The sequence below is a fragment of the Janthinobacterium sp. GW821-FHT03C10 genome (assembly GCF_059420865.1).
Window position 1 is genome coordinate 852,258 of record NZ_JBWKUN010000001.1, and the last position, 57,671, is coordinate 909,928.

Here is a 57,671-nt window from a genome sequence, read left to right on the forward strand (position 1 = left end):
CATGCTGCTGGGCTTTCTGTTCGGCATACCGCGCAGTCTGCCCTCGGGCACCGTCAACGCCGCCCCGCCCGACGAGCTGGCCAATGGCAAAAGCCGTCCCACGGACGAGCCGCCCCCGGCAAGCGCCGACGCGGCAACCGGCAACCCCAGCAATACCCTGTTCCTGGGCACGCCCACGCCCATGGAAATCAATTCAAACCTGGTGGAAGTGTCGGACTGGCTGACGAAAATCATCGTCGGCGTGGGCTTGATCGAGCTCAAAAGCCTGCCCGGCAGCGCGCGCAGCATGGCCGCCTTCATCGCGCCCAGCCTGGCCACGGACACGCCCACGGCCATGGCCATCGTCGGCGGCATCATGCTGTTCTTTTCCGTGCATGGTTTTTTGATCGGCTACCTGCTCACGCGCATTTACCTGTCCATCATGATCAAGCGGGCCGACAGCCTCGTCAAGAACGAATCCGTGCGCCTCGAAAGCGGCAAGGAAATCGAAGTGACGGAACTGAGCCGCTTACAGCAAAAGTCGCTCGACGACATGCAGGAAGCCGTCACGCAGCTGCTGCTGGCGCATCCGCCCGATGGCGCCGCCGCCGTCACGGCCCTGGCCGCCGCGCCGACGGCGCAACGGCCCGTCAGCCTCGTGTTGTGGCTGGACGACCATCCGCGCAACAATACCTTGCTGATGGAGCAGCTGGAGCGGGAAAACATCAAGGTGGACCAGGCCGTGTCGACGCGGCAGGCACTGGCCATGCTGCAACAGAAGCACTACGCGCTATTCATCACGGACATGGCCAGGGTGGAAAACGGCCGCCGGGTCAAGGATGCGGGCGTGCGCACGGTGCGCGAAGTGCGGCAGGCGCAGCCCGCATTACCGATCATCGTCTATTGCAACAAGGATACGTTGGCAAGCTATGGCACGGAAGCGCAGGCGGCGGGCGCCCGTTTCATCACCACCTCGGGCACCAGCCTGCTGGCCAGCGTCAACAAGCTCATACATGAACAACGCGGAAATGAGGCTCAGCCACCGTCGCAGACATAGCTGCCCACGTGGTGCAGCGAGCTGCGCTGCGGATGCGCCAGTTGATTCGGCGCAAACACGCACACGACAGTATCGGCCAGCACGCCCTGCGCGTCCGCGCACGCCTGCGCCAGCCAACTGTCCGCGTACGACATGCCATCGAGCAGCTCTGCCAGCGGCGCGGGCGACGCCAGCAGCGCGCTCTCGATGCAGGCCGGCTCATACCGCGTCAGGCCCGTTTCCAGGCAGAATGGCGACGGCACGGCATCGCCATCGTCCGTGTATGCGGGCGCCAGGAACGCCTGCAGCGCTTCCCAGCTGGCAAAGCGGCCGCTGCAGGCAAATACGTGGACGGTGGACACGCTTACAGCTTCTCCATCTTTTGCCGCACGGCCGGCGCCGTCGAGGCCGTCGGCGCCAGTTCCAGATAGGTTTTATAGGCGGCTTTCGCCTTCGCGGCATCGCCGGCCTTGGCATACGCGTCGCCCAGGTTCAAATAGGCAATGGCGCGCGACGGATCCATCTTGACCGTGTTTTCAAACCAGCGGGCCGCTTCGCGGTATTTTTCCTGCTTGTAGAAAACAAAGCCCAGGTTGTTGGCCGCCAGCGCGAAGTCGGGACGCAATTTCAGCGCTTCCGTAAATTGCGCTTCCGCCTGCGCGTACTGTTTCTCCTTGTACAGCTGCAAGCCGCGGTCGTTGGCCCGCTGCGCCAGCTGGCGCGTCGAGGTCGGTACGGCGCCCGGCGTGACGATCTTCTGTTCGCCGCCCTGCAAATCCTTCACCGTCACGCTGGCCGCTTGCGGCTTGGCGTCGAGCTTGCTGTTCAGGGCAATGGCTTCCGTCGACAGCTGGGTCGTGTTCGGGCTGAGGAATTCCGTCTCGCCCGGCAATTCGAAGACGAAATCGCCTCCTTCCGAACCAGGCAGGCTGCCGAACGCGGGCGTCTGGTTCGACACGCTGGACACGGCCGGCGCTACATACGCCGCCAGTTCCGTGGCCGTGATCAGGCCGTCGCCGTTCAGGTCCCCCTTGCCCGCCAGGCCCTGCAGCAGGGTCCACGTGAACACGGAGTGGCCGTTCGGCCCGCCGTCGGCGACCAGCTGATCGCCGCCGCCGGCCGTCAGCATTTGCCGGCCGATGCGTTTGGCGTTATCGCGCAAGAAGGAACTGGAACCGGCGCCGCGCGTCAGGCCCAGGCCGCTGTAGCAGGCATCCATCACGAAGAAGGCATGCTTGGCCGTCAAGGACTCCGCGATATTCTGGATTTCCGTCATCGGGATCGCATCCGTGGCGAACTGCGCCGGGTCGGAATCAAACGGCACGATGTAGCCGAGGTCGCGCCCGGAGCTCAGCTTGCGCGTGGCGCCGTGGCCGGCGAAGAAGACGAAGATGCGGTCGTTCTTTTGCACGCCGCCATGGGCCAGCTTGTCATGGAAGGCGGCCAGGATGTTATTGCGCGTCGCCTCGCCATTCTTCAGGGTCACGACGCGCTCGGGCGCAAACGCGAATTTTTCGATCAGGGTCTCGCGGATGCCTTGCGCGTCGCGCACCGCATATTGCAGTTTCGGCCATTTCGCGTAGTCATCGATGCCGATCACGACGGCCCATGAATTGGCGTAGCCCGTGGTGACGGGTACTTTTTCCGGCGCCGGCGCCGAGCTTTTCGCCACCTGGAAGCTGGTGCCATCCCAGCCCGCGAATTGATAGCCTTCGGCGATCAGCTTGTCCAGCACGGCCGGCAAGGCTTTCACCGTGCGTTCATGGATGTCGTGGAACAGCACGATGCCGCGCCCCGCCTTGTCGACGGACGCCAGCACCCGGTTCGTGATCGAGCTGGGCACGGGATCGGCCCAATCCAGCGAATCGATATTCCACATCACGGATTTCAGATGCGCATCGGCCAGCGCGGCCATGCCTTCGCTGTTGCGCGCGCCATACGGAAAGCGGAACAGCGCGGCCCGCTCGGGGCTGATGGCTTTCAATAAAGTGTCGGTGCCGAGGATTTCGCCTTTCAGCTTATCGCCCGTCTGCTTCGACAACTGTGCGTGGCTGAAACTGTGGTTGCCCACGGCATAGCCTTCCTTCATCAGCTTGCGGCTCACTTCCGCGCCCGCGCCCAGCTTGGCATGGCCTTCCGCGTCCAGCGACCCCAGGTTGCGGCCCACGTTGAAGAACACGGCCGGCACGCCATATTGTTTCAGGATGGCGCTGATTTCTTCCGTGTAGCGGCGGTGCGGGCCGTCGTCGAAGGTCAGCACGATGGTTTTCTTCGGCAAGCCCAGGCCGAAGATTTCCGCCTCATCTTTTTTTGGCGCCGGCTTGGCTTCGGGCATGGAGCCGGCGGGAGGAACAGCATACGGCACGACGATGCCGTTTTCCTTGAGAATCTGTTCGCGGCTGTACAGTTTTTTCAGCTGCGCCACGTAATCGTCCCACCGTTCGCGCTTGAGTTCGATGGCGCGCTGGCCCAGGTTGCCGAAAATTTGCCGGATTTCCTTTTCGTAATTGCGCTCGATCTCGCCCAGCGCGTCGAGATCCTCGGAAATGCGCTTGTGCAGCTTGATCGCCGGCAAGGACGAATCCTTGGCCACGTCGGCCAGCATGCTTTGCAGCAGCTCGCGGAAAGCCAGGCGGTCGGCGTCGTACAGGCCCGGGTCGGATTCGATATATGTCAATAAACTGTCGAGCGCCTCGAAGCGGCCCGGATTGGTGGACGCCGTCAATTGATCCAGCGCAAGATCGAGCTTGGCGATGCGTTCCTGGTTTTCATGGAACAGGGCCTGCCCCACTTTACGGGCTTCGTCGCGCGCCCCTTCGGGCAAGCTTTGCTCGTCGGCCAGCAGCACGATGATCTTGCGGAAATTGCCCAGCAAGTCGCGGAATTGGGCGGCCACGGCGGCCGTGTCGACGCCGGAATGCGGCGCGGCGGCCGGGGTGCCCGAGGCCGGGGCGCCCGGCGTGGCGGTGGCGGTGGCGGCCGGTCGGGTATAGCTATAAATGCCGGCCCCAGCGGCGAGAGCCACGACGACGGTGGCGGCGATCTTGATCGGCTTGGAAGTCACAGGCTTGTCATTCCCTTCACATACTATGCATTACATTCAGATGGCGCGGATGCGCAAGATGCATAATTGTAGAGCACGCTTGGCAAAATGCTCATCCCGCACACTGAATTTGAGCAATAATACGGCCGCAAACTCACAATGAAGTGAAAACGGGAAAGACGATGCACAAGAAACTCTGCGCTGCGGCGCTGATGCTGGGCGTGGCCCTGATGCTGCTGCAACTGCGCGCGCATGCGGGCGATGGCGTGGCCAATGTGGCTGGGCGCGTGTGCCTGCCGCACTGAGCCACGCGCCCCACTTCCAGCATCACACCTTGGCCGGTTCCCAGTAATTGGCCAGGCCCAGCTTTTTCAAGCCGGCCGCCACGAAGCGCGGTTCCAGCAACTCTTCCGCCGTCAACGGCTGACGGATCAGCTTTTGTTCCTGCGCAAACGCCAGTACCCGGCGGTAATGGCGGTACACGGCGTCGTCGTACAGGGGCGACCAGCGCTCCTTCCACTGCAGGCCCGGATCGTCGTAGCTGCGCCGCACCACGCTGTCGGGCGTGCCATTGCGCGTGCCATCCTTGATGATCGCCTCGCGGTTGCCATCGAGCGCCGCCCAATGCTGGGCCCGCAGCCAGGCCGTGGCCACCAGTTCGGCGATATCGGGATGGGCTTGCGTAAAGTCGCGCCGCGCCCACAGTTCCGCCCGCATTTTCCTCTCCGGCAAGCCCTTGCTGGACCAGATGATGCGGCCGATGCCCTTGTCTTCCAGCGGATAGCCATTGATCATGAACAAGGCGTCGACGGCGCCCGTGGCCAGCGCGGCCGTGCCCGGTTTGAGGTCCATGTTAATCAAACGAAAATCCGTGGGCGACATGCGCTGGTCGGCGATCAGCTGGCGCAAGCCCAGTTCCCACGGCCGGCCCCGGTGCACGCTGATGCGCTTGCCTTTCAGGTCGGCCAGGGACGTGGCGCTCGAGGCGGTGGGTACCAGCAAGAACTGGTCCGTGCCCCGCCCCGCCGGCACGATCACCTGCGTGCGCACGCCGCCCGCGTTGAGTATGACGGACGGCAGGTCGCCATACGCGGCCATGTCGATGCGCCTGCTGGCGAACGCCTCGTTCATGGTCGCGCCCGTGTCGCCCGTGACGGGCAGCCATTCCAGCCGCACGCCGCGCAGCTTGAGTTCGCGGGCCAGCCAGCCTTCCTGCTGCACGCGGTAAGCGATACCGCCCAGTTCCGCCTTGCCGTTTTCCGCAAAGCCCGTCGAGGCGATGCGCAGGGCCGCCGGCGGCGCCCCCGCCGTTTTCGCCGCAGCCGAGGCCGCCTTTCCCGCCAGGGGCAGCAAGGCCAGCCCGCCCATCACCGTGCGTCGCCGCATCGCATTCTCCTCATCATCGAACATGGCCACCGTTGACGTGCTTCCCGCTCAGGCCGCGCGGCGCGTATGCGCCAGCGCCGCGTCGAAAGGACGGGGATCGATCCACGCGTGCACGTCGACCTTGCTGGGCAGGAAGTTCCAGCGGAACAAAAAGTCGCTGAAATCCTGCAAGCCGGCGATCGACGTTTCCGCCAGATCCGTGTCCAGGCGCAGATGGGCATCCTTGCCGTAGGCCACTTGCACCCAGTGCTCGCTGGCATTCGATTCGCGCGCCAGAAAACGCCGCGTCTCGTCCGCGTGACCGCGTGCCCACGCTTCGGCCCGCAGCACCTGCTGCACCAGGGTCACGGCGGAAGCAAAATGGTGGTCGAGCAGGTGCGCATCGACGCTCAGGGTGCGCGGCGTGCCGTTATTGGCGCGGATCAAGGGTTCCGGATGGCTGCCCGTGTCGATCACCGTGTGCAAGCCGAACTGCTGCGCCAGCTGGGCGGCCGAAGCGCCTTTCAGGAAGATGGCGTCGACCTCGCCCCGTAGCAGCCCCAGCAATTCCGGGCTTTGCCCGCCGCGCCGCGCGCCGCTGAACAGGTTTGTCGCCGCGCCCCGCTCCGGCGGCGCCTCGCTCTGGCCCGCTTGAATGACATAATCGACCAGTTCCACGTCGGCAACTGTCAAGCCTTCCAGGCTCAGCGCGTTTTCCAGCCCGCGCAAGGCTTGCGCGCGCGCAAAATCGATCTGCGCCCTGGCCCACAGGGGCAAGCCGAAGCGCCGGCCCTTCAAGTCGCGCACCGTCTCGATGCCGCTGCCGGGAAGAGTCAGGATCAGCTGCGTCTCGTCCGACCACGACAGGCCGATGACGCGCGTGTCGCGCCCCGCCGCCCTGGCCCACAGGGCGGGAATATTGCCGCCGTGGCGCACGGAATTTTGCAGGGTATGATCGAAATGCGATTCGCGCACGGCTTCCTGGTCCGATTCACGCAAGGAGCGCAAACTGGTGCCGTCGGCGCGCAAGGCTTCTTCCAGCCAGCCCTGCTGCAGGGAAATGCCCAGGCCCGTCGGGACGGGGCAGCGCGTGTACCACAGGGTGTCGAGTGCTTGGTTTGCTGCCTGACTTTCATTGCTCATGCTGTCTCTCCAGGTTGATGGATATCAAAAAAAACTACAGCGCCATCCTGCGCGCCCATTCATTGCCATCCCACAAGATGCTGGGATCCACTTCCTGCGCCACGGGCGCGTGCGCATCGTCGAGGTCGCTGAAATCCGCATGCAAGCCGTCGCGGATGGCGACAAAGCCGGCCGAACCGCGCTGGCGCGGGTGGGCCAGCAGCACGTCCTGCACCCGGCGCACCTTGCCCGGCCGCGCATCGAGCACGACGATGCGGTCAGCCAGGTAGACGGCTTCATCGATGTCATGCGTGACCATCACCATGGTGATGCCCTCGTCCTGCCACAGGCGGCGCAATTCCTGCTGCAAACGCAAGCGGGTCAGCGCGTCGAGCGCACCGAGCGGCTCGTCCAGCAGCAGCACGTCGGGCCGCCCGACCAGGGCGCGGGCAATCGCCGCCCGTTGCGACATGCCGCCCGATAATTGATGCGGATAGGCATCCGCATAGCCGTCGAGGCCCACGCGCGCGATTTCCGCCGCCACGCGGGCGTCGCGCTCGGCCTGCGGCACACGGGTATTGCTGAAGGCCACGGCCACGTTCTGCTGCACCGTCAGCCACGGGAACAGGCGGTGATCCTGGAACACGAGGCCCCGGCGCAAGTCCGTGCCACGGATCGGCACGCCATCGTGCAGAAGCAAGCCCGTGTACTCCGTATCGAGACCCGCCAGCAGGCGCAGCAGGGTGGATTTTCCGCAACCGGACGCGCCCACGATGGCGACGAATTCGCCGGGGGCGATCGTCAGGGAAATATCGTCGAGCACCAGCAGCGGCGCGCCTTTCAGCGCAAACGACTTGCTCACGTGCTGCACTTGCAAGCCGCCGTTCAGGTGCTGCCGCTGCGGCAGCAAGGTCGAGGGGGAAACAAAATCATTCATGGTGCGCTCTCTACGGTGGGGGCGAGGGAAGGAATGGCGGCCGGAGGCGCCCGGCGCAGCCAGCGGATGCCGTGGAAACAGAGCCAGGCGGCCAGCCAGGGAAACAGCCAGATCAGGAATACATTGCGCAAGCCCGTCACGTCGGCCAGGTGGCCGGCCGCCAGCGCGCCAGCCGTGCCGCCCACCATGCCGAACAGGGTCAGATGGGCGGAAACGCGGGCCTTGTCGACGGGTGCGCGGGCGATGTTGTCCGTATTGACGAGGTTATTCACGCCCAGGCCCAGTCCCAGCAGCACGGAGGCAAGCAGGTAGGCGATGCTGGACGGCCACAGGCCCAGTATCAGCAAGGCAGCCATGATGGCCAGGTGGGCGCCGCCATACAGTTGCTCGCGGTAACGGCTGGCCAGCACGAAGCGCCCCAGGAACAGCAGCACCAGCACGCAGCTGAGTCCCTGCACGGCCATCAGCCAGACGGAGTGGTGCGCAGGCCAGTGCAGCACGCGGATGGCCAGCAGGATGGAAAACACGCCCACGCTGGACGCCGTGAAGCTGGCAAGGATTTCGAACAGGTAAGTCACGCGCACGATAGGCAGGCGCAGCAGTTCGCGCAGGCTGGCCGCGCCGGGCAGCGCCCCCTGTCCCGCCTGCTTGCGCGGTGCCGTATTGTCAGGCAACACTTGCCAGCCCAGCACGGCCAAAATGGCAAACATCAGGGCGGAAATCAGGAAGCCCGCCTTCAAGCCCAGCTGCGCGATCAGGTAATTGCCGCACAAAGGCCCGAGGAACTGCATGCCGAGGATCAATGTTCCCTTGTACCAGCCCGCCTTGCCCTGCCCCAGTTCCGGCAGGCGCACGAGAAACACCGTGCTCATGGCCACGATGCGCAGCGAGATGCACAGTCCCACGAGAAACATCAGCAGGGCCACCCATTGCCAGCCGGGCAGCCACGGCAGCACGCAAAAGGCCAGCGCCAGGCTCAGGCTCACTCCTGCGTACAGGTGCTTTGGGTTGCCGCGCGAAAGAATATAGCCGGCGGGAATGGTGCCCAGCGCCATGGCCAGGGTTTCCGCGCTGCTGATCGCGGCCAGCTGGAAATTACTCACGTGCAAATGCAAGCCCAGCAAGGTGGCCAGCACCTTGTTCATGCCGATGGTCACGCCCGACAGCAGGGTCAAGCCGATAAAGCGCAGCAAGAAGGCGCGCAACTCCCCTTCGCGGGCGCTGGCGGCCGCGTCTGGCTGGAATGGCAGGGATTCACTCACTGCTGCGCCCCTTCACCAGCAGGCGCGCGAGCCGCGCAAACGCCACGTTCATCGCCTGCGCCAGCAAGGCGATCACGAGCACGGCCAGCAGGACGACGTCCATGCGCCCCGACACTTCGCCGTTGAGCAGCAAGGAACCCATGCCGGGACCGGCCGCAAACAGCAGTTCGCCGCCCAGGCACGCCAGCCAGGCGAACGCCAGCGCATGCGTGACACCGGTGACGATGGCCGGCATGGCGCCTGGCAACAGAATCTGACGCAAGGTCTGCCAGCGCGTCAGGGTCAGCACCTGTCCCACCTCGCGCAAGCGCCCCTCCACCTGGCGCATGCCCGCATACGTGTTGAGCACGGTAGGATAAAAGGCGGCGATGGCGATCACCAGCAGCTTGGCGCCGTCGCCATTGCCCACCCACAAGCCCAGCAGTGGAATCAGGCCCAACAGGGGGACCTGACGGATGCTGTGGAACAGCGGGCCGATGAGGCGGTCCGCCAGCGGCGACTGCGCCATCAGCGCGCCCGTGACGATGCCGGCGCTGCCGCCCAGCAACAGTCCGGCCAGCGTGCGTCCCAGGCTGGCGCGCAGATGCACCCACAGCTCGCCCGTCAAGACCAGGTCGCGCAGGCTGTGCGCCAGATCGCCCAGCGAGACGAAGATGTAGGCGGCGGCCGCCCCCTGGCCCGATGCCCATTGCCAGGCGCCCAGCAAGGCCAGCGGCAGCAGCGCGCCCTTGATCACCAACACTACACGCTGCCTCATGCGGACTCCCCATTACGCTTCCAGCGCATCAATCTTGCCTCCAGTGCATGGCAGGCCCGGTCCAGGCCAAAGCCGATCACGCCCGTCAGCACCACGCCCACCATCACCACGTCGAGGCGGAACATTTGCCGGCCCATTTCCATCATCTGGCCCAGGCCGCTGTCGGCAGCCAGCAATTCCGCACCCACCAGCACCATCCACGAGCGCGACAGGGCGATGCGCATGCCCGTCAGCGCGGCCGGCACGATGGCGGGCAGGACGATCAGGCGGATGCGCTGCCAGCGCGAAAAGCAATACACTTGCGCTACCTCAAAATAGCGCTGCGACAGGTTGCGGATGGCGTCATGCACGGCCAGCGCCACGATGAAGAAGCTGGCCTTGGCCACGATAAACACCTTGAAACTCTCGCCTATGCCGAACAGCAAGATAAACAAAGGGATCAGGGCCACGGTCGGCAACTGGCGCAAGACATTGAACGTGGGATCGACATAGCTGCGCAAGCCAGGCGACAAACCCAGCACGACGCCGAAGGCCAGGCCCGCGCTGGCGCCCAGGCCGAAACCGGCCAGCAGGCGGAACAGGCTGATGCCCAGGTGCTGGCCCAATTCTCCGCTTTCGGCCAGGTCCGCCGCCGTCAGCAATACTTGCCAGGGCGACATCAAGATGTGCGCAGGCATCCATTCGAAGGTGGTGGCGGCCGTCCACAGCAGCAGCAAGGCGAGCGGCGAGGCCCACACGGACCAGCGCGAGCACTCAAAGCGCTGCAGCCACGGGCCATGCGCGGCACGCGCCGGCGCGGGAGCACGCGGCAAGGCGATGGCGTTGACGAGAGTATTCATGCACGCTCCGTCATGGCGACCAGTAGGTTTGCAACTTCAGCTGCGTCAGCGCCTGGTTGACGAACTGGGGCGCGAACAGGCTGTCGACTTGCAGCGGACGCCCGATCAGCCCCGCGCTCTTCGCATACGCCGCCTCGCCCACGTAATGCTGGCGCAGGCTGGCCGTAAACAGGGGCGACCAGCGCGCCTGCCACGGCGTATGGTCGCCCGCCAGCTCGCGCCGCACCACGCTTTCCACCTGGCCCGCGGACGCCTCCGTGCGCACGTACTCGTCTTCGCCACCGGCGCCGGCGGCCCGGTGGTGCTCGCGCACATACGCCGTCACCACCAGCTGGGCCAGTTGCGGCCAGCGTTGCAGGAAGCCGCTGTCGGCCCACAGTTCGGCGCGCATCTTCCAGTCCTGCGGCGGCGCCTTGCTGGACCAGATGATCTTGCCCACCTTTTTATCTTCCAGCAGGAAAGCATCGCTGAGGGTGAAGAAGGCATCCGCGCCGCCCGTCGCCACGGCCGCCGCGCCCGCCTGCGGGTTCAGGTTGAGGATCTTGACGTCGCGCAAGGTCATGCCATTCGCTTCGAGCAGGCGCGCGAACGGGTATTCCCATGGCCGCCCCCGGTGCAGGGCGATCTTCTTGCCCTTCAGCTCCTTGATCGACTTCGCCGTGGAGCCGTTCGGCACCACCAGGTAGGTGTTGCTGAAGCTGCCGCCAGGCAAAATCAGCCGCGTCTGCAAGCCCGAGGCATTGGCGATGATCGATGGCAGGTCGCCATACTGGGCCAGGTCGATCGAGTGGTTGGCAAACGCCTCGTTGACTTGCGTCGCCACGGAATTGGTGGTGACGGGCACCCATTCCAGCTTCACGCCCAGCTTGCCCAGTTCGGCCGCCAGCCAGCCTTGCGCGGCCACCTGGGCGGCCGAACCGGCAAACACGGTCTTGCCGGACGGCGCCGTGCGGGCCACGACGGCGATGCGCACGGCGGCCGGCAGCGGATCGGCGGCCGCCGCGATGGCTGGCGCCAGCAGGCTGGCCGCCACGGCGGCAGCGAATACTTTGCGCCAGCGCAAACGTAAGAATTTCAATGACATCTGGGGCCTGTTCTTAATTAAATATTTTTTACACAACGACACCTGACAAAACCGTCGCGAGCGGCAGCGATTTGTGGCCGAGAAGCGCAGCTGTGCACATGCACAGCGAGCATCACAGGCCGCAAGGCGCGACGCGCAGCAGGTTTGGTCAGGTGTTGACCAGGTCGGTGGCAGGCAGGAGCGACAGCGCGCGCGCCGTGTCGATCAGCTTGCTCATCTTCCATTGCTGCAGCAGTACGCCCGGGCCGAAGTCGCGCGAACCGCCGATCGCTTCGGCCGCGATCTGGATTTTTGCGCCCTCTTCCAGCAGCAGGATGAATTCGGCCAGCTTCAGCAAGCCCTGCTTGCCCCACACGGTGGCGCCGCCATTCGCTTCCAGGATGGCCGTGGCATGCGTATTGCGGGCGATTTCGCCGAGGATGAAATCGACTTCCGGCTGGCGGCGGTCGATATAGATGGGGATTTCGCGGATCAGCTGGAAGCGCTGCACGGGCACGTAGCGGATCGGCAGGGTACGGTGCGTCTGCGCCCACGCGCCCAAGGACGGCGAATGCACGTGCGAGATCGACGTGACCTCGGGCCGCTCGCGGAACAGCTTTAAATAGCGTGCGCCGCCGTTGTTGGCGTCGCCGAGCAGCACCGTGCCGTCCAGCGCCAGCACGGCCGCCTTCAGGGGCTGGCCGCGGCGGAACGGGCCGGGATCGTTGACCACCACCACCTTGTCGCCAGCGGGCGTGCGCTCGACAAAGCCCACCGTGCCGTTGGCCGTCAGGCTGCCCGTCTCGCGCAAGCCGTCGAAGGCGGTCTGCGCATCGCGACGCACCTGCTCCACGAAGGCCAGTTCGGCCGCCGTCAACTCCTGGGTTTGTACTTGCTCTGGTGCTTGTGCCACGTCCGTCATGTCATGCTCCATTCGGTAAAGAGGTTGAGACCGGGTTTCGTCTACCGTCTACTTTCGCAAGACGCGTGCCAGCGCCGGGGCCGCACAACTGGCGGAGCGCTGCTGCCTGCGCAACAGCGGCTGCTGGCGCCGCAGCAGCGTTGTGCACAGCGGCTGTCGGCAAGTCAGCAAGCGGCGCGGGCACGTTTCCTGCACGCTTCCAGGCTCCACCCACCACGAAAGAATCCCATGACTACCGCAACCGCCCCCGCCGTCGATACCGTCTGGTTCACCCGCTGCCCCGTGCCCACGGCCACGGGCCTGGCCTACAAGCTTGGCTGGCTGGACGAGGAATTCGCCCGCGACGGCATCGCCTTGAAGACGCTGCAGGAAGTGGGCGGCGAGCTGGCGCGCCACCACTACGACCATGGCTTGTCCACGCTCGTGCGCGAAGGCGGCAACCTGCTGGCCCTGCCCGCGCGCGCGCAAGGGGCGCCCACGCGCCTGATCGGCCTGACCTGGATCGACGAATGGCAAGCCATCCTCGTGCGCCCCGGTTCCGGCATCGCCACGCCCGCGCAGCTGCAAGGCAAGCGCCTGGCGCTGCCCGTGTTCCGCGCCGAGGACTTGCGCGAGAACCGGCGCGGGCGCAGCATCGCGCGCGGCATGAGCCTGGCCGGCTACAAGGGCGTGCTGGCGTCGGCCGGCCTCACGCTCGACGATGTGCAACTGGTGGAAGTGGGGGGCGACGCCCAGGCATCGGCCAATCTGGGCGCGGGCCTGTGGCAAGGCATAGGCCCGCTCTTGCGCGGCGAAGTCGACGCCGTCTACGTGAAAGGCGCGGCGGCGGCCGAGGCGGCGCGTGCGGCGGGGCTGGAAGTGGGCATCGACATCGACGCCCTGCCCGACCGGCGCTTCCGCGTCAACAACGGCACGCCGCGCCCGATCACCGTGCATGCATCCATGCTGGAACAGCATTTCGAGCTGGTCGTGCGCTTTTTGACGCAGACCTTGCGCGCCGCGCACTGGGCGCGCAGCCACAAAGAAGATGTGCTGGCCATCCTGCAGGGCGAGACGCGGGCCGGCGCCGACGCCGTGGCCGAAGCCTACCGCGACGGTTTTCACCTGACGCTGGCGCCCGACCTGTCCGACGACAAGGTGGCGCTGTTCCGCCAGCAGAAGGATTTTCAATTGCAGCACGGTTTTCTCGACCGCGACGTCGATATCGACAGCTGGATCGACCGCCGGCCATTGGAAGAGGCGCAGCGGCGGCTGGAGGCGCTGCTGCGGGTGGCGGCTTGATGGTGGTGGCGTAGTGGTGTTGTCGGCTTACGCTGCGCTAAGCCGACCTACCGCTGCATAAGCCGACAACTCCAGCCTAAGCCGACCTACGGGAAAACACAAAGGCCGGCGCATTCGCCGGCCTTTTTACCTCAGGCAGTCACGCTCAGAACTGGATCGTGTACGACGCGCCCACCGTGCGGCCCTGGCCGATGATCACCGTGTCGCCGTTGACGGCGCCGGGCACGAAGCTGGTAAGCGTGTGGTTGCGGTAGACCTTGTCGGCCAGGTTGTTCGCATACGCCGTGATGCGCTGCTTGCCGCCCGGGAGCACGTACGACAGGCGGGCGTTGGCCAGCGCGAAGCCGCCCTGGTTCAGCAGGTCGCGCGCGGCATTTTGCGGGTCGACATAGTAGTACTGCTTCGACGTGTAGCGCACGTCGCCGCTGAAGACCAGCTGCGCGCCATTGCCCAGCGGGTAGCGGTAGTCGGCCGCCAGCAGGGCCGTCACGTGGGGCGAGCGCACGAATTCGTTGCCGGAGCGGTCGCCGCCATTGTTCTGGATGGCGAAATCGTCGAATTCCGTGCGCAGCAGGCCCAGGTTGGCGTTGACGTGCAGATTGTCCGTCGGCTGCGCCTCGATCTCGAATTCCGCACCGTTGACGTGGGCCTTGCGCACGTTCTGCAGGTAATTGACGCTTTGCGTGGGGTCGCCGTTGTACACGCCCGTGATATTCACCTGCACGTTCTTGTAATCATAGTGAAAAACGTTGGCGTTGAAGTTCAGGCGCCCGTCCAGCCATTCCGACTTGATGCCCGCCTCGAACGAGTTCAGGGTTTCCGGCTTGACCGTGTTCAATGCCCGCACGTCCGTGGCGCTGGTGTTGTAGCCGCCCGACTTGATGCCGTGCGCGTATTTCAGGTAGCCGCGCAGGGTACGGCTGAAGCGGTATTCGGGCGTCACGTCATACGTCAGCGCGTTCCACGTGGTCGATGGATTCGACGTGAAATTGTTGTTGGCCACCGAAGCGGCCGTGTAATTGCCGCCCTGGACCGTGTTCCACCAGTTCGCCGCGTCGCCGAACGTCACCGTGTTCGATGCGGCCTGCACGCGCCGCAAATCGAGGTCCTTGGTTTCCGTGGTCCAGCGCAGGCCGAACGTGGACAGCAGCTGCTCGCTGAAGTTGACGGTCGTGCTGCCGAAGATGGCCGCGCTGCGCGCCTTGTGCTGGTAAATGGTGCGGTTGTAGCCGACGGGCTGGGTGCTGCCCGCCAGCGCCGGCACCGTGCCGTTGGGCAGGCGCGCGCCGGCCGAATCGGCATCGATCTTTTCATTGAAGTAGAACAGGCCCGCCACCCAGCTCACGGTGCCGTTCTGCGGCGACGTCAGGCGCAGCTCCTGCGACACTTGCCGGCTGCTGGCCTTGGAACGGCTGCGGCCCACTTCCAGCGGCGTATTGTCGCTGTCGCCCGTGGCTTCGTTCCTGAAATTTTCATAGCCCGTGATGGAGGTGAGGGTCAGCTCGCCCAGCGCATATTCGAGGTTCAGCTGGGCGCCGCCCTGTTTCACGTCGCTGTCGGCCGGCGCATTCGTGCTCACGTCGTCGGGATTGGTGCTGGGGATGTAGCCGTTGCGGTACACGCCATTGGCGCCGTAGCTGGCCACGGTGGTGGTGGCGCCCTTGGTCGTGTAATCGCGGTAATGCAGGTTCAGGTTCGCCGTCAGGTCGCGCCCGATCAGGGCCTTGAGCTGGCCGCGGATGGCGCTGTCCTTGAGCTTTCCATCGCGTTCGCCCGTAAACTGGTTGTGGAAGCGGCCCTTGTCCTGCTGCTCCGTATGGAAGGACAGCCGCCCCGCCAGCACCTCGTCGACCAGCGCGCCGCCGATGGCGCCTTCGGCCACGGTGGTGTCGTAGCTGCCGTAGTCGAGCTTGGCGTAGCCGCTGGATTTGAACGAGGGTTTGCGCGAGATCACGTTGATGGCGCCGCCCGTCGTGTTCTTGCCCCATAGGGTGCCTTGCGGGCCGCGCAGCACTTCCACCCGGTCCAGGTCGAACAGGGGAAAGCCCGTGGCGCTGGAATTGCTGATGTAGACGTCATCGAGGTAGAAGCCGACGGGATTCGGAAAGTCCACCTGCTGCTGGCCCGCACCCACGCCGCGTATCCACCAGCGCGGGCGGCCGTGCTGCTGCGTGCCGGCCGAAGCGTTCGGCACGTAATTGAGGACTTCGCTGGCCGAGCGGCCGATACCCGTGTCGAGCAGCTCCTTGCCGCCTAACACCGTAATCGCGCTGGGCACCTTCTGTGCCGATTCCTCGCGCTTTTGCGCCGTCACCGTCACCGATTGCAGCGAGGCGCCCTCGCCAGCGCCATTCGCGTCGGCCGCGGCAATGACATCGGCGCCAGGCGTTTCCGCATGGGCCAGACCTGGGGCGAGCATCAGGCCGCCGATGGCGAAGGCCGAGCGCAGCGCGCGGCGCACTGGCGTCAGGTGGAAAAGAAATGGGGAAGAGTCGGCGGGAGCAGTCGAACGGCGCATGGGTGATTATCCTTGAGTAAAGTCAAAACGCGAGATGGTGATGACCAGTATTGCAAGGCGCATGCCCGCTGCCGCAGCGCAACAAAACAGAACTTAAGTGTTTGATTTCAAAGGAAGACTATCGTCATGATAGCGCTGTTGATTTGGCAGCAGCGCCGGTGCCGCGTGCTGCCTGCGCGACAGCAGGCGGTGGCGCTGCTGTCGCGGCAACAGGTGAGAGACGCTTAAGCGGCGCGCAGCAAGGCGGCCGTGTGGCCGCGCACGAGGGGCAGCACTTCCTCGCCCACGCGGTACGCTTCTTCCAGGTGCGGCGTGCTGGCCAGGATGAAGGCGTCGGCGCCCAGCTGCACCAGTTCATCGAGGCGTTCGGCCACCTGCTGGTAGCTGCCGACGATGCCCTGCGTCTGCCCGCCGCGCAGCAGGTTGAAGCCGGACCAGATATTCGGCGCCGTGATCAAGTCCTTGTAGCTGTTCAAGGTGGCCGGGCGGTTGCCGCGCTGGCGCGCCGCGCCCACGGAATCGCCGCCATCGGCACCGAGGAACTGGCGCAGGGTAGCGGCATCGACGGCCTCAAAACCCTTGCGCACCTCGTCCCACGCCTCTTCCTCCGTGGCACGGGCGACGATGTCGACGCGCACGGCGCACTTGATCTTGCGCCCAAGCAGCGCCGTCTTTTCATGCACGCGGGCGAATTTTTCGCGCAGCTGCTCGAACGGTTCCAGCCACGTCAGGTAGTAATCGGCGTGCTTCGAGGCGGAACCGAGGGCCGCGTCGGACGAGCCGGAAAAGTAAATCTCGGGGAAGTCCTGCTCCGACAGGGGCGTGGCCAGGCCCGCGTCTTCCACCTGGTAGAACTTGCCCTGGTAGGAAAACGGCCCGCCGCGCCACACGCCGCGCACCACGTCGAGAAATTCCGTCGTGCGCGTGTAGCGGTCGTCGTGGCCGGCCGCATCGCCCCACCACAGCTGCGCCGGACCGCCGCCGCCCGTGATCACGTTGTACAGGGCGCGCCCGCCCGTGGCCCGCTGCAGGCTGGCCGTCATGCGCGCGGCCACCACGGGGTTCAGAAAGCCGGGCTGGAACGGGATCATGAAGCGGAAGGTGCGCGTTTCGCGCGTCAGCAGCGCGGAAATGGCCCATGGTTCATCCGTCATGGGAAACGACGGGATCAGGCCGCCCTGGAAGCCCGATAGTTCGGCCGCTCGGGCGATCTCCGCCAGGTAGTCGATATACGTAAAACCGTCGGCGCCGCCGCCACCGAGACTGGCCTGGCGCAGGTTGTCATTGCCGGGGAACCAGTCGCCGCGAAACGGCGTGCGGGCGCGGTGCGAACTCGGTTCGCCATGCGTGGGGATGCGCCAGAAAAAATCGATTGCCATCAGGGGTACTCCTTCAAATAATGTGGATTCAAGCCGCTTGCAGCGCGGATGCCGTCAACGATGCCCGCAAGGCTGGCAATACGTGTTCGCCGATGCGGTAGGCTTCCTCGAAATGGGGGATGGCCGCCAGCACGAAGCTCGACACGCCCGCCTGCGCGTACGCTTGCAGCGCGGCGCTGACCTGCGCATAACTGCCCACCAGGGCCCCGTGGGCGCCCGTTTGCGCTTGCGCAAAGCCGGGCCAGAAGGCGGCGGCACGGTCATCGAAGGGCGCATCGTCAGGTAGCCCGGCGCCGCTGCGGTAACGGCGCGCGTCGCGCAAGGCTTCGTCGAACGTTTCACGGGCCAGCACGTCGATGCGCAAACCCGCCGCCACGGCACGGCCCAGCTGGCGCGCCTGCGTCTGCAGGCTGCCGATGGAAGGCTGCAAGTCCGCCACGGGCGCCGCATCGAAGACGTGCACGTCGGCCTGGCGCGCCGACAGGGCCAGCGCCTCGGGGCTGTCGCCCGTCAGGTAGATGCCATTGACGGGGTGGTTCGCCAGCGGGCCCTTGAAGCCGCCATCCTGCACTTCGAAGAACCTGCCCTTGAAGCTGAACGGCGACGTACTTTGCACGCCGCGCGCCACCGTGATGAATTCATCGATGCGGGGCAGAATATCGGCGTCGGGCGCCGCATCGCCCTGGCGCCGGCGCGCGGCCGCATCGCCGCCGTGCCCGATCTGCCAGGCGAAGCGCCCGCCCGTGAAGCGCTGGAAGCTGACGGCGTTCTTTGCCGCGTACACGGCCGAACCCCAGGCCGCGTCGAATTCGGCGATCAGCTTCAGGTGGCGCGTGCTGCGGGCCAGGTAGCCGGCGACGATCCAGCTTTCATCGCCCTGCGTATCGTGGCGTATCTGGATGCCGTCGAAGCCGGAAAGGTCGGCCGCGCGGGCGATCTGGTGCAGGTAGTCGAAGTAATTGAAGGGCGGACGCGCGCCGCGCGGGTCGCTCACGCCCGCCTGCAGGGGACTGGGCACGCCAGCGGCCCGTTCGCCCCGGCGCGTGATGCCGGGCGCCGCATAACGGCCGTCGCCGCTGGTGGGCAATTGCCAGATGAATTCGATGGTCATGCATGGACTCCTGTCGTGGGTCGAAGAAAACACCGCTGCACATTGGCGCAGCGGCCTGCCCTTCCCTCCTCGCAGAAAACATGCCAGGCGCCGGAGAGCCAGCGACGCCCGAAGCTGCTGCTTGCGCAGCAATCGGCTGCGCCCACGGCAGCAATGTGCTGCGCGCGCAGCAGCCATGAAAAAAGCCGGCGCCGCATTGCTGCGGGTCCTGTAGATGTCAACGGTGATAATGAGTTTCTCCTCTGCATTACATCCACGTCCGACTGAAAAATAATCGGCTGAGTAGATCTGAGCGAGTCCAACTAAGCTTACGGCTGCAGGGCAAGCCATTTAAATGCGATCATTTCATTTGGCTGCAACTGGCTAAGGTGCCGTATCGATTCGTCAATCAATATGTCGCAATTACTAATTGCTGTGAAAAAAGCAGCTATAATCCTCAGCAATATCCCTACCTCTCGGAATATATGAAACTGATCAAAGTTCGCGTGAGAAACTTCCGCTCTATTGACGACAGCGAGGAGTTCGAAGTAGGAGACTTGACCTGCTTAGTTGGAAAGAACGAAGCGGGAAAAACGGCGGTCTTAAGAGCTCTACACGGCCTTAGTCCAATTGACAGTTTTGCTTACGACAAGACGCGTGACTACCCGCGCCGCCACTTGAGTAAGTTCGACGATCGACATCCCCATGGCCAATCGGAGGTTGCAATCACCTTGTGGGAACTCGACGACTCAGATGTGGACGAAATTGATGCTGTGTTAGGCCCAGATGCGCTTACGAGCCGCTTGGTGACTATCACGAGCTATATTGGTACGAACCACACCAACTGGAATGTCCAGGTAAACGAAAAAATAGCCTTACGAAATCTTGAAGAACTTAGTAATCTTACCGAGTTTGAGAAAGCGCCCTTACAAAGTCTAGTGTCGACTCAGTCAGCATTAAAGATGCTTCAAGAGTTGACGGAAAAAACTCCAAGTCAGATATCTTTAGAACAAACGATAGCGTCATTCCAAAATGGATCGGCCAGATCCAAGGTAATTAACATTCTGTCGCCGCGCAAACCGAAGTTTTTTTACACTTCGCATTTCGATCGCATGTCCGGCGAAATCTCGATCAATCAGCTAAATGAAGACCGTCAAAATAATCGAGTTAGCGAGGGAGACAGAATTTTCTTGGACTTCCTTGAGTATGCGGGAACTACGATCGAAGAATTACGCGATGCAACCAAGTTCGAGGAGCTTGTAGCCCAGTGCGAAGGCGCGTCAAATGACATCACCGATGAGATCTTCGAGTTTTGGAGCCAAAATGAGGCATTGTCGGTAAAGATCGAACTTAATGATGGCCGCTCAGCAGATCCTGCCCCCTTCAATTCGGGACGTGTCGCAAAAATTCGCATCGAGAATAAGAACCATCGCGTCTCTGTGCCACTGTCCGAACGCAGTGCTGGATTTGTCTGGTTTTTTTCGTTCTTGGCGCAGTTCAAACAACTCAAGAAGACTACAGGAAACGCAATCATTCTCCTTGACGAGCCCGGTCTAACATTGCACGGCAAGGCACAGTCCGATCTGCTTCGCTATATCGAAAGTCGGATACTTCCAGCTCATCAGGTTATCTACTCGACCCACTCCCCGTTCATGGTTCCAGCTTTGCGCTTGGCAGATGTCCGGGTAGTCGAAGACGTCGTAGATTACAAAGATCCCCGTAGGCCGATTGTCAAAGGCACAAAAGTCTCAGCAGACGTGCTTTCAGTGGACAAAGATACATTGTTCCCACTTCAGGCCCACCTGGGTTATGAAATCACACAGGCACTTTTCATTGGTAAACATTGTCTGTTGGTGGAAGGGCCATCTGACGTCGTGTTTCTCCAGGCGATGTCACAGGCATTGCGATCTCGCGGTCGCATCCATCTCGACGAACGCTGGACAATATGTCCGACTGGCGGTTTAGATAAGGTTACCTCGTTCGCTTCGCTATTCACAGGGAATAAGCTCGACATTGCGGTTCTATGCGACTTAGGTGCAGGGGACAAAAACAAGGTGGAACGTTTACGCCAAAGTCAGATCCTGAAATCGGGACGGGTGTTTACGGCCGCAGACTTTACAGGTCAGACCGAGGGCGATGTGGAGGACTTATTCGATCCAAACCTATATTGCGCTCTAGTAAGCAAGGCTTTAAATTTGAGCAAAAAACAAACACTAACACCGGAAAGCGTCGCCAAGGCGCTATCAAGTACCGTACGTATTGTGAAACAAGTGGAAGCGGCTTGTAAACTGCTACCGGCGAGTGTGCCGGAATTCGGCCATTACGTGCCGGCAGAGTGGTTGATGCGAAATCCCGCAGAACTCGATGGCGATGGACCGGAAGTGATGGCATCTCTTACACGTTTTGAGGCCGTGTTTAAAGTAATTAATCAACTGCTGGCATGACGTTCCACCGCGAAAGAGCTTAACAATACACTTGGAGGCAGCGACCGGCCAATACGTGAAGTCCAAGACGACTTGAAGTTGCACGCGCTTATCGATGAGGAGTCCACTAACCGAGTTCTTTATAAGAGCCGGCGGATTCCAGAAGAGCAGAGCTGCCTAGTCGATGGCGCCCGCCTTTTTCAGGAAGGTGCGCAGGATATTGCGGCTCAGGTTCAGGTGTTTCGCCGTGCGCACCTGGTTGCGCTCATTGCGCTCCCACGCGGCGCGCACCAGTTCCTGCTGCATCGCTTCGAATTCCACGGCCTCGCCCGAGTCGAGCAAGGCTTGCCAGGCGCGGGCAAAGCGCTCGGCGGCCAGCAAATCGTCCTGGCCCGCTGCGCCGTGGGCCGCGTAGGCGATGTCGGCGCCGCCGGCCCACGCGTCCGGCACGGGCACAGGGGCGGACGCGGGCGCCGGAGCGCGGTGCCAGCCAGACAAACTCAGGTCCTCGGCGCGCACCACGCCGCTACGGCAGACGAGCAGCGCGCGGTGGATGACGTTTTCCAGTTCGCGGATATTGCCCGGCCATGGATAGGCCAGCAAGGCCTCTTGCGCGTCCAGGCCCAGTTCCACCTCGCCCAGGTGCAGGCGCTGCGCATAGATGGCCATGAAGTGGCGCGTCAGCGGCATGATGTCGCCCGGGCGCTCACGCAGGGGGCGCAGCGGCAGGCCGATCACCTGCAGCCGGTAATACAGGTCTTCGCGGAAGCGCCCGGCCCGCACGGCTTCGGCCAGGTCCACGTTGGTGGCGGCGATCAGGCGCACGTCGATGGGGATGGCGCGCCGCGCGCCCAGGCGCACCACTTCGCGCTCCTGCAGCACGCGCAGCAGCTTGACCTGCATCGCCAGCGGCAAATCGCCGATCTCGTCGAGGAACAGGGTGCCGCCGCTGGCCGTCTCGAACCAGCCAGGCTTGCCCTGCTGCGCGCCCGTAAATGCGCCTTTTTCATAGCCAAACAGTTCGCTCTCGACCAGGGTTTCGGAAAACGCGCCGCAGTTGATCGCCACGAAAGTCTGCTCGGCGCGCCCGCTCAAGCCGTGCACGTGGCGCGCAATCAGCTCTTTTCCCGTCCCCGTTTCGCCCGTGATCAGCACCGTCGCCTCGCTGGGGGCGATGCGCTCGATCAGCTCGTGCAACTGGCGCGAACGGGGATCGGCAAAAACAAAGGCCGTGGCGCGCACCAGCAAGCTCATTTGCTGCGGGTCGCGGAAGGCGACCAGCGCCTCGCTGTCGCCGTCAGCGCCCGCGCCGCGGGCAAGGTGGGCGCTGCGCGCGAAATCGCTGCTGAAATTGTGGGCTAAGAGTTCCATGGGCCGACTATACCGCGCGCCATCTGCAGGCGTGAACGAATGGTGCCGCGCTAGCTTATCCGGATTTTGCATATGCGGGCGCTGGCCCCTTGCTGGCCCGAAGCTTGCATCAGCATTGACGCAGATCATGTCGCCAACCCGCCACGGAGCTTCCCCCATGCCAGCACGCCAGCTCGTCCTGAACGTCTTTTTGCAGCGCCACGGCCACCATCCGGCCGCCTGGCGCCATCCATCCGCCAGCGCCAGCGGACGGCCCGACCTGGCCTGGTGGCTGCGCGCCGCCAGGCTGGCCGAGGCGGCCAGGTTCGACAGCTTTTTCATCGCCGACTTCATCGGCCGCTCGGGCGACGTCATGCCCGACACGGGCCGCGCCGCCATCGGCCTGCCGTTCGAACCCTTCACGCTGCTGTCGGCGATTGCCGCCGTCACCAGCCACATCGGCCTGATCGCCACCGTCAACACGAATTACGAGCACCCGTATCACGTGGCGCGCAAATTCAGTTCGCTCGACCACCTGAGCGGCGGGCGCGCCGGCTGGAACGTCGTTTCCTCGTTCGCCGAGCATACGGCGCGCAATTTCGGCATCGATGCGCCGCGCAGCCACGCGCAGCGCTATGCGCGCGCCGATGAATTCGTCGCCCTGTCCAAGGCCCTGTGGGACAGCTGGGACGACGACGCCTTCGACCGGCCAGACCGCGCCAGCGGCCGGTTCTACCAGCCGGCAGCCGGCCATGCGCTCGATTTCCAGGGCGAGTATTTCGCCTCGCAAGGCTTGCTGGACTTGCCCCGCCCCGTGCAGGGCCACCCCGTGCTGGTCCAGGCGGGCAATTCCGAGACGGGCCGCGAATTTGCCGCGCGGCTGGCCGAGATGGTGTACTGCTCCGCCACCTCGCTGCCAGTGGCGCAGGCGTATTACGCGGACGTGAAAGGGCGCATGGCGAAATATGGCCGCGCCGAAGATCAATTGAAAGTCACGCCGGGCCTGTCCGTCGTGGTGGCGGAGTCGGATCAGCAGGCGCAGGACCAGTTCGGCGAGCTGCAGGACCTGGTCGACTTCAGCAACCTGGAATTTGGCGGCTTCGACTTGTCCGGCTATCTGCTCGACGGCCCCCTGCCCGACCTGCCCTACGAGGCGGGCGACAATGGCAAGGGGCGTTTTCAACAGCAGCTGGAGCTGGCCCGCCGCGAGCACCTGACCTTGCGCCAGCTGGTGCTGCGCTTTCGCGTGGCGCGCGGCCACCTGCAAGCGATCGGCTCCGTCAAGACGGTGGCCGACGTGATGGAGCAGTGGTTCGTGGAACGGGGCGCGGACGGCTTCAACGTCGTGCCGCCCCTGCTGCCGCAAGGCTTCGAGGACTTTACGCGGCTGGTGGTGCCGGAACTGCAGCGGCGCGGCCTGTTCCGCACCGAGTATGCGGCCAGCACCCTGCGCGGCCACCTGGGACTGGCGCGGCCCGCCAACCCGCATATGCTGGGGCGGGCGCGGGCCGCCTGACCAAGGCTAGACTAGGCTTGATCGGGATCAAAATGCTTGCGCAAGCCTTGCCAGCATGCGAAATAGTCGGTTTGCAGCAGGCCACCATCCAGCGCGAACGGCGTGGGCTTGAGGATGGTGCGCGTCTCGAACATGAAAGCCATGGTGTCGGCCACTTTCACGGGCGCGGACGTGTCGCCGTGCGAGGCCTTCTCGAACGTCTGCGCATCGGGGCCGTGGCCGGACATGCAGTTGTGCAGGCTGGCGCCGCCCGGCACGAAGCCGGCCGCCTTGGCGTCGTACACGCCGTGGATCAGCCCCATGAATTCGCTGGCCACGTTGCGGTGGAACCAGGGCGGGCGGAACGTGTGTTCGGCGGCCAGCCAGCGGGGCGGGAAGATGGCGAAGTCGATGGCGCCCAGCAGCGGGTTTTCGCTCGGTGCCTGCAGCACGAGGAAGATCGACGGGTCCGGATGGTCGTAGCTGATCGAGCCGATGACATTAAAGCGGCGCAAATCGTATTTATACGGCGCGTAATTGCCGTGCCAGGCCACCACGTCCAGCGGTGAATGGTCGAGGGTCGTGCGCCACAGATGGCCGCCGAACTTGGCCAGCAGTTCGCACTCGCCCTCGATATCCTCGTAGGCCGCGTGCGGCGTGAGGAAATCGCGGCTGTTGGCCAGGCCGTTCGAGCCGATGGGCCCCATGTCCGGCAAACGGAAAGCCGTGCCGAAGTTTTCGCACACATAGCCGCGCGCCTTGCCATCCGGCAGGGTCACGCGAAAGCGCACGCCGCGGGGAATGACGGCGATTTCCTGCGGTTCCAGTTCGATCAAGCCCAGTTCCGTGGCGATCGCCAGCCGCCCTTCCTGCGGCACGACCAGCAATTCGCCGTCGGCCGAGTAAAAGAAGCGCTGCATCGAGCGGTTGGCCGCATACACGTGGATGGCGCAGCCGCTCATCGCTTCGGCGCTGCCATTGCCGGCCATCGTTTGCCAGCCGTCGATGAAATCGACCGGCGTGGCGCCGTCGGGCAGCGGCAGCGGGTCCCAGCGCAGCTGGTTCGGCGGCGCGGGCGGCATGGCGTGAAAATCGCTGACGATGCGCGTGTTCGCCAGCAGGGTAAATGGCGGATGCTGGCTGGCGGGACGGATGCGGTACAGCCACGAGCGCCGGTTCTGCGCGCGCGGCGCCGTGAAGGCCGTGCCAGACAATTGTTCCGCATACAGGCCCAGGGGCGCCCGCTGCGGCGAATTCTGCCCCTGCGGCAAGGCGCCGGCGATGGCTTCCGTGGCAAATTCGTTGCCGAAGCCGCTTTGGTAGCCGGCGCCTATCATGCGCGCACCGCCAGGCCGTCGGCCGCGTCGCGCAGCAAGCCCTGCACCACGTCGGCCTGGCCGATGGCGCCCATGGCCAGCAAGGCGAAGCGGGCCAGGAACAGCGGCGAGCGCTGTTCGCCCAGGCCGCCCATGGTGTGGCACAGCTCGGTGTAAAGATTGTCCAGTTCGATGTCGGTCATGTTGTCTCCTTGTTACTTTGATTGGCCGATGCCGGCCGCCGCCAGCGCTGCCGCCACCTGCCCCGCCTGCACTTGCCGCCAGCGCCCCAGCACGTGGCCGTCCGGGCGCACCAGGTAAAACGTGCCTGGCTGCGCGTCGAACAGCGGGAATACCTGTGCCGTGTGGTCCCAGGCGCCCCCTTGCGCCCCGCTGCGGGCAATCGCTACCGTCGCCAACGGCAAGCTATCGCCCAGCGCCAGCAGTTCGGCAGGCACGGCGCCATCTTCGCTGAAGTACAGGCCCGTGAAATGGCCACCGGCGCGCTGCACCAGATCGGTAATATACCCCGCTTTTTGCCCGCCGTTGTGCTGCAGCGCGAGCGGGCACTCGGGCAAGACCGTGCCGGGCGCGGGACCGGCAGCGAACGTGTCGCAATCCGGCGTGTTCAAGGCCGACTGCGCATACGCGATGGCGCTGGTCTGGCGCGGGTTGATCAGCGAGCGCACGTGCGCATGTTTGCCCGCCAGGCCCAGCACGGCCGTGCGCATCAGTTCGAAGGCAAACGTGGGCGGCGCCATGAATTCCGTGCTTTTCGTACCGTGACGCAGGTTTTCATGGGCCGCATACACGCGTTCGTCCGAATAGCTGTCGAGCAAGGCATGCGGCGCCTGGCCCTTGACGACGTACGCCAGCTTCCAGGCCAGGTTGTCCGCGTCGTCGATGCCGGAATTGGCTCCGCGCACGCCGAAGATGGGCACCAGGTGGGCCGCATCGCCCGCGAACAGCACGGGACCGTGCCGGTATTTATCCAGCGTCAAGGCGTTGGCTTTATATATGGTGATCCATACGGGATGCCACGGTGCCGTCTCGCCCATCATGGCCAGCAGGCTGTCGACGCGGGGCGCCACGTTTTCCAGCAGCACGGCCGCCTGCGCATCCTCGTCGTCGCGCAACTGGTAGTCGATGCGCCAGATGTCCTCGGGCTGCTTGTGCACCAGCACGGTCGAACCGGGGTTCGACGGCGGATCGAAATACGCGAGACGCTCCGTCGGACGGTCGCTCTTCAGGTGGATATCGACGATGACATAGCGCCCTTCGTAGCTGGTGCCCTGCAATTTGAGGCCCAGCGCCTCGCGCACCACGCTGCGCCCGCCATCGGCAGCCACCAGCCAGTCCGTGTCGATGGTGTAGGTTTCATCGGGCGTGGCCAGCGTGACGGTGGCGCCATCGGCGCGCTGCTGCACGCCGGTGACGCGCGTCTGCCAGCGGATATCGATCAGCTCGCTCTGGCGTTCGGCCGCATCGAGCAGGAATTGCTCGATATGGTATTGCGCCAGGTTGACCATCGGCGGCAATTTCTGGTTCGCGTCTTGCGGCATCGTAAAGTGCAGCACTTCCTCGTCGCGGTAAAAGCTGCGTCCGCCCGCCCACGGCAAGCCTTTACTGATAAAACCGTCGAGCGCGCCCAGGCGGTCAATGATTTCCAGGCTGCGCCGCGAGATGCAGATGGCGCGGCTGCCCGTGCAGACGCCGTCGTCCGCCTCGATCAGCACCGAGCGCACGCCGTGGCGCGCCAGGCCCAGGGCCGTGGCCAGGCCTACGGGCCCGCCGCCGGCGATCAGGACGGGGACGTGCTGCGTGCCGGTGCCGACAGCCTTGCCGGGCGGATACACTTTCGGCACATGGGGATAAGGATGGAATGTATCGCTCATGATGTTTCCTCTTCAACAATATTATTTGCTGCTGCGCGCGATGGGCAAGGTCAGCACGATGGCCGCGCCCGCCACCAGCAGCACGCTGGCATACAGCAAGCCCGTGGCAAAGCTGTGCGTGAAATCCTTCAGCCAGCCCACGACGACGGGATTGAGGGCCGAGCCGATATTGCCCGTGGCATTGATGACGGCGATGCCGATGGCGCGCGCGCCCAGGCTCAGGGCCCGGTCCGGCGTCGTCCAGAAGACGGACATGGCCGTGTAGGCGCCCGTCGAAGCCATGCACACGCCCAGCAGTTGCAGCACGGGGTTGCCGGCATACGCGGTCAGCAGCCAGCCGCCAGCCGACAGCAGCATGGGCCAGACGATATGCCAGCGGCGCTCCTGCAGCCGGTCCGAGCGGCGGCCCCAGACGATCATGCCGATCACGGTGCAGACCTGCGGGATGGCCGCCAGCAGCCCGATCTGCGTGTTGCTGGCGTTGCTATTAAAACTTTTCACGATCAGCGGCGTCCACACGGCCACCATGGCCAGGGTGTTGACCAGGCAAAAGTAGGCGATGCCGAATTTCAGCACGGTGGGTGACAGCATTTCCGCCAGCACCGAGGTTTTCTGCGCCTGCGCCACAGGCTTGTGCTCGGCCGCCAGCATGCGCGCCAGCACCTGCTGTTCCAGCTTGCCCAGCCAGCTTGCCTTGTTGGGCGAGTCATCGAGATAGCCGTAGACGGCCAGGCCCAGCAGCACGGAAGGCATGCCTTCGAGCAAGAACAGCCATTGCCAGCCCTTCAAGCCCCAGTGGCCGTCCAGTCCCAGGATCAGGCCCGACAAGGCCGAACCGATGGCGGCCGTGACGGGCATGGCGATCATGAACAGGGCGTTGGCGCGCGCCCGGTAGGCGCTGGGAAACCAGTAGGTAAGGTACAGCAGCATGCCGGGCAGGAAGCCCGCCTCCGTCACGCCCACTAAAAAGCGCAGCGCATACAGGCTGGCCGGGCCGCTGGCGAACAGGGTCGCCGTCGAGGCCAGGCCCCAGGCGATCATCATGCTGCCGATCCATTTACGCGCGCCGATGCGGGCCAGCACGATGTTGCTGGGAATGCTGCAGGCGATGTAGGCGATGTAGAACAGGGTGGTGGCAAAGCCGAACTGGGTGCCGGACAGGCCCAGGTCCTGCATCATGGTCAGGCCGGCAAAGCCGATGTTGATGCGGTCAAGAAAGGAAAACACGAACAGCAGGAACAGAAAGCCCAGCAGATGGCGCGATACCTTGCGCATCACCTGCTGTTCCATTTGGTCGGTGGCCGCGTCGAGGACGGGCGCAGTGGTGGCTTGTGTGGCGGGGGCCATGCTTGTCTCCATAAGGTGTCGCCCTCCCCTTGTTGGTTTTATGGGGTGAGAGCGGCCGGGTGATCCCGGCTTGCAACACAGTATGCAGACGCGCGCCGCGAACCCTGTCCCCATTTTGGGGACATTTCGCGGCGAACCCAGTCAAAAAGGCGGAGCCTTCCCTACATCCAAGGGACTAGACAGGCGCTGGCGCCATGCACAGGGCAAACAACTGGCGCTGGCTGGAAATGCCCAGGCGTTTATAGGCGCGCTTCTGGTAGGTGATGACGCTCGATGGCTGCAGGCCCATGGTCTCGGCGATTTCCACGGCCGTGAAGCCTTCGAGCACGCAGCGCAGCACGTCCAGTTCGCGCTTGCTCAAGGCGGGACAATGCTGGCGCAACCTGGCCAGCATCATGGGCGCGACGCCTTGCGCGGGCTGGCCGTTCAAGCTGTAGTGGTGCTTGGCCGCATGGGCGAACAGCGGAGACAGGGTTTCGATGGCGGCGATTTCGCCAGGCTGGAACTGGCCCTGGCTGCTGTCGCGGTAGAAATTGACGGACAGCCAGATGTCGCCGGCCGGCTGCACCAGCAGCGACAGCCGGTCCGATACATTCGGTTTTTGATAGCAGGTGGCGCGGTAGCCGGGATGGTCGATCTCGTCGCTGGCTTGCTGGTGCAGCACGATGGCGGGATCGATTTTCCGCCCGGGCGCGGGCACGATCACGCGCTGGTTGCCGTCGAGCGCGTAATAGTGGCGCGCATAGCTGTCTGCGATATCCTGCAGGAAGCGCCCGCCGCGCCGGTCGGCCACGGCGACCGTGCGGGGCCGGTTGCCGAATTCATAGGCAAAGATCGTGCACTGGGCGATGGGCGCGACCGTGCTGACCGTCTTCAGGATGGCCCCGGCGACGGCATTCACATCGGCGTGGCCGATGGCGGCCATCAGTTCCAGCGTACGCCCGAAGTCCAGCTGCCCTTCCGCCTGCCGCCGCTCGACGCGCCAGTAACGCATGCCCGTGTCCTCTACTGCGCGCGCTGCGGCAAGACCCAGTCCGGCCGGATGTAGTGGCAGGTGTAGCCGTGCGGCAAGCGCTGCAGATAATCCTGGTGCTCCGGTTCCGCTTCCCAGAACGGGCCGGCCGGCGCCACTTCCGTCACCACCTTGCCGGGCCACAGGCCGGACGCGTCGACGTCGCGGATGGTGTCTTCGGCCACGCGCTTTTGCTCGTCGTTCGTGTAGAAGATGGCCGAACGGTAACTCGTGCCGCGGTCGTTGCCCTGGCGGTCCGGCGTGCTGGGATCGTGGATCTGGAAGAAGAATTCCAGGATCTTGCGATAGCTGATGGTGCTCGGGTCGAAGATGATTTCGATCGCTTCCGCATGCGTGCCGTGGTTGCGGTAGGTGGCGTTGGCCACGTCGCCGCCGCTGTAGCCCACGCGCGTGGCGATCACGCCCGGATAACGGCGCAGCAGGTCTTGCACGCCCCAGAAGCAGCCGCCGGCCAGGATCGCGGTTTCATTGCCTTGTGCATTGTCTTGTGCCATGGTGTCTTTCCCGTTCTAGTCAGAAGCAGCTATCTTACTCTGTCGCGCGACTTTCTTCAGCGGGCCAGCAGGCGTTTGAGCTGCGCCGCCTGGTAGGCGCCGATGGCGTCGTTGAACAGGCAACGGATCATGGGGTCGTCGACGATGTCCGCTTCCGCCAGTGCGGCCCGCGCGGCCGCATCGAAAGGACCATCGTTGATGCGCATGTACATCGACGTCAGCGATTCGCCCAATACCAGCGCCGCATGGCATTTCACCAAGGGCAGCTCCGTGGTCCAGCCGGGCGCTTCGTTCGTCTCGGGCACCAGGTCGATCAGGTCGCCATGCGTGCGGTAATGCAGGACCGTGGCCGCGCCGTCATGGCCGTACAGCGACAACCGCCACAAGCGCGGTTGCTGGAAGTAGCTGTCCTCGGGCAGTTCCATGTCGCGGTAGCGTTCAAGCAAACCGTTCCGGCAAAAATCGAGCACCAGCGCCGTGCCGGTGCCGCTCAAGGGCGAGAAACGGCGCGCGATGTCCGCCGTGGCGGGCGGCGGCGCGTCGGGCCGGTAGTCGAAATCCACGTCCTGCGGGCCCACGGGGAGCACCCAGGGCAAGGGTTCGGCGCTGCTTACTCCGTGCGCGTCGAGCAGCACGGACGTGGAGGGATCGAGACGGAAGATGTGCGCCTCGGGCAGCGCGGCGCCGATTTCATCGGCAAAGCGGCGGTAGGTAACGGGGAACATCGCATGGTTGTACCAGGACCAGTCTTCCTGCACGAACTGGCAGGAACTGGGCACGAGGTAACGGGGCGCCAGCGCGCGCAGCTGGGGCACCCAGTCGTCGGGAAGCTCGACCGGGCCGCGCGTTGCCAGCGACGGCGCGATGACGGCGATCTCGCGCATGGTCTGGAACGGCCACAAGACCATGTCCCAGGGCGCGAACGCGGCCAGCTGCGCCAGCGTCTCGGGGCCGATCCACGAGTCGACGACGTTCAAGACGTTCAGCCCCGCCGCACGCACCTGGAACAGCGAATCGACGTCATCATCGAGCGCCCGGCGCGGGATCACCTCGATGGCGCCCACGCGCACGGGCACGTCCACGTGCAGGCGCTGCACCTGCGTAAAGCCGAGCGCGCGCAGCATCGCGAACAGTTCGTCGAAGACGCAGTACAGATAGATGGGCGTGGCGCGGTCCAGCGCATCGAGGCTGTCGAGCGAGCAGTGGTCGTCGTGGAAGTGCGAAATGAAGACGGCATTCCAGCGCAGCCGGCGCACGGCGTCGAGGTCGAAGCGCACGGACGGAAACGCGTGGCAGTTGCGGCTGAACGGGTTTTCGACGATGGGGTCGAAGGCAATGGCCGTGCCTTCGCATTCGAAGACATAGCCGGCGTGCAGGATGCGGGAGATTTTCAGGGGCATGGGCGTGGGGAATGCAGAGAGAGCCCCGGCAGCGTAAATGCTGGGGTCAGACCCGCCGGGTCTGACCCCGGATTTGCTTTCGGGGTGAGAAAAACGCCGGGAATGCTCAATACGGATTATTCAGCACATCCATCGCAAAATACGTAAAGATCATGTCCGCACCCGCGCGCTTGATGGCGCCCAGGGTTTCCTGCACCACGCGGCGCTCGTCGATGGCGCCCGCCTGGGCGGCGAACTTGATCATCGCGTATTCGCCGCTGACCTGGTAGGCACCGATCGGCAGGCGCGTCGCTTCGCGTAGGTCGCGGATGATGTCCAGGTAAGCCCCGGCCGGTTTCACCATCAGCGCGTCGGCGCCTTCGGCTTCGTCGATCAAGGACTCGCGCACCGCTTCGCGGCGGTTCATCGGGTCCATCTGGTAGGTCTTGCGGTCGCCCTTCAGGGTGCTGCCGGCCGCGTCGCGGAACGGGCCGTACAGGCCGGAGGCGAACTTGGTCGAATACGCCATCACGGGCGTATCGTGGAAACCGGCTGCGTCGAGCGCGCTGCGGATGGCCGCCACCTGGCCATCCATGGCGGCCGATGGGGCGATGATGTCGGCGCCCGCCTGGGCCGCGATGACGGCTTGCTTGCCCAGGTTCAGCACCGTGCTATCATTGTCGACCGTGTCGCCATGCAGGATGCCGCAATGGCCGTGGTCCGTGTATTCGCAGAAGCAGGTGTCGGACATGACCACCATTTCCGGCACGGCGTCCTTGATGATGCGCGACATGCGCGCCACCAGGCCGTCCGGGTTCAGGGTGTCCGTGCCGTGGCTGTCCTTGTGGTGCGAAATGCCGAAGGTCATGACGGAGCGCAGGCCGGCGCGCGCGTAGCGCTCGATTTCCTGCGCCAGCTTCGCTTCCGGAATGCGGCGCACGCCGGGCATGGACTTGATGTCGATGAAATCGCTGCTGCCTTCGTCGACGAAGATCGGCAGGACCAGGTCCTGCGGATTGATCTCGGTTTCGCGGAACAGCTCGCGCAGTTGCGGGGTCGCGCGCAGGCGGCGCATGCGCGAAGTGGGGAATTGTGCTGGCATGGGGTGACTGGCTTCAGGTTAACAACGCCGATAAGTATACGCCGATCGCGCCGCTTGCGCCGGGCCGCCCCGCAAAAAAGCCGCGCAGGTCAAAAAAGACCGCCCCGCGCCTTCATTGCGGCTGCAACAGGGCCGCCATCTGCCAGCGCATGTCCGCCGCCAGTTGCACCAGCATGGCGCCGCGGCGGCGCGCGTCCGCCCGCCTTTTCGACTGCACCAGTTCCAGGTCCGGCATCCGGCAAGGGCCGCATGGCAGGCGGTAATTGCCGTCGCCGGCGGGCAGCGCATGCAGCTCGCGCCACGCCAGGTCGTAATCGCACGAGATATGCCGGCGCCGGCGCCAGTTCAGCGCGATGCGGTTGGCGTTGCTGACCAGGTCCAGGTGGCCGCAACCGAAAAAGTCGCCCAGGTCGCGCAAGGCGGCCACCATCAGGTTTTTCGGCCGGCAGCCGTGCAGCGCCCGCGTCGCTTCCTTCACCGCCTGCGCGCCGGCGGGCGAGCGCAAGCCCTGCAAGGCGCCCAGCTGGATGGCGCAGCCGCCGGGCTGGGGACGGAACAGGAAACTGGCCAGGTACAGCGACACGCCGTCGCGCGTCAGGCGCAGGCACAGGTCGCCCTCGCGGTGACTGTCGTGGATGGCCGTCAGCTGCAGGCGGTAGGTGGCGCCATCCTTGCCCTCGATGGTGGCCAGCACCAGCGCGCGGCGCGCCGCGTATTCCACCAGCGGCCGCGCGCCGGCCTGCCACAGGAAGCGGTAATGCCCGCGCAGCAGATCCACCCTCGCCGCGCAGCCGAAGCGGCGGCTGGCGTAGGGGCGGTAAATCTTGTACAGCAGGCTGGGATGGGCTTGCGCCAGCGCCGCCAGGCCAGGCGTGCCGGCGACGAAGGCTTGCCAGCGCGCGCGCTGCACGGGAAAGACGATGGCGCCCAGCGCAGCCTTGAGGCGGTGCCCATGCTGGCGCAATGCCGGCTGCTGCGGCGCGGCGTTGTCGCCGGTGGCGGTAAAAGTATGCATGCGAACGGCTCTACGACGGGTCTGGATCAACGGGACGCGGCGACGGCCGCAGGCAGCCCGCAACGGGCGGCTGCGCGCTGGCAGCCGTCTGTTGCGGGTAGAGCGGATGATAGGGGGAGGTGAAAACGAAGGGGGTTACAAGTTGGTAATGTGCCGATACGCCACGCCGGCCTGGCAGCGGCGCCTTAGCGCGGCAGCCGCAAACGCAGGCGCAAGCCCGGCGCCGCGTCCTCGATCTCCAGGCTGCCCCCATGCAGGGCCGCGATGGCCGCCACGATGGACAGGCCCAGGCCATTGCCGGGCAAATGGCGGCTCTTGTCGAGCCGGTAGAAGCGCTGCGTCAGCTTCGGCAATTCCTCGGCCGGCACGCCGGGGCCGTTGTCGCGCACGGCCAGCCAGCTGCCCTGTGCGTCGCTGCCGGCCGACACTTCCACCGTGGCGCCCTGCCCCGCGTACTTGATGGCGTTGTCGACCAGGCTGGCCAGGGCGCTGCCCAGCAGGTTGCGGTCGCCCCGCGCCGGCACGCCCTCGCCATACATCTGCACCAGCAGCACGCCTTGCTCGTCGGCCGTCGCCTCATACATTTCCACGATGTCGGCGCCGATCTGATGCAGGTCAATGTCATCGAAATTCTCGGGACGCATGCCCGATTCGGCCGCCGCGATCTGCAGCAGCTTGTCGAACACGCGCGTCAGGTCGTCGATGTCGTCGATGGCCGCCTGCGCCGCACTTTCGTAGCCGGCCACGCTTTGCTGCTGGCGCAAGGCGCCATCGAGCTTGTTGCGGATGCGCCCCAAGGGTGTGCGCAAGTCATGCGCGATGGCGTTCGACACGTGGCGCACGCCCTCCATCAGGTGTTCGATGCGGTCGAGCATGCGGTTGATGTCGCGGCTCAGCAAGCCGAATTCATCCTCGCTGGAGACGGGAATGCGCCGGCTCAGGTCGCCCGCCTCGATCTCGCCCGCCGTGCGGCGGATCTGCCCGATGCGCGCCTCGAGCTGGCGGCGGAACAGCCAGGCGCCCGCCGCCACCAGCAGGATGGCCACCCCGCCGCCATAGGCCAGCGAGCGCAGCACCAGGGTGCGGATCGACTTGCCCTCCTCCATGTCGCGCCCGACGAACAGGCGCGCGCCGCCCGCCAGGTCGCGGATCAGCATGCGCGCGGGCACCCGGCGGCCTTCGCGCGTGACGTCGCGGTGCAGCAGGCGGCCCACGGGGCTGCCCAGGTCGGGCCAGGACGACAGGTTGCCCGCCACGCGGCGGCCATCGGCATCGACCAGCAAGAAGATCTCCGTGTCGCTGTCGGTGCGGTCGGTCAGCAGATGGGCGATTTCCGCCGTCGTGCGGCTGCTGCCGCCCTGCTGGTACAGCGCGGCGAGGCGCTCCGAGAGCAGGGTAAGCTTGCGGTCCACGCTGCGGTCCAGCACGCCGATGGTGCCGAAATAGAAGACGGCGCAGACGATGCTGATCGACACGACCACCAGCACGCCATAGCCGAGCGCCAGCCGGGCCGCGATCGAGCGGTGCAGCTTACGCACTGTCGAGCACGCCCAGGGTGTAGCCGACGCCGCGCACCGTGTGGATCAGCGGCGGCGAAAATTCCTTGTCCACCTTGGTGCGCAAACGGCTCACCTGCACGTCGATGACGTTGGTCTGCGGGTCGAAATGGTAGTCCCACACGGCTTCGAGCAGCATGGCGCGCGTGACGGACTGGCCCTGGTGGCGCATCAGGTATTCCAGCAGGCGAAATTCGCGCGGCTGCAGGGCGATTTGCCGGTTGGCGCGCGTTACGCGCATGGTGCGCATGTCGAGCACCAGGTCGGCCACCTGCAGCTGCGTCGCTTCGGGCACGGGCGCGGCGCGCCGCAGCAGCGCCTCGATGCGCGCCAGCAGTTCGGCGATGGCGAACGGTTTCGACAGATAGTCGTCGCCGCCGCTGCGCAAGCCGCGCACGCGTTCGTCGACGCTCGACAGGGCAGACAGCACCAGCACGGGCGTGTTGCGGCCCATGCCGCGCAGGCGCGCGACGATGGCCAGGCCGTCGATTTCGCCGGGCAGCAGGCGGTCGAGCACCAGCGCATCCCAGTCTTCGCCGCAGGCCAGGCGCATGCCGTCAATGCCATTGTCGCAGGCGGTGATGTCGTGGCCCGCCTCGCGCAGGCCGGCACAGATATAGCGGGAAGTTTCGGCTTCGTCTTCGATGACCAGGCAGCGCACGGGGAATTCCTTGTAAAGATCAGGCAGCAAATACGCGCAGCATACGCCAGGCGCGCGCCACTTGCCAGCCCCGCCGCGCAGGCGCGGGCCATCCATATAGCCGCATTCGCGCGTGCCGCGGCGTGCGGCGAACGATGACAGGGTCGGGTACAATACAGCCTCGACAATGTTTGGCCGCGCCCGCGCGCCCCTGTTTCAGGCGCCGTCCGGCTTGCCGCGGCCAGCATCGCCACCACTGCCACTAACGAACAGCAGGCGCGCCCGGCGCGCGCCACAGACCACTACAGCCATGAAATCGACCCACTCTCTCGCACTGGCGCTGGCCATGGCCATCAGCTGCGGCAGCGCCGCCGCCGCAGACACCAAACAAAGCATGTTGTTCGATGAAATCCCCATCGGCAGCTGGAGCACGTCCGCCGAACTGGGCGCCATCACCACCTCGGGCAATACGGTCGGCACCTCCGTCACGGGCAAGATCGACGCGCGCCAGGAACTCGATGACTGGAGCAACCAGTACATCTTCAGCGGCTACTTCAAGGAAGACGAAACCACCGACGACGACGGCAAGAAGGTGCGCGAGCGTTCCGCCGAGCGCTTTTCTGCCTCCGCCAAGGCCGCCTATAAGCTGATGGCCGACCATGAAAAACTGTTCGTGCTGGCCTCGCATGTGAACGACAAGTTCGGTGCCTACACCAAGTACTCGACCCTGGCCGTCGGTCATGGCTCGCGCTGGTACCAGTCGAGCGACAAGAGCGTCGACGTGGAAGTCGGTCCAGGCTACTTCAGCGGCACCAACGATGCGGGTGAATCGGAACACGGCCTGACGGTGCGCGGCGCGGCCGCCATGAAGTGGAAGATCAGCCAGTCGGCCATGTTCACCCAGACGGTCAGCGTGGAACGGGGCACCTCGAACACCCACTCTATCGCCGAAACGGCCCTCAGCACGAAAATCAACGGCACCATGCAGATGAAGGCGGCCTTCAGCGCCCGCAACGATACGCGCGTGCCCGATGACAAGAAGAACACGGATACGCAGACCTCGCTGACCCTGGTCTACTCGTTCTGAGATGCCGGCCACGCTGATGCGGCGCTTGCGCCTGGGCGCCCTGCTCTGTGCCGCGGCGCTGCTGAGCGGCTGCGCCGCCGTCACCGTCAGCGCCATTTCTCCGGCCGACTACCTGCAGCAGCGGCGCGGCGACATCCTCACCACGGGCAAACTCAGCGCCTCGGCCAGCGAGGTGCTGCGCATCATCGGCAGCGACATCGCCGCCTGCGAAGCCAATACGGGCAGCTGCCGCGCCGACCTGGCCCGCTCCGAGCTGCTCAGCGACGAGCAGCGCCTGGCGACGCTGTCCGAATTGTGGCTGGAAAGCGCCCTGGCCGAAGAAAAACAGGGTGGCCACCCCAGCGCCGAGCGCCTGGCCGCCTGGCTGGAATCGGCCCGCTACGCCTACGCCTACCTGTTCTACACGACGCGCACGCCGGGCCAGCGCGCCTTCGAGGAACGCCAGACGCAAATCCGCGACTACTATAACTACGCCGTGCAAAAAGCCGTCGGCAACCTGTTCCGCCACCGCGGCGAATACCGCCCGGACGGCCATGTGATCCGCGTCGCCGGCTGGCAGATCGACAGCGAATTGTCGGCCCTGCGCCTGCCCGACGACGGCACCCTGCCCGAAGAACTGCTGCCGGCCACCTCGCTGTCGTTTTCCGGCCTGCGCAATGTGTACCGGCGCGACGGCTTCGGCGCCGACCTGGTCGCCGTCATGCCCAAGCCCCCGGCGTCGAAAGGCGACTATGTGCCGTACCAGGAGACGCGCTTCCCCGTCGTCACGGCGCTGATCCGCTTCGACGGCAACAGCCTGCAGGAGGTATTGGCCACGCAGCAGCTGCTGGTGATGCTGGTCGACCCGACGCGCAGCGAATCGACGCGCATGGCGGGCCAGGAACTGCCCGTGGCGGCCAATTTCACGGCCGGCTATGGCCTGTGGCTGGCCCGTTCCGGCTTCGGCGTGCAGGCGCTGCGCACCCTGTTCGGCCGCGCCGACGGCATTTCGCGCCCGCAGGTGCACCTGATGCAGCCCTATGACCCGAACAAGCGCACCATCGTCATGCTGCACGGCCTGGCCAGCAGCCCGGAAGCGTGGATCAACGTGGCCAATGAACTGATGGGCGACGAGCAGCTGCGCCGCCGCTACCAGATCTGGCAGGTGTACTACCCGAGCAACGCGCCGCTGGCCGCCAACAACGCCGCCATCCGCAAGGCGCTGGCCGCCACCCTGGCGCAGTTCGACCCGGCGGGCAAGGCCGACGCGGCAAACGACATGGTCTTGATCGGCCACAGCATGGGCGGCGTGCTGGCGCGCCTGATGGTGTCCGACGCCAGCAACACCCTGCTCGACGCCATCACGGAAGAATACAATTTGAAGGGCAAGAAGGCGGAAAAAGTGCGCGCCGGGCTGGCGCCCTACCTCAATTTCACGGCCATGCCGCAGGTGAACCGCGCCATCTTCATCGCCGCGCCGCACCGCGGCACCTCGTTCGCCAACCACAAGGTGGCGCGCTGGATCGCCAACCTCGTCACCTTGCCCATCACCATGCTCGACCAGCTGTCCGACGCGGCCGGCAGCCTGGCGCAGCTCGACACGGGCAGCAGCGAACCGCTGCGCATCCCCAACAGCATCGATAACCTCAGCGACAAGGACCCGTTCGTGCGCCTGGTGGCCGACCTGCCCATCAGCCCGAACGTGCGCTACTACTCCATCATGGGCAACGACACGCCGGACCTGCCCCTGGCGGAATCGAGCGATGGCGTGGTGCCGTATGCCAGCGCCCACCTCGACGGCGCCCTGTCGGAAAAAGTCATCCCCTCGTGGCACAGCGTGCAGGAAAGCCCGCAGGCGATCCTGGAGATACGGCGGATCTTGCGGCTGCCGGACAACTTGCCCTGATCGGCCGCATATATCTCGCTGTCCGATGCCGGAAAAATGCGCTTTTCGCTTGATAAAGTTGCGAAACATGATAATCTTGTGTGTAAGACGCCTGGCGCATATACCTGAGGAGCGAACATGACGGCGCATCTGCATCACGACACTCTGGCGCCCGAGCGCCGGGAATGGACCGACAACGACCTGCTAGTAGTGGAACAATTCTCGCAATTGGTGAACGCACAGCTCGACCTATTGGCGCAAGGTCCCGAGCGCGAGCGCCTGATCGACCTGGCCACGCGCGCGCTCGATGCGGCGCGCGCCTCTCTGCGCGCCACCCCGCCATCGAGACCGCGGCAACTTCCGGTGTCAAAACTCAAGGTATCCGATGTCATTGGGCAAGGATGGGTGGAACTGTCGCAAGCGTCGCTGTATCGCGCGGTGGAAAACCAGCGGTTCTATTGCGTGACGCCCAAGGGACGCAGTATCGGCAAGGAGTTTCCGGCGTGGCAATTTGTCCAGCCCGTGCCGGAACTGATCGCGCCCGTGCTCGCCATTCTCGCCGGCCAGCCCGGCAGTGACATTCATGCCTTCTGGGTCAGCAGCGCAGACGAACTCAACGAACTGTCGCCGGCAGAGCTGCTTGCAGGCAAATCGTTCGAAACGCGGGCCGAAGTGCATCCCAGTCAGCAGGCGCTGCTGGATCTGCCAGCCAGCGAGAGATTGCGCAAGGTGCTGGCGGCGGCGAAGTGGCAGCATAGGGGCATGGCCGATATCGTAGGCTAGCCCCGCATGACGCTACAACTGAAAGATACGCTTGTCCCGCCAGAAATGATCACGCGCCTGCCGGCGCTGGCATTGCTGCACGCTGAATTATTGAGTCATATCATCACCCATCCAGCAGGCCAGGCCCTGGTGCGCGCGGCGTGGAACACGGCATCGATCTGGCCATTGAAAGTCCAGCGCACCTACCGCTTCGGCCCACCCGCCGAACTGGCAGATGCGGCCGGCTTCCCCTATCACTGGGCGTATCTTGCGGACGATGCCTACACGGCGGCCTGGGAAGCCCAGCTTTGCCGTAACGACGTCACGCGCCCGGGCACCTTTTACATAGATCACAACGCGCAACAAGCGCTGATTGCAACCTTGTCATTCAGCGCCCCGCTGCAATTGCTCGATCTGACCGGGCTGGCCGCCAGCAGGCTGGGCATTTACGATCAATTGCACAGCCCCGATCACGGCTGGTGCCAATGGCTGGGCTGGCAGCTGGATCAGATCATTGCACAGGAGGCAGGCGCGATTCATGGCTTCGTGTATCCATCGCGGCGACAACCCGGCAAACTTGCCTATGCAATATCCTCTCGCCATATGACAACATTGGGGACAAGCATGGCGTGCGCCCATGTGCAATTCGGCAGCACTGAAGCATATGCGCGCTTGCTGGCCGACCGCCTGCGCGTGGATCCGCCCTGAGCTGATGCTCCCTACGCCGGCTCGCGCCACTTGTCCTTGATCTCCAGCATGGCCGGCAAGTGTTCGATGAACAGCGCCAGCAGGTCCGGATCGAAATGCGTGCCGCTGTCGCGCTGCATGGTGGCGATCGCGTCCGACACCGTCCAGGCGGGCTTGTAGGGGCGCTCGCTGGTGAGCGCGTCGAACACGTCGGCGATGGCGACGATACGGCCCTCATGCGGGATTTCCTCGCCTTGCAAGCCGTGCGGATAGCCGCTGCCATCCCATTTTTCATGGTGCGTCAGGGCGATGGTGCGCGCCATTTTCAACAGGCCGCCCGCGTGCTCGCCGATGATGGCCGCGCCGATTTCCGCGTGGCTGCGCATGACTTGCCATTCGTCCGCATCGAGCTTGCCCGGCTTTTGCAGGATGGCGTCGGGGATGCCGATCTTGCCCACGTCGTGCATGGGGGCGGCATTCAATAAATCTTCCGCCCTGGCCGCGCTGTAGCCGGCCGCCAGCGCCAGCTGGCGCGCGTAATAGCTCATGCGGATGACGTGCATGCCCGTCTCGTTATCCTTGTATTCGGCCGCCTGGCCCAGGGTCTGGATCACCTGCAGGCGCGAGCGGCGCAATTCCTCGGCATCCACCAGCGACAGGTGCGTGCGCACGCGGGCGCGCACGATGGGCGGGCTGACGGGCTTGGTGATGTAGTCGACGGCGCCCGCGTCGAAGCCGTCCGCCTCGTCCTTCACGTCGCACAGGGCGGTGACGAAAATGACGGGAATGGACGCAGTGACCGGCATGGCTTTGAGCTGGCGGCACACTTCATAGCCCGTCATGGCCGGCATCATGATGTCGAGCAGGATCAGTTCGACGGCGTTGTTCTGCGCCAGTTCCAGCGCCTTCTCGCCATCCTTGGCGTACAGCAGGCGATAATCGTCCTGCAGAATCTGGCGCAGCACCTGCAGATTCGTCGCTTCGTCGTCGACCAGCAGCAGGATCGGTTTGTCTTCTTGTAAGGTCATCGTCAGTCCAATATCAGGAAAGGTCGGCCGGCGTTGGCGCCTCGAGCCACGCCAGCAGCTGGCGCAGCACGCCCACGGCGCGCGCAAATTCAAAGTCGTCGATGGCGCCAGCCAGCGCCTGCAGGCGCGGCTGCTGGCCATGCGGCGCCAGCATGGCGGCGATCTGCGCCATCAGGGCGTCGTCCAGCTGCCCGCCCTCCAGGCTGGCGATGGCTTGCCGCAGCAAGGCGCCGGCAGCTGGCGCATCGAGGGGCGCGCCGGCGGCCTTCGCGTCCATGGCCACGGCCGGCATATTTACCTCTTCCAGTTCGCCGGCCAGCGCCATGAAGGCGGCGGCCAGCTGCACCAGCAATTCGGTAGCCGGCAGCTGGCGCGTGATCGCTTGCTCGATGCGGCCCAGCAGGCTTTCGACCTGCACCAGGCACAGGTTGCCCGCCGCGCCCTTGATACGGTGCAGCAGGTGGCCGGCCACGCTGCCGCCGCCCCGCTCCAGTTCCGCCGCCAGCATGGCGGCGCAGTCGCCATTGGCCTGCACGAAGCGGCCGATCGCCCGCTGCAGGGCTTCGCGGCCGCCCCACAGGGCGATGCCGCGCTGCCAGTCGACCTGGCCGGCGGCCGCACGCGCCGCCGCGCCGGCCGCCGGCGGCGGCATGGCCACGGCGATATCGAGCAGGCGGGCGATTTCCGCCGTCAGCTTGTGCATTTCCAGCGGTTTCGAGGCGAAGCCGTTCATGCCGGCCGTCTGCGCTGCGCGGCGGTCCTGTTCCAGCACGCTGGCCGTCAGGGCGATGATGGGCGTCGCCTTCAAGCCCTGCTCGCGCTCGTGCACGCGGATCAGGCGCGTCGCTTCCAGGCCATCCATGCGCGGCATCTGCACGTCCATCAGGACGATGTCGAAGCTGCCCTTGCTGAACTCGCGCACGGCGCTCTCGCCGTCGCTGGCGGCGATCACCTGGTGGCCGGCCGCGCCCAGGCTGATCAGCAGCAGCTCCACGTTCTGCGGCACGTCGTCGGCGGCCAGGATGCGCAGCGGCGGCAAGGCCACCACGGGCTGCTCGCTGCGGCGCGACACAGCCTTGCCCGGCGCCAGCGGCAGCAGCACGTGGAACACGCTGCCCACGCCCAGGGTGCTTTCCACCGTGATGGTGCCTTTCATCAGCTCGACCAGCTGCAGCGAAATCGTCGTGCCCAGGCCCGTGCCGCCAAAACGCCGGCTCATCGACGAATCGGCTTGCGTGAATGGGGCGAAGATCTTGTCCAGGCGGTCGGCGGGAATGCCGATGCCCGTGTCGTGCACGGCGATATGCACCTGCTCTCCCCGCATGCCGACGGCCACGCGCACATGGCCCACTTCCGTGAACTTGACGGCGTTGCCGATCAGATTCGTCAGCACCTGCTGCACCCGGCGCGCGTCGCCCAGGAAGAACTGCCCCATGCCGGGATCGACGTCGACGTGCAGCACCAGGTCGCGCGCGTGCGCCGTGATGCGCAGGGACGCGGCCACGTGGTCGACCAGGTCGGGCAGCGAGAAGTCCACCAGTTCCAGCTCGGTGGCGCCTTTTTCCAGCTTGGCCGTGTCGAGGATGTCGTTGAGCAGCTCGAGCAGGGAACGGGCCGACTGGCGCACCGTGCCCAGGTGACGGCGCTGCAGGCTGTCCAGCGCGGTCCCCAGCAGCACTTCCGTAAAGCCGATGATGGCGTTCATCGGCGTACGGATTTCATGGCTCATGTTGGCCAGGAAGCTGGTCTTCGATTCGGCGGCCAGCTCGGCGCGGTCTTTCGCCGCGCGCAGGTTTTCCTGCATGGCGCGCCGTTCGCTCACGTCGGTGGCCAGCTTGACCACCTTGAACGGCTTGCCGTCCGTGTTGAAGATCGGGTTGTACGAGGCCTGTATCCACACTTCCCGGCCATCCTTGCCGATGCGCTTGTATTCGCCCGTATTGAATTCGCCGCCCGCCAGGTGCTGCCAGAATGCGATGTAGTCGGGCGAAGTCACGTGGGCAGGTTCGCAGAAGATGCTGTGGTGCAGGCCCAGCACGTCGTCGAGCCGGTAGCCGACCAGGTCGAGGAAATTCTGGTTGGCCGCCAGGATGCGCCCCTGCAGGTCGAACTCCGCGACCGCCGTCGCGCGCGAGATGGCCGTCACCTTGCCCTCGTATTCGGCGTTGCGCAATTCGCTTTCCGTGATGTCGAGGATGACGCCGTCGATCCAGCGCACCACGCCGTCGTTGTCGAGCACGGGGCCGCTGCTTTCACGCACCCAGCGCTCGCGCCCGTCGCGGTGGATCATGCGATAGACGTTCTCGAAATCGCGCCGTTCCCCGGCCGCCTGCACGCAGGTGTCGTTGACGCGCTGGCGGTCGTCAGGATGCACGAGGTCGAACAGCCTGACCCGCCCTTCGATGAAATCCTGCGGCATCCAGCCCGTCAGGTTGAAGACGGCGTCGCTGATGAAGATCATCTTCCATTCGGGCGCGAAGCTGCAGTGGAAGGACACGCCGGGGATATTGCGGATCAGGGTGCGGTACTGGCGCTCGCTGTCCTTGAGCGCCTGCTCCATGCTGCGCGAAGAGCGCATGTCCGTGACAAACGCGACAAACAGGGGCTGGCCCGGCGTGTCGATCTTGCCGATCGCCACGCGCATGGGCAGCACGGCGCCGTCCTTGTGGCAGCCATCGAGTTCGCGTCCGCTGTCGAGGATGCGCGAAGCACCCGTTTCCAGGTAGTCGCGCAGATAGCCCTCGTATTCGGCCGCGTCGCCCGGCTGCAGCAGCACGCTGGCGTCGCGTCCCACGATGTCCGCTTCGCGCCAGCCGAACAGGCTTTCCGCGGCGGGATTGAAGGAGCGCACCTTGCCCTGGCCATCGATGGTGATCAGGCCGTCGGCGGCCGTGTCGACGATGGCGCGCAGGCGCGATTCGCTGACGCTGGCGTGGCGCAGCAGCTGGCGGTAGCGCAGCAAGCCGTTCGCGGCCGCCACGAAGACGGTCAGGGTGATGGTGATCAGGGCCACGGCCAGGGCCACGAACGAGGCTTGCACGGTGATCGTGTTCTCGCCGGCCGTGGGCGTGCCGGAAAAGCGCGCGGCCAGCATGCCGGTGTAATGCATGCCGGAAATAGCCAGGCCCATCACCACACTGCTGACCAGCAAGGACGCCAGGGGACTGAGGCGCAAACGCATGGCGCTCAGGCCGAAGCGTATCCACAGCGCCAGCATGGCCATGACGACGGCCACCAGCAGCGACAGGGCGAACAGCCACGGCTCGTAGTGCAGGGTCAGCGAGGTTTGCATGGCGGCCATGCCGCTGTAATGCATGGAACCGATGCCCACGCCGACGAGCACGCCGCCCACCACCAGCTGGCGCCAGTCGATGCTCGGACGCGCCAGCAAATGCAGCGCCACCCACGACGCGGCCACGCCGGGCAGCATGGACAGCAGGGTCAGGCCGGGTTCGAAGGAGACGCGCGTGCAGATGTCGAAAGCCAGCATGCCGATGAAATGCATCGACCAGATGCCGCCGCCGAGCGCGATGGCGCCCGTGACGATGGCCGTCTGGCGCTGGAATCCCCGCTCGCTGCTGCGCGCCATGCCGGCGATCTGCAAGGCCATGAACGAGGCAAAGATGGCGATGCCGATGGAAAACAGCACCAGCCAGGCATTGTGCGTGCCGTAGATATACGGCAATGTATCGTTCGATACGGCAAAGATGGAACTCAGCATACTGTCGTGAACTCAATAGAGTGAAACGTGACGTCGCAAAACATGACGGCGCACCGCGCGCCGGCGCCCGGCCTTTTAGTAAAGCGGCAACACAGCGAAAATGACAACGGTAGCAGTCGACCAGGGCAAGGCTCGGTCATCACGCCCGCGCCTGCCGCGCGGGGGAAAGGTGCTTTTTACAGAGGGAAAAAGCGGAATGCGTACGAACTCTGGCGCGGATGGCTGGCCGCCAGCGTGACGATGATTTTTTAAAGAGCCATGAGTATAGTTGCTTTGCGAAAATATTCATAGGACTTCAGCAATACAGTTATCAAAAATGATAGTTATTGCGGCGGCGATGCGACACTGGCCCGTCTGCGCCTACCCCTGCGGCCAGCGCGCGCGGATGGCCGCGGATTCCTGGCTGATCGGCCCAGCCGTCTCGCGGACAGGGATACCGGCCAGTCTACAGCGGCGGCTCAGTTCCTCCCTGATCTGGCACAGCGTCCAGCGCTGCGGCACGGGCAAGTTCAGGCCCACCACGCGGATCAGCGGACAGTCCACGAGAGTCGTGTAGAGCAGCAGCTCCACGCGCGCCAGCGGTGCCGGGGTCCGATAGACCTGCAATGCGCCCGCATACGTGACCACGTCCAGCCGCTGCAGCTGCGCCAACTCCAGCTGCACGCTTTTATCCCAGCCGGGCAGGCGCCGCGCATGGCGCCGCAGCAACAGGCCCGCATCGCCAAGTTCCACATGAAAGAGCAAAGCGCGTCCGGGAAACAGCACCAGGCCCGCGATCCAGGCGGCCAGAGCCAGCGGACCGAACAACACTGCCTCGCCCGCGTACGGCACGTCGCGCCAGACGGCTTGCCCGACAAAGGCGAGGATCAGCGCGCAGCCGGCCAGCAGCACGCTGCGCGACAGCACGGGACGCATGTCCGCCATCAGCGCCGCCTGGGCCGCGGCATCGTCGGCCGCCGTAAAGCATATCCATTCCGCGCGCGCCGGCTTCAGCCTGGGTCCCAGCTCCCCGCTCAAGCGGTCGGCACCAGCATGCCGCGGAACCACGCCAGCTGTTCGCGCGTCAGGTAGTTGGCGCCATCGCCATGCAGGATGACGATCTCGACCTCGGCGGGAATCGACGCGATCAATTGCGCGCCCGTGACGGGAATCTTCGGAAAATTGATGCCGGCCAGGAAGGCAGGGTCTTCCGCCACCGTCACGCACTGGCGCTCGGGATTCGGCGACGGCACGAGGAACAGGTCGATCTGCTCGCTCTGCCCGCCGATAACGACGTGCAATTGCGCGGCCAGCAGTTCGGGCAGGATCAGCTCGATGTTGTTTTCGGCGCGCGATTGCTGGAAAGCGCTTTTCAGGGGCGTGAGGACGGGTGTGGCGGTCATGGGATCAGTAGAAAATGAGGACGGCGGCAGTGTAGCAGAGGCGCCCGGCCGGGCGCGCTCTGCTGAGGCCACGGCTACAGCTTGTAGTTCAGGGACAGCAGCACGCTGCGCGGCGCGCCGTAGCGCTCCAGCCCGCCCGACCACGCATAGCCGAGGCCCTGGTAGTAGCGGCGGTCCAGCACGTTGTCGACGCTGAGGCGCAGCTGCAGCTGCTCGCTCAGGCGGTAGCCGGCCGTCAGGCCGACGATGGCGTAAGCGCCCTGCTGCGTCAGGTAAGCCGTGTCGCGGCGGTAGATCTTGTCCTGCGCGTACACGGAGGCACCCAGGTTCCACCGCGCCAGGCTGCCGCTCAGCTGCACAGTCGTGTACAGCTTGAACAATTGCTTCGGTTCATCCGTGGCGATGCGCTGGCCGATATTCGCCGCCACGCTGTCTTTCGTGTACTTGGCCAGCACATAGGTATAGCCGCCCGCGATCTGCCAGCCCGGCAAAGGCGAGCCAGAGAGTTGCAGATCGACGCCTTCGCTCCGCACCTGCCCGGCCGCGCGGGCGCAGTAGACGGCGCCGCCCGTCGGGCAATTGACTTCATCGGCCATGGCGCGGTTGTTTTGCTTGATGCGGAACAGGGCGCCGCTGGCGTTGAGCCTGCCGCCGAAATACTCGCCCTTGACGCCCGCTTCCAGATTGGTGCCGCTCAGCGGCGGCAAGGTATTGCCGCCCACGTCGAGCACGCTTTGCGGCTGGAATATCTGCGTGCCGCTTGCGTACAGGGAGTGATGTTGATCCACATCATAGACGAGACCCGCGTACGGCGTAAATTTCGCGCTTTCCGTCAGGTCGCGGCGCCAGACTGGGTTGGTCGAATACCAGCCCGTGACGTCCTGCGCATACCAGCCGAAGCGACCGCCCAGCACCAGACGCAGCGGATCGGCCAGGCTGAAGTTGCCGGCCGCATAAATACCCTTCTCGTCCGTCTTGCGGCCCCAGTTGTACGGCTCGAACGGCGCGCCGTTCATGCGGTAGGCATGGGGATTCCAGTGGCGGATGTCGATCACGCGCGCGGCCGCCCCTTCCCAGCTCTGGCCCGCGTCCGAATCGTCGTGGCGGTAGCTGGCGCCGACGATGACGTCGTGCAGGCGGCCGAACCAGGTGACGGGGCCGCTCAGGCGCCAGTCGGCCACCACCTGATCCGTGTTGTACTTCCAGCCCGTTTCCGACTGGCTGAAGCGATAGATCTCGCCATCGATGCGGCTATTGGTGGTGTTGCGCGTGCTGGAAGAGGCATCGATGCGCGTGATGGCAAAGCGGCTGCGCCAGCCCTTCTCCAGCCTGGTTTCCAGGTCGGCGAAGACGACGTTGTTGTCGCGTTTCTGGAACGAGTCGGCATTATTCAGGAAGGTCGAGCGCGGCAAGTCCATGTGGCGGCCGTCGGGCAAGGTCGGCAAGCCGACAAACACGCCATCGGTGCGGCTGTGCTGGCGCGAGAAACCGATGCCGGCCGTGGTGGACGGCGTCAGGTCCGCTTCGATGATCGCATACACGGTGCCATTGCTGTTGTTGACCACGTCGACGAAACTGTCGCTGTCGCGCCAGCTGGCCGCCACCCTGCCGCGCACGCTGCCCGAGGCGTTCAGGGCATTGCTGGCGTCCACCGTCAGTTGCTTGTCCTTCCAGCTGCCCACGTGCACGGACGCGTTCAGCAAGGGCGTGGCCGTGGGGCGCTTGCGTATCATGTTGATGCTGCCCGACGGCGCGCCCGCCCCTTCCATCAAACCCGTGGCGCCGCGCACCACTTCCACCCGGTCGTACATCAGCATGTCGGCGGAAACATTACGCTCATTAAACCCCGTGACATCGAGCGGCAAGCCATCGACATTGACGTGGCTCAAGGCAAAACCGCGCGCAAAATACGTGGTTTCCTGGTCGGACACGCCCTGCGTCTTGCCATACAAGCCAGGCGTGGCGCGCGCCACGTCCTGCAAGGTGGTCAAATCGAAATCCTCCATCTGCTGGCGCGCAATCACGCTGACCGTTTGCGGCGTGTGGCGCTGCGACAGGTTCAAGCCCGTGGCCGTCGACATGGCGCGCGACGTATAGAGGCCCGTGCCTTCCGTGGCGCGGTCCGCCTCGGCGCTGACGACGACGGCCGGCATGCTGGCCAGACCGCTCTCGGCCGTGCTGGTATTGATCTTGCGTAACAGGTAATTGCCGCTGCCGCCGTCCACCACGTCCAGTCCGCTGCCTTGCAGCAACGTTTGCAAGCCGGCCGCGACGGCATAACGGCCCCGCAAGCCCGGCGTCGCCAGGCCGTCGAGCGCCACGCCCTGCGTGGACAGGTTGATGCCGGCGGCGATAGCAAACGAGCCCAGCGCATCGCGCAGGCTGCCGGCGGAAATGCTGTAGTCGCGTGTGCTGGCTGCCTGGCTGGCCTCGGCCGCCAGCGCCATGTGCGGCAACGTGGCGCCGGCCGCGCCCACGGCGAGGAGCAGGACCAGCGCGGCGCGCACGGCGCCGGTGGTGGGATGGAGCGTCATGCGCGCTGCTGTCAAGCTACGGTGCTGCAAAGCCATGTAAACCCTTTCGATGGTTCGGATTGTTCGTTCTCTACCTTGTATGACGAAGCAATCTGCAAAAAGGGACAGGCAAGAAGTAAATTGGAGCACGTCGGCTTACGCCCTGCGGGCTAAGCCGACCTACCATACCCGACAGGTGTAGGTCGGCTTAGCGTGGCAAGGCCACGCGTAAGCCGACACGCTCAAGCCGCCTCGACACTGATCCAGTAGCGCGTGCGGCGCGCCAGCCGGATCGGCAAAGCCCGTTGCAGCAAGAGCAGGATGTTGTCCGGGTCGTGCAACTGGAAGATGCCGTCCACGGGCATGGCGGCGAGCGCCGGGTCGCAGCGCAGCACGCCGTAGCGGTAGCGCGCCACCTGTTCCAGCACCTCGCCCAGCGGCATGCGCTCGGCGATCAGCACGCCCCGCAGCCAGGCGTCAGCATGCGGCGCCAGCGGCGTCAAGGCGGAAACGGCCGCGTCATCGAAACTGCCCTGCCGGCCCGCATCGACCCTGCGCACGGCATCGGTAGCTTCCCTTGGCCGTATCTCGACGGCGCCCTCGCTGACCCTCACCCGCGTGCGCGGTGCCAGCACGCTGCCCCCCTGGCGCACGCTGAAGTGCGTACCCAGCGCGCGCACGACGCCATTGCTGCTGCGCACGAGAAACGGGCGCGCCGGCACGGCCTGGTCGTGCGCCGTGGCAACGTGGATTTCCCCGGCATGCAAGGCCACCAGCCGCGCCGCGCCGTCAAAGCGCAGGTCGATGGCCGTGTCCGTATTGAGCACCAGTTGCGTGCCATCGGGTAATGTCATGTGGCGGATTTCACCCCTGGCCGTGCGGATGGCCGCGCGCCACGCCTGCCAGGGCGCCGATTCGCTGGCCAGCCACAGCGCCGGCCCGGCCGCGATCAGCCCCGCCAGGCCGTAGAGCACGGCACGCCTGTGCGGCGACTGCGGCGGCGCATCCGCCGTCTGGCGCAGCGCCGGCGGCACGCTGGCCAGGGTGCCGCACACGAGCTCGGCCCGTTTCCACGCCGCCTCATGCGCGGGATCTCCGGCGCGCCAGGCCTGGAAGGCTTGCTGTTCGTCAAGGTTCAAGGGTCCCCCGTGCAGGCGCACCAGCCATTGCGCCGCCGCGCGGGCGGCGCGCGGGTCGATGGCAGCCGTGCTGGCGTTCACAGGATCAAGAGGATGCAGCGCTCGAACGCCTGCACCATGTAGCGCTTGATGCTGCGCTCGCTCACGGCCAGGCGCCGGGCGATTTCCCCGTAAGCGAGGCCATCGACATGCGCCAGCAGGAAGGCGTTGCGCACCAGCGGCGGCAAGCCGTCGAGCATGGCATCGATGCGCTGCAAGGCCTCCAGTACCAGCAAACGCTCTTCCGGTGACTGCATCAGCAGATCGGGCTGCTGCGCCAGCGTTTCCAGCCACGCCTGCTCCAGCGACAGGCGCCGGTAATGGTCGATCAGCAGGCGCTGCGCCACGGTGGTGAGATAGGCACGCGGTTCGCGCAAGCTCTGCCGGCCTTCCGGCGGCGCCGTCAGCAGGCGCACGAAGGTATCCTGCGCCAGGTCGGCCGCATGGTCGGCGCACTGCAGCTTGGCGCGCAGCCAGCGCATCAGCCAGCCGTGGTGGCTGCTGTAGATGCCTGCTATCGACTCGCTGGACTGCGCAATATTCACTAGGGTGCTCCGATGCGCGCAAGGCAAGGCGCGGCCAATTGATAATAATTCTCATTATCACAAATCATTGCCTCCGGCGTCAATGCCGGCGTCTGCCTATCGCTGGAAACCGTTGTTTCAGCGCGCTTGCCGGCTCTTAGCGCTTGATATACAAGCTCTTCATGACCATGCCGCCGCGCATTTTCTTCGCGCCCGGCGCCAGCCCGGCGGGACAGGCACCGAGGAACTCGCCCGCCAGTTCCGTGCGCTGCACCTCGGTCTTGCCGTTCAGTTCGATGGTGGTGTCGGCGGTCAACGTATACGCCTTGGCCAGGTCGCCCTTGAAACTGCCCGCCAGCCTGGCGCCCGGACAGCTGGACTGGAAGGTATAGCTGTCGCCCTCGCGGCTTTGCGACGCGATCTGGCATTCCTGCTCGAAATCGCTCCACAAGTCGTCGTCGATCAGGCGGTCGCGTGGCTGGTCCACGCAGATTTCCCAGGAAAATGGCGAAGTGGCGGGCGTCACCTTCCACAGCCCCGTGGCGCGCTGCAAGCGCTGCACCGGCTCCGCCGCCGAGGCGGACGCGGCTGCGCACAGGGGAAGGATCATCATCAGGAACAGGGTCGCGCTGCGTTTCATGGGCATTCCATTTCGCTAAAAGTCTGAATATAGCAAAGAGGAACGCGCACAGGCCGCACACTTAGCCGTGCATCCCGGGCCTGGCGGCCAATACGAAGGGAATGGCAAACGGCCCCAGGAGCACCACCAGGATGGCCCTGACAGCCGTAGTTTTCAAGGGGCGGCGTTTGGCAATGAAGAGGCAAACGAAAGCCGACAGCGACCAGATCAAGGCAGGCAGGTATTCAGTCATCATGCACTCCGGGTGCGCCTTGCAAGGCAGGAGAACCATGCTGACACGGAAACGCGGGCATCGCAATGGCAGATTGGGCATCTGCAAGGCAATGCGCCGCTGAGCACGATTTTTTCAGCAATTCTTAAGACTGAGGCTCATAGCACTGACGACAGTGGTGAAGCTGTCGCCTTGACTACGTTGCCGGCGGCACGGGGCATGGCGTCTGACCGGCCATTTGCGCATAGGTACTGGCGGCGCCGCCCAGATGGATGAAATCCGTGTACAGGACACGCTTGCCGTGCAGCGTGTCCTGAAATCCGCCCAGGTAGGCGCCCGTCTTCGGATAATTGCCGCGCAACGGCAAGTCCACATTCATATAGTGGGTCGGGAAATTGCTTCCCTCATACACCAACTTGCCATTGAGCCACAGGCGCGATGCGCCCGTGCCTGAGGCATGCTGCCAATCCGCATCGAGTACCACGCAATACCATTTCTCACGTTCAATTTTCCCCAGCACCAACCGTTGATGCATCGTGTTGTTCGGGGTCGCATCGGGCACCATCACACCGTCCTTCAGCGTGTAGGTGTCGCGGTGATTGGCCCGCGTCTCCAGCACCAGGTCGGGGCCGTCGGCGATGATCGAGAACGGCGGCGACGTCACGACGATGCCCCTGGAGCTGTGCACCTGGAAGACGACGATCCAGCCATCCTTGCCCGTCAAGTCCCAGTCGGCAGGAAAATACACGCCGCCCGCATACCACCGGCGCCCCTGGGGCATGCGCTCATACGATGGCGTTACCTCTGTGCGCTTGCCATAATCGTCGGGATCGCTGGCATTGACCGTCATGCGAAATACCTTGCGCATCTCGACGCCTTGCGTCACGGCGGGATCGCCCACCAATTCCACGCCGGCAGGATTGCCGGCGCTGATGCCATACAGCCAGCTGAAATAGCGTGTCGTCACATTGTCGAAACTGGCTGGCCTGGGCAAGCTGGTCGGCGCCATGGTGGTCACGGGTCCGCCGATGCTGTTGACGACCTGCGCGTGCAGCGGCGTGGCGGCCAGCAATGCCAGCATGGCGGTGGCGATACATGAGCGCATGGGATACCTTTGCTTCAGGGATTGCTCAAGGCGCCGCATGGCAAGGCGTCTTTTGCGTCAAGTCATTGAGTGATGCGGCGGCATCGCCCACCCATATAAAGTCGGCATACATCACGCGATGGCCGGGTGCCGCCCCCTCGGCTACGCTCAAGCCCACGCGCGGCACGTGCAGCGCGCCCGCATAGCTGTTGTGGCTTAAGCGGGCAAAGAAAGTTTCCTTCGCACTGCCATTCATGTACACCCGCAATTCACCGGTGCCGGCCACCGCAGACCAGTCAGCACGCACCACCATGCAATGCCAGCTGCCCAGAGTTGCCGGCCCAGCCAGCACCGTGCGGCGCGCAGAATTGGCGGGCGTGATATCGCTCGTCCGATGATTGAAATTCATGTTCAGCGTCAGCTGGTCGCCACGTATCTGCAGTGCAAGCGGCGGCGCCAATGCACCTGCCCCGCTGCCGTTGTCGACCTGGGCCACGGTGACGGGCGCGCTGGTGGCAATCCAGTCGACCGGCAGGAAGATGCTCATGGCATACCAGCGCCGGGGCGATTGCACGGGATGCTGTTCGTTCAACAGGTAGGCATCGCTGTGCGGCGTGGCGTCCGTGCTGTACCAGTCCGCGCGCACCACGGGCCGCGTAACGCCGCCCAGCGTCGCCGTCGTCACCTGGACACGCTGCTGCGCATGCTGGCGCACGCCATAGTAATCAGTGAAATGCTGTGCGATGTCCGCCGCCGGGGTGGCAGGAAAGACGGCCGCCCCGGCATGCGCCGGCAAGCCCGCAACGGTCAACAAGGAGATGGCGGCAAGACGGAATAACTGCATGCAAAGCCTTTATGGATGGGCTATCGAAAACACGATGCATGCAATTGTATTTAAATCTATTAATTTTTACAATTAATAAATATATTTTTTATAATTGCTGGATATAAGGGGCAGAGCAGGATGAGGCCGGGTCCGCCAGGCGGGAACCGGCACCAGTGGACGATTTAGTGCTGACCGATCTTCATGATCTTCAGCGCATTCGTGCCGCCCACCTTGCCCATCGGTTCGCCCCAGGTCAGCACGACGGTGTCGCCCTTGGCCACGACTTTATGTTCCAGCAGCAAATCTTCCGCCTGCTGCAAGACCTTGTCGCGGTCGGTGCCGGACGTCAGTTCCAGGGTGCTGACGTTGCGGTACAGGGCCAGCTTGCGGCGCGTGCCCACGCTCGGGGTCAGCGCGACGATGGGGATGTCGATGTTGCAACGGCTCATCCACAGGGCCGTGGAGCCCGATTCCGTCAGCGTGGCAATGGCTTTCACGCGCAGGTGGTGGGCTGTAAACAGCGCGCCGTAGGCGATCGACTGGTCGATGCGCGAGAACGTGGAGTTGAGGAAATCGGCATCCAGCTTGCAGGTATCCCACTTTTCCGCATCCAGACAGATGGCGGCCATGGCTTCCACCGTTTCGATCGGGTAGCGGCCCGAGGCCGTTTCCGCCGACGTCATGACGGCGTCCGTGCCGTCGAGCACGGCATTCGCCACGTCGGACACTTCCGCGCGGGTCGGCACGGCATTGACGATCATCGACTCCATCATCTGCGTGGCCGTGATGGCCAGCTTGTTCGACGCGCGCGCCATCTTGATCATGCGCTTTTGCAAGGCCGGCACGGCCGCATTGCCCACTTCCACGGCCAGGTCGCCACGGGCCACCATGATGCCGTCGGAGGCGTCGAGGATTTCCTGCAGCGCGGGAATGGCTTCCGCCCGTTCGATCTTGGCGATCATCATCGGCTTGTGGTCCCACGCTTCGCCGGCGATATTGGCCAGCTGGCGCGCCATGACCATGTCCGTGGCGTTTTTCGGGAACGAGACGGCCACGTAATCGGCCTGGAAGCTCATCGCCGTTTTCACGTCTTCCATGTCTTTCGCCGTCAGGGCTGGCGCGGACAAGCCGCCGCCCTGGCGGTTGATGCCCTTATTGTTCGACAATTCGCCGCCGATTTTCACCGTCGTGTGGATTTCGCTGCCGACGACCTTGTCCACCGTCAAGACGATGAGGCCGTCGTTGAGCAGCAGCACGTCGGCAGCGCGCAAGTCGCGCGGCAATTCCTTGTAGTCGAGGCCGCAGCGCTCGATATTGCCCAGCTCGCCGTTTTCGCCCCATTTCGCGTCGAGGATGAACTTGGCGCCGTTTTCCAGGAAAATCTTGCCTTCTTCAAACTTGCCAACGCGGATTTTCGGGCCTTGCAAGTCGGCCATGATGGCCACTTCGCGGCCGCACAGGGCTGCCGCTTCGCGCACCATGCGGGCGCGGTCGATATGGTCTTGCGCCTTGCCATGCGAGAAGTTCAGGCGCACGACATCGACGCCGGCCTTGAACATGCGGACCAGGGTATCGATATCGTTCGAAGCGGGGCCGATGGTGGAAACGATCTTGGTGGCGCGTTGCTGTACTTGCATGGTCATGGTGTGCTGCTTTCTATAAAGTTCGTGCTGCTGCAAGGGCCGGCCTTGTGGGCCGGCCGTCCTGGTGCGCTGGATCAGCGCTGGTTCTTTCTTACTTGGCCGCCATCAGGGCGACCGTGGTGTCGAGCATGCGGTTCGAGAAGCCCCACTCGTTGTCGTACCACGACGACACTTTCACGAGGCGGCCCGAGACCTTGGTCAGGGTCGCATCGAAGTTCGACGAGGCCGGGTTGTGGTTGAAATCGATGGAAACGAGCGGTTCCGTCTGGTATGTGAGAATGCCTTTCAGCGCGCCTTCCGACGCCGTTTTCAGCAAGGCATTGACTTCCTCGACGCTGGTGTCGCGCTTGGCGATGAAGGACAGGTCGACCAGCGACACGTTGATCGTCGGCACGCGCACGGCGAAACCATCGAGCTTGCCATTCAGTTCCGGCAAGACCAGGCCGACAGCCGCGGCCGCGCCCGTCTTGGTGGGGATCATCGAATGCGTGGCCGAACGGGCGCGGCGCAAGTCTTCATGCATCACGTCGGACAAGACCTGGTCGTTCGTGTAGGCATGCACGGTGGTCATCAGGCCCGATTCGATGCCGATGGCGTCGTTCAGGGGCTTGACTAAGGGTGCGAGGCAATTCGTCGTGCACGAGGCATTCGAGATGACCGTGTCCGTGGCTTTCAGCACGTGCTGGTTGACGCCGAACACGATGGTGGCGTCCACGTCCTTGCCGCCCGGCGCGGAAATGATGACTTTCTTCGCCCCGCCCTTTAAATGGGCCGAGGCTTTTTCCTTGGTGGTGAAGAAACCTGTGCATTCGAGCACCACGTCAACGCCCAACTCTCCCCATGGAATCAGGGCCGGGTCGCGCTGCGCGAAGACGCGGATGCGGTCGCCGTTGACGAGCATGTTCTCGCCATCGATGGTGACGACGCCGGGAAACTTGCCGTGCACCGTGTCGTAGCGCGTCAGATGCGCATTCGACTTGGCGTCGCCCAGGTCGTTGATGGCGACGATCTCGATATCCTGCTGCTTGCCGCCTTCATAAAACGCGCGCAAGACATTGCGGCCGATGCGGCCATAGCCATTGATGGCAACTTTGATGGTCATGCTGTCTCCTTGATCTTGTTTGAATGAATCAATTAACCGCTATTGCGAAGTCCTGCGGCGATGCCGTTGATCGACAAATGAATGCCCGTGCGCGCCGCCGCATCCTGCTTGCCCTCGCGGAAGCGTTTCAACAGCTCCACCTGCACGTGGTTGAGCGGATCGATGTACGGGAAACGGTTGCGTATCGAGCGCTGCATCAGCGGATTGGCTTGCTGCAACTCTTCCTGGCCCGTGATCAGCTTCAAGGCGGCCAAGGTGGCTGCGTATTCGGCGCGGATGCGCGTAAAGATGGCGTCGCGCAAGGCCTTGTCCTTGACGAGTTCCGCATACTTGCCGGCGATGGCGATGTCGCTCTTGGCCAGGACCATATCCATGTTCGACAGCAAGGACGTGAAGAAGGGCCAATCCGTGTACATGCCGCGCAGCACGTCGGCCCCATCGGCGGGATGGGCGGCCAGGTAGGCTTGCACGGCGGAACCGAAACCGAACCAGCCAGGCAGCATCAAGCGGCATTGGGCCCAGCTCAAGACCCAGGGAATGGCGCGCAGATCCTCGATCGAGGTCGATTTCTTGCGCGAGGCGGGACGGCTGCCGATATTCAGCGCGGCAATTTCCGCGATCACCGTCGATTCCCAGAAATACTGTTCGAAGCCGTCCGTGCCGTAGACGAGGTCGCGGTAAGCGTTCAGGGCCGTGCCGGACAGTTCTTCCATGGCGGCCAAATGGCCCGCGCCGGCCGACGCCTTCGGCTGCAGCTGCGCCTGCGGCAGCAGGGTCGACTGGATGGTGGCGGCCACCAGCACTTCCAGGTTGCGGCGCCCTACTTCCGGGTTCGCATACTTGGCCGTGATGACTTCGCCCTGCTCCGTCAGCCGGATCTGTCCCTGCACGGCGCCGGCAGGCTGGGCCAGGATGGCTTCGTAGCTGGGTCCGCCGCCGCGGCCCACGGAACCGCCGCGGCCGTGGAACAAACGCAGCTTGATCCGGTATTCCTTGAACACGGTCACCAGCTCGATCTCGGCCTTGTAGAGTTCCCAGCCGGAGGTCAGAAAGCCGCCGTCCTTGTTGCTGTCGGAATAGCCGAGCATGACTTCCTGCTGGTCCGCGCGCGACGCGAGCAAGCCCCGGTAGAACGGCAAGCCGAAGGCGCGCGCCATGATGGCGGGGCCGGCGCGCAAATCGTCGATCGTTTCGAACAGGGGAATGATGTTGACGTCCACTTCGCGGCGGTCCTGGCGCAGCAGACCCACTTCCTTCAGCAACAAGGCCACTTCCAGCAAGTCCGACACGCTGGCCGCCTTCGAGATGATGCAGTTCGGCACCGATTCCTTGCCGTATTTGACGTGGGCTGCGCGCACGGCGCGGAAGATGTCGAGTTCGGACGTCGTTTCTTCCGAGTACTGTGCATACGGCGACGCCAGCAGGCGCGGCGATTCCAGCTCGGCCAGCAGCAAGCTGATGCGCTGCTCTTCATCGAGGTCCAGGTAGACCAGGCCCGGCTGGGCGCCGGCGAACAGTTCGCCCACGACGCGCTCGTGCACGTCGGAATTCTGGCGCAAGTCCAGCGGCGCCAGCGAAAAGCCGAAGACCTTGACGGCGCGGCGCAGCTGGCGCAGCCGGCCCCGCGCCAGTACGCGCAAGCCATTGCTGACAAGCGAATGCTGGACCACGTCCAGGTCGGCCAGCAGCTCGGCGGCGGCCGCGTAAGGCTGCACGCCGTCGGCTTGCTTGCCCGCATTGCTACCCTTGTTGGAGAGCACCACGCGCGTGGCATCGAGGCG

General features: G+C 64.7%; 48 protein-coding genes (2 of these 48 cut by a window edge). 9 read left to right on the forward strand and 39 right to left on the reverse strand.

What is annotated here, in order from left to right; genetic code table 11:
* Positions 1-1,036: the 3' portion of a response regulator gene (locus tag AC07VH_RS03620; RefSeq protein ID WP_494786805.1), read on the forward strand. The gene continues 194 nt to the left of window position 1, outside the view; only the last 1,036 of its 1,230 coding nucleotides appear in the window; its start codon lies beyond the left edge, outside the window; it ends in the stop codon at positions 1,034-1,036.
* Here the strand turns inward: AC07VH_RS03620 and AC07VH_RS03625 are convergent.
* Both AC07VH_RS03625 and AC07VH_RS03630 read right to left on the reverse strand, forming a co-directional pair.
* Positions 1,015-1,377 carry an immunity 22 family protein gene (locus AC07VH_RS03625; RefSeq protein WP_489627153.1) on the reverse strand — a complete coding sequence of 121 codons (363 nt, stop codon included), beginning with the start codon at positions 1,375-1,377 and terminating at the stop codon, positions 1,015-1,017. The two genes, AC07VH_RS03620 and AC07VH_RS03625, sit on opposite strands and share 22 nt — an antisense overlap.
* Positions 1,378-1,379: 2 nt before the next feature.
* Positions 1,380-4,079, reverse strand: coding sequence for a polysaccharide deacetylase family protein (locus tag AC07VH_RS03630; RefSeq protein ID WP_494786806.1), 2,700 nt, complete (start codon positions 4,077-4,079; stop codon positions 1,380-1,382).
* A gap of 161 nt (positions 4,080-4,240) precedes the next feature.
* On the opposite strand from AC07VH_RS03630, the gene AC07VH_RS03635 reads away from it, so the two are divergent.
* A complete protein-coding gene (locus tag AC07VH_RS03635; protein ID WP_489627149.1) occupies positions 4,241-4,363 on the forward strand; it encodes a hypothetical protein in 123 nt (40 codons plus the stop codon).
* Between the two features lie 22 nt (positions 4,364-4,385).
* Here AC07VH_RS03635 and AC07VH_RS03640 read toward each other — a convergent pair whose 3' ends face one another.
* The 8 genes from AC07VH_RS03640 to AC07VH_RS03675 form a co-directional block, all read right to left on the reverse strand.
* On the reverse strand, positions 4,386-5,444 hold the full coding sequence (locus AC07VH_RS03640; RefSeq protein ID WP_494786807.1) for an ABC transporter substrate-binding protein: 1,059 nt from the start codon (positions 5,442-5,444) through the stop codon (positions 4,386-4,388).
* A 48-nt stretch (positions 5,445-5,492) separates the two neighbouring features.
* A complete protein-coding gene (locus AC07VH_RS03645) occupies positions 5,493-6,566 on the reverse strand; it encodes an ABC transporter substrate-binding protein (RefSeq protein WP_494786808.1) in 1,074 nt (357 codons plus the stop codon).
* Positions 6,567-6,600: 34 nt separating this feature from the next.
* Positions 6,601-7,482 (reverse strand): ABC transporter ATP-binding protein, encoded by an 882-nt coding sequence (locus AC07VH_RS03650; RefSeq protein WP_475414994.1) that lies wholly within the window; start codon positions 7,480-7,482, stop codon positions 6,601-6,603.
* Positions 7,479-8,744, reverse strand: a complete 1,266-nt coding sequence (locus AC07VH_RS03655; RefSeq protein WP_494786809.1) for an MFS transporter — start codon at positions 8,742-8,744, stop codon at positions 7,479-7,481. Before AC07VH_RS03655 ends, AC07VH_RS03650 begins: the two co-directional genes overlap by 4 nt.
* On the reverse strand, positions 8,737-9,501 hold the full coding sequence (locus AC07VH_RS03660; protein WP_494786810.1) for an ABC transporter permease: 765 nt from the start codon (positions 9,499-9,501) through the stop codon (positions 8,737-8,739). The genes AC07VH_RS03655 and AC07VH_RS03660 overlap by 8 nt, the downstream gene beginning before the upstream one ends.
* A complete protein-coding gene (locus tag AC07VH_RS03665; RefSeq protein ID WP_494786811.1) occupies positions 9,498-10,340 on the reverse strand; it encodes an ABC transporter permease in 843 nt (280 codons plus the stop codon). Before AC07VH_RS03665 ends, AC07VH_RS03660 begins: the two co-directional genes overlap by 4 nt.
* 10 nt (positions 10,341-10,350) lie before the next feature.
* Positions 10,351-11,424: a PhnD/SsuA/transferrin family substrate-binding protein gene (locus AC07VH_RS03670; RefSeq protein ID WP_494786812.1), complete on the reverse strand. Its 1,074-nt coding sequence runs from the start codon at positions 11,422-11,424 to the stop codon at positions 10,351-10,353.
* Between the two features lie 148 nt (positions 11,425-11,572).
* Positions 11,573-12,325 carry a class II aldolase/adducin family protein gene (locus AC07VH_RS03675; RefSeq protein WP_494786813.1) on the reverse strand — a complete coding sequence of 251 codons (753 nt, stop codon included), beginning with the start codon at positions 12,323-12,325 and terminating at the stop codon, positions 11,573-11,575.
* A 228-nt stretch (positions 12,326-12,553) separates the two neighbouring features.
* On the opposite strand from AC07VH_RS03675, the gene AC07VH_RS03680 reads away from it, so the two are divergent.
* Positions 12,554-13,606, forward strand: coding sequence for an ABC transporter substrate-binding protein (locus AC07VH_RS03680; protein WP_494786814.1), 1,053 nt, complete (start codon positions 12,554-12,556; stop codon positions 13,604-13,606).
* Positions 13,607-13,751: 145 nt separating this feature from the next.
* On the opposite strand, the gene AC07VH_RS03685 is transcribed toward AC07VH_RS03680, so the two are convergent.
* From AC07VH_RS03685 to AC07VH_RS03695, 3 genes are all read right to left on the reverse strand, one after another.
* Positions 13,752-16,124 (reverse strand): TonB-dependent receptor, encoded by a 2,373-nt coding sequence (locus AC07VH_RS03685; RefSeq protein WP_494786815.1) that lies wholly within the window; start codon positions 16,122-16,124, stop codon positions 13,752-13,754.
* Positions 16,125-16,348: 224 nt separating this feature from the next.
* Positions 16,349-17,503 (reverse strand): LLM class flavin-dependent oxidoreductase, encoded by a 1,155-nt coding sequence (locus tag AC07VH_RS03690; RefSeq protein WP_494786816.1) that lies wholly within the window; start codon positions 17,501-17,503, stop codon positions 16,349-16,351.
* A 28-nt stretch (positions 17,504-17,531) separates the two neighbouring features.
* Positions 17,532-18,614, reverse strand: a complete 1,083-nt coding sequence (locus AC07VH_RS03695) for an LLM class flavin-dependent oxidoreductase (RefSeq protein WP_475414984.1) — start codon at positions 18,612-18,614, stop codon at positions 17,532-17,534.
* Between the two features lie 464 nt (positions 18,615-19,078).
* Between AC07VH_RS03695 and AC07VH_RS03700 the strand changes: the two genes are divergently transcribed.
* Positions 19,079-21,037: an ATP-dependent nuclease gene (locus AC07VH_RS03700; protein WP_494786817.1), complete on the forward strand. Its 1,959-nt coding sequence runs from the start codon at positions 19,079-19,081 to the stop codon at positions 21,035-21,037.
* Positions 21,038-21,193: 156 nt separating this feature from the next.
* Here the strand turns inward: AC07VH_RS03700 and AC07VH_RS03705 are convergent, their stop codons facing one another.
* Positions 21,194-22,387, reverse strand: coding sequence for a sigma-54 interaction domain-containing protein (locus AC07VH_RS03705; protein WP_494786818.1), 1,194 nt, complete (start codon positions 22,385-22,387; stop codon positions 21,194-21,196).
* Between the two features lie 157 nt (positions 22,388-22,544).
* On the opposite strand from AC07VH_RS03705, the gene AC07VH_RS03710 reads away from it, so the two are divergent.
* The gene (locus tag AC07VH_RS03710; RefSeq protein ID WP_494786819.1) at positions 22,545-23,882 is read left to right on the forward strand and encodes an LLM class flavin-dependent oxidoreductase; all 1,338 of its coding nucleotides are present in this window, start codon (positions 22,545-22,547) and stop codon (positions 23,880-23,882) included.
* A gap of 11 nt (positions 23,883-23,893) precedes the next feature.
* Here AC07VH_RS03710 and hmgA read toward each other — a convergent pair whose 3' ends face one another.
* The 11 genes from hmgA to AC07VH_RS03765 all read right to left on the reverse strand — a co-directional run bounded on the left by hmgA (position 23,894) and on the right by AC07VH_RS03765 (position 35,659).
* Complete coding sequence (hmgA, locus tag AC07VH_RS03715; RefSeq protein WP_494786820.1) at positions 23,894-25,198, reverse strand: homogentisate 1,2-dioxygenase; 1,305 nt, start codon at positions 25,196-25,198, stop codon at positions 23,894-23,896.
* Positions 25,195-25,380, reverse strand: a complete 186-nt coding sequence (locus tag AC07VH_RS03720; protein ID WP_230502921.1) for a hypothetical protein — start codon at positions 25,378-25,380, stop codon at positions 25,195-25,197. Before AC07VH_RS03720 ends, hmgA begins: the two co-directional genes overlap by 4 nt.
* Before the next feature lie 12 nt (positions 25,381-25,392).
* Positions 25,393-27,072: an FAD-dependent oxidoreductase gene (locus AC07VH_RS03725; RefSeq protein WP_494786821.1), complete on the reverse strand. Its 1,680-nt coding sequence runs from the start codon at positions 27,070-27,072 to the stop codon at positions 25,393-25,395.
* A gap of 21 nt (positions 27,073-27,093) precedes the next feature.
* Positions 27,094-28,419, reverse strand: a complete 1,326-nt coding sequence (locus tag AC07VH_RS03730) for an MFS transporter (protein ID WP_494786822.1) — start codon at positions 28,417-28,419, stop codon at positions 27,094-27,096.
* Positions 28,420-28,594: 175 nt separating this feature from the next.
* Positions 28,595-29,413, reverse strand: a complete 819-nt coding sequence (locus tag AC07VH_RS03735) for a helix-turn-helix domain-containing protein (RefSeq protein ID WP_494786823.1) — start codon at positions 29,411-29,413, stop codon at positions 28,595-28,597.
* 11 nt (positions 29,414-29,424) lie between these two features.
* Complete coding sequence (gene msrA, locus AC07VH_RS03740) at positions 29,425-29,946, reverse strand: peptide-methionine (S)-S-oxide reductase MsrA (RefSeq protein ID WP_489627133.1); 522 nt, start codon at positions 29,944-29,946, stop codon at positions 29,425-29,427.
* Positions 29,947-30,002: 56 nt separating this feature from the next.
* Entirely contained in the window at positions 30,003-31,346 is a 1,344-nt protein-coding gene (locus AC07VH_RS03745) for an MBL fold metallo-hydrolase (protein ID WP_494786824.1), read from the reverse strand.
* Positions 31,347-31,452: 106 nt separating this feature from the next.
* Positions 31,453-32,427 carry a porphobilinogen synthase gene (hemB, locus tag AC07VH_RS03750; protein ID WP_475414975.1) on the reverse strand — a complete coding sequence of 325 codons (975 nt, stop codon included), beginning with the start codon at positions 32,425-32,427 and terminating at the stop codon, positions 31,453-31,455.
* Positions 32,428-32,539: 112 nt separating this feature from the next.
* Positions 32,540-33,442, reverse strand: a complete 903-nt coding sequence (locus AC07VH_RS03755; protein WP_494786825.1) for a DUF535 family protein — start codon at positions 33,440-33,442, stop codon at positions 32,540-32,542.
* 185 nt (positions 33,443-33,627) lie between these two features.
* A complete protein-coding gene (locus tag AC07VH_RS03760; protein ID WP_494786826.1) occupies positions 33,628-34,980 on the reverse strand; it encodes a sensor histidine kinase in 1,353 nt (450 codons plus the stop codon).
* The gene (locus tag AC07VH_RS03765) at positions 34,973-35,659 is read right to left on the reverse strand and encodes a winged helix-turn-helix domain-containing protein (protein ID WP_494787113.1); all 687 of its coding nucleotides are present in this window, start codon (positions 35,657-35,659) and stop codon (positions 34,973-34,975) included. The genes AC07VH_RS03760 and AC07VH_RS03765 overlap by 8 nt, the downstream gene beginning before the upstream one ends.
* 289 nt (positions 35,660-35,948) lie before the next feature.
* Between AC07VH_RS03765 and AC07VH_RS03770 the strand changes: the two genes are divergently transcribed.
* The 4 genes from AC07VH_RS03770 (at position 35,949) to AC07VH_RS03785 (ending at position 40,059) form a co-directional block, all read left to right on the forward strand.
* Positions 35,949-36,725 carry a DUF481 domain-containing protein gene (locus AC07VH_RS03770; RefSeq protein ID WP_475414972.1) on the forward strand — a complete coding sequence of 259 codons (777 nt, stop codon included), beginning with the start codon at positions 35,949-35,951 and terminating at the stop codon, positions 36,723-36,725.
* Between the two features lies 1 nt (position 36,726).
* Entirely contained in the window at positions 36,727-38,610 is a 1,884-nt protein-coding gene (locus tag AC07VH_RS03775) for an esterase/lipase family protein (RefSeq protein WP_494786827.1), read from the forward strand.
* A 117-nt stretch (positions 38,611-38,727) separates the two neighbouring features.
* The gene (locus tag AC07VH_RS03780; RefSeq protein ID WP_494786828.1) at positions 38,728-39,372 is read left to right on the forward strand and encodes a hypothetical protein; all 645 of its coding nucleotides are present in this window, start codon (positions 38,728-38,730) and stop codon (positions 39,370-39,372) included.
* 6 nt (positions 39,373-39,378) lie between these two features.
* Positions 39,379-40,059 carry an RES family NAD+ phosphorylase gene (locus tag AC07VH_RS03785; protein ID WP_494786829.1) on the forward strand — a complete coding sequence of 227 codons (681 nt, stop codon included), beginning with the start codon at positions 39,379-39,381 and terminating at the stop codon, positions 40,057-40,059.
* A gap of 11 nt (positions 40,060-40,070) precedes the next feature.
* Here the strand turns inward: AC07VH_RS03785 and AC07VH_RS03790 are convergent, their stop codons facing one another.
* The 14 genes from AC07VH_RS03790 to ppc form a co-directional block, all read right to left on the reverse strand.
* A complete protein-coding gene (locus AC07VH_RS03790; RefSeq protein ID WP_494786830.1) occupies positions 40,071-41,066 on the reverse strand; it encodes a response regulator in 996 nt (331 codons plus the stop codon).
* A 13-nt stretch (positions 41,067-41,079) separates the two neighbouring features.
* A complete protein-coding gene (locus tag AC07VH_RS03795; protein ID WP_494786831.1) occupies positions 41,080-44,787 on the reverse strand; it encodes a PAS domain S-box protein in 3,708 nt (1,235 codons plus the stop codon).
* 360 nt (positions 44,788-45,147) lie between these two features.
* Positions 45,148-45,804, reverse strand: a complete 657-nt coding sequence (locus tag AC07VH_RS03800) for a hypothetical protein (RefSeq protein WP_475414966.1) — start codon at positions 45,802-45,804, stop codon at positions 45,148-45,150.
* Positions 45,801-46,169 carry a hypothetical protein gene (locus AC07VH_RS03805; RefSeq protein ID WP_494786832.1) on the reverse strand — a complete coding sequence of 123 codons (369 nt, stop codon included), beginning with the start codon at positions 46,167-46,169 and terminating at the stop codon, positions 45,801-45,803. The genes AC07VH_RS03800 and AC07VH_RS03805 overlap by 4 nt, the downstream gene beginning before the upstream one ends.
* A gap of 74 nt (positions 46,170-46,243) precedes the next feature.
* Positions 46,244-48,703, reverse strand: coding sequence for a TonB-dependent siderophore receptor (locus tag AC07VH_RS03810; RefSeq protein WP_494786833.1), 2,460 nt, complete (start codon positions 48,701-48,703; stop codon positions 46,244-46,246).
* Between the two features lie 221 nt (positions 48,704-48,924).
* On the reverse strand, positions 48,925-49,902 hold the full coding sequence (locus tag AC07VH_RS03815; protein ID WP_494786834.1) for a FecR domain-containing protein: 978 nt from the start codon (positions 49,900-49,902) through the stop codon (positions 48,925-48,927).
* Positions 49,899-50,405, reverse strand: a complete 507-nt coding sequence (locus tag AC07VH_RS03820; RefSeq protein ID WP_475414962.1) for a sigma-70 family RNA polymerase sigma factor — start codon at positions 50,403-50,405, stop codon at positions 49,899-49,901. Before AC07VH_RS03820 ends, AC07VH_RS03815 begins: the two co-directional genes overlap by 4 nt.
* Before the next feature lie 136 nt (positions 50,406-50,541).
* Positions 50,542-51,024 (reverse strand): DUF3617 domain-containing protein, encoded by a 483-nt coding sequence (locus AC07VH_RS03825; protein WP_494786835.1) that lies wholly within the window; start codon positions 51,022-51,024, stop codon positions 50,542-50,544.
* A gap of 61 nt (positions 51,025-51,085) precedes the next feature.
* Positions 51,086-51,259: a hypothetical protein gene (locus AC07VH_RS03830; protein WP_494786836.1), complete on the reverse strand. Its 174-nt coding sequence runs from the start codon at positions 51,257-51,259 to the stop codon at positions 51,086-51,088.
* A 172-nt stretch (positions 51,260-51,431) separates the two neighbouring features.
* Positions 51,432-52,340 carry a heparin lyase I family protein gene (locus AC07VH_RS03835; protein WP_494786837.1) on the reverse strand — a complete coding sequence of 303 codons (909 nt, stop codon included), beginning with the start codon at positions 52,338-52,340 and terminating at the stop codon, positions 51,432-51,434.
* Between the two features lie 25 nt (positions 52,341-52,365).
* Positions 52,366-53,163, reverse strand: coding sequence for a heparin lyase I family protein (locus AC07VH_RS03840; protein WP_494786838.1), 798 nt, complete (start codon positions 53,161-53,163; stop codon positions 52,366-52,368).
* Between the two features lie 164 nt (positions 53,164-53,327).
* The gene (pyk, locus tag AC07VH_RS03845) at positions 53,328-54,788 is read right to left on the reverse strand and encodes a pyruvate kinase (RefSeq protein ID WP_494786839.1); all 1,461 of its coding nucleotides are present in this window, start codon (positions 54,786-54,788) and stop codon (positions 53,328-53,330) included.
* Positions 54,789-54,879: 91 nt separating this feature from the next.
* The gene (gap, locus tag AC07VH_RS03850; protein ID WP_475414960.1) at positions 54,880-55,890 is read right to left on the reverse strand and encodes a type I glyceraldehyde-3-phosphate dehydrogenase; all 1,011 of its coding nucleotides are present in this window, start codon (positions 55,888-55,890) and stop codon (positions 54,880-54,882) included.
* A 32-nt stretch (positions 55,891-55,922) separates the two neighbouring features.
* Positions 55,923-57,671 carry the 3' portion of a phosphoenolpyruvate carboxylase gene (gene ppc, locus AC07VH_RS03855; protein WP_494786840.1) on the reverse strand. It continues 1,017 nt past the right edge of the window, so only the last 1,749 of its 2,766 coding nucleotides appear in the window; its start codon lies off the right edge, out of view — the gene reads right to left on this strand; its stop codon occupies positions 55,923-55,925.

Bases quoted from the DNA above. Each gene is read 5' to 3' on its own strand.
- AC07VH_RS03635 (WP_489627149.1), top strand. From the start codon at position 4,241: ATGCACAAGAAACTCTGCGCTGCGGCGCTGATGCTGGGCGTGGCCCTG.
- AC07VH_RS03640 (WP_494786807.1), bottom strand. From the start codon at position 5,444: ATGCGGCGACGCACGGTGATGGGCGGGCTGGCCTTGCTGCCCCTGGCG.
- AC07VH_RS03645 (WP_494786808.1), bottom strand. From the start codon at position 6,566: ATGAGCAATGAAAGTCAGGCAGCAAACCAAGCACTCGACACCCTGTGG.
- AC07VH_RS03650 (WP_475414994.1), bottom strand. From the start codon at position 7,482: ATGAATGATTTTGTTTCCCCCTCGACCTTGCTGCCGCAGCGGCAGCAC.
- AC07VH_RS03660 (WP_494786810.1), bottom strand. From the start codon at position 9,501: ATGAGGCAGCGTGTAGTGTTGGTGATCAAGGGCGCGCTGCTGCCGCTG.
- AC07VH_RS03665 (WP_494786811.1), bottom strand. From the start codon at position 10,340: ATGAATACTCTCGTCAACGCCATCGCCTTGCCGCGTGCTCCCGCGCCG.
- AC07VH_RS03670 (WP_494786812.1), bottom strand. From the start codon at position 11,424: ATGTCATTGAAATTCTTACGTTTGCGCTGGCGCAAAGTATTCGCTGCC.
- AC07VH_RS03675 (WP_494786813.1), bottom strand. From the start codon at position 12,325: ATGACGGACGTGGCACAAGCACCAGAGCAAGTACAAACCCAGGAGTTG.
- AC07VH_RS03680 (WP_494786814.1), top strand. From the start codon at position 12,554: ATGACTACCGCAACCGCCCCCGCCGTCGATACCGTCTGGTTCACCCGC.
- AC07VH_RS03685 (WP_494786815.1), bottom strand. From the start codon at position 16,124: ATGCGCCGTTCGACTGCTCCCGCCGACTCTTCCCCATTTCTTTTCCAC.
- AC07VH_RS03690 (WP_494786816.1), bottom strand. From the start codon at position 17,503: ATGGCAATCGATTTTTTCTGGCGCATCCCCACGCATGGCGAACCGAGT.
- AC07VH_RS03695 (WP_475414984.1), bottom strand. From the start codon at position 18,614: ATGACCATCGAATTCATCTGGCAATTGCCCACCAGCGGCGACGGCCGT.
- AC07VH_RS03700 (WP_494786817.1), top strand. From the start codon at position 19,079: ATGAAACTGATCAAAGTTCGCGTGAGAAACTTCCGCTCTATTGACGAC.
- AC07VH_RS03705 (WP_494786818.1), bottom strand. From the start codon at position 22,387: ATGGAACTCTTAGCCCACAATTTCAGCAGCGATTTCGCGCGCAGCGCC.
- AC07VH_RS03710 (WP_494786819.1), top strand. From the start codon at position 22,545: ATGCCAGCACGCCAGCTCGTCCTGAACGTCTTTTTGCAGCGCCACGGC.
- hmgA (WP_494786820.1), bottom strand. From the start codon at position 25,198: ATGATAGGCGCCGGCTACCAAAGCGGCTTCGGCAACGAATTTGCCACG.
- AC07VH_RS03720 (WP_230502921.1), bottom strand. From the start codon at position 25,380: ATGACCGACATCGAACTGGACAATCTTTACACCGAGCTGTGCCACACC.
- AC07VH_RS03725 (WP_494786821.1), bottom strand. From the start codon at position 27,072: ATGAGCGATACATTCCATCCTTATCCCCATGTGCCGAAAGTGTATCCG.
- AC07VH_RS03730 (WP_494786822.1), bottom strand. From the start codon at position 28,419: ATGGCCCCCGCCACACAAGCCACCACTGCGCCCGTCCTCGACGCGGCC.
- AC07VH_RS03735 (WP_494786823.1), bottom strand. From the start codon at position 29,413: ATGCGTTACTGGCGCGTCGAGCGGCGGCAGGCGGAAGGGCAGCTGGAC.
- msrA (WP_489627133.1), bottom strand. From the start codon at position 29,946: ATGGCACAAGACAATGCACAAGGCAATGAAACCGCGATCCTGGCCGGC.
- AC07VH_RS03745 (WP_494786824.1), bottom strand. From the start codon at position 31,346: ATGCCCCTGAAAATCTCCCGCATCCTGCACGCCGGCTATGTCTTCGAA.
- hemB (WP_475414975.1), bottom strand. From the start codon at position 32,427: ATGCCAGCACAATTCCCCACTTCGCGCATGCGCCGCCTGCGCGCGACC.
- AC07VH_RS03755 (WP_494786825.1), bottom strand. From the start codon at position 33,442: ATGCATACTTTTACCGCCACCGGCGACAACGCCGCGCCGCAGCAGCCG.
- AC07VH_RS03770 (WP_475414972.1), top strand. From the start codon at position 35,949: ATGAAATCGACCCACTCTCTCGCACTGGCGCTGGCCATGGCCATCAGC.
- AC07VH_RS03775 (WP_494786827.1), top strand. From the start codon at position 36,727: ATGCCGGCCACGCTGATGCGGCGCTTGCGCCTGGGCGCCCTGCTCTGT.
- AC07VH_RS03780 (WP_494786828.1), top strand. From the start codon at position 38,728: ATGACGGCGCATCTGCATCACGACACTCTGGCGCCCGAGCGCCGGGAA.
- AC07VH_RS03785 (WP_494786829.1), top strand. From the start codon at position 39,379: ATGACGCTACAACTGAAAGATACGCTTGTCCCGCCAGAAATGATCACG.
- AC07VH_RS03790 (WP_494786830.1), bottom strand. From the start codon at position 41,066: ATGACCTTACAAGAAGACAAACCGATCCTGCTGCTGGTCGACGACGAA.
- AC07VH_RS03795 (WP_494786831.1), bottom strand. From the start codon at position 44,787: ATGCTGAGTTCCATCTTTGCCGTATCGAACGATACATTGCCGTATATC.
- AC07VH_RS03805 (WP_494786832.1), bottom strand. From the start codon at position 46,169: ATGACCGCCACACCCGTCCTCACGCCCCTGAAAAGCGCTTTCCAGCAA.
- AC07VH_RS03810 (WP_494786833.1), bottom strand. From the start codon at position 48,703: ATGACGCTCCATCCCACCACCGGCGCCGTGCGCGCCGCGCTGGTCCTG.
- AC07VH_RS03825 (WP_494786835.1), bottom strand. From the start codon at position 51,024: ATGAAACGCAGCGCGACCCTGTTCCTGATGATGATCCTTCCCCTGTGC.
- AC07VH_RS03830 (WP_494786836.1), bottom strand. From the start codon at position 51,259: ATGATGACTGAATACCTGCCTGCCTTGATCTGGTCGCTGTCGGCTTTC.
- AC07VH_RS03835 (WP_494786837.1), bottom strand. From the start codon at position 52,340: ATGCGCTCATGTATCGCCACCGCCATGCTGGCATTGCTGGCCGCCACG.
- AC07VH_RS03840 (WP_494786838.1), bottom strand. From the start codon at position 53,163: ATGCAGTTATTCCGTCTTGCCGCCATCTCCTTGTTGACCGTTGCGGGC.
- pyk (WP_494786839.1), bottom strand. From the start codon at position 54,788: ATGACCATGCAAGTACAGCAACGCGCCACCAAGATCGTTTCCACCATC.
- gap (WP_475414960.1), bottom strand. From the start codon at position 55,890: ATGACCATCAAAGTTGCCATCAATGGCTATGGCCGCATCGGCCGCAAT.